Annotated in this window: 49 protein-coding genes and 1 pseudogene (2 of these 50 cut by a window edge); 10 read left to right on the top strand and 40 right to left on the bottom strand. The window is 44.9% G+C overall.

The annotated features are described in order from the left end of the window. The 7 genes in view from L9Q39_RS15965 to L9Q39_RS15935 are tightly spaced (at most 56 nt apart) and all read right to left on the bottom strand, a layout consistent with a single transcriptional unit that may run on beyond the window. On the bottom strand, positions 1 to 835 hold the 5' portion of the coding sequence (locus tag L9Q39_RS15965) for a TadA family conjugal transfer-associated ATPase (protein WP_237486089.1). It extends 446 nt beyond the left edge of the window; only the first 835 of its 1,281 coding nucleotides appear in the window; its start codon is at positions 833 to 835; its stop codon lies off the left edge, out of view. Next, positions 832 to 2,067 carry a CpaE/TadZ family protein gene (locus tag L9Q39_RS15960; RefSeq protein ID WP_237486088.1) on the bottom strand — a complete coding sequence of 412 codons (1,236 nt, stop codon included), beginning with the start codon at positions 2,065 to 2,067 and terminating at the stop codon, positions 832 to 834. Before L9Q39_RS15960 ends, L9Q39_RS15965 begins: the two co-directional genes overlap by 4 nt. Continuing rightward, on the bottom strand, positions 2,067 to 2,546 hold the full coding sequence (locus L9Q39_RS15955) for a hypothetical protein (RefSeq protein WP_237486087.1): 480 nt from the start codon (positions 2,544 to 2,546) through the stop codon (positions 2,067 to 2,069). Before L9Q39_RS15955 ends, L9Q39_RS15960 begins: the two co-directional genes overlap by 1 nt. Continuing rightward, positions 2,543 to 3,901, bottom strand: coding sequence for a type II and III secretion system protein family protein (locus L9Q39_RS15950; protein ID WP_237487047.1), 1,359 nt, complete (start codon positions 3,899 to 3,901; stop codon positions 2,543 to 2,545). The genes L9Q39_RS15955 and L9Q39_RS15950 overlap by 4 nt, the downstream gene beginning before the upstream one ends. A 2-nt stretch (positions 3,902 to 3,903) precedes the next feature. Beyond that, positions 3,904 to 4,743: a Flp pilus assembly protein CpaB gene (gene cpaB / locus L9Q39_RS15945; protein WP_237486086.1), complete on the bottom strand. Its 840-nt coding sequence runs from the start codon at positions 4,741 to 4,743 to the stop codon at positions 3,904 to 3,906. An 11-nt stretch (positions 4,744 to 4,754) separates the two neighbouring features. Then, positions 4,755 to 5,204 carry an A24 family peptidase gene (locus L9Q39_RS15940; protein WP_237486085.1) on the bottom strand — a complete coding sequence of 150 codons (450 nt, stop codon included), beginning with the start codon at positions 5,202 to 5,204 and terminating at the stop codon, positions 4,755 to 4,757. A 56-nt stretch (positions 5,205 to 5,260) separates the two neighbouring features. After that, positions 5,261 to 5,512 carry a Flp family type IVb pilin gene (locus L9Q39_RS15935; RefSeq protein WP_237486084.1) on the bottom strand — a complete coding sequence of 84 codons (252 nt, stop codon included), beginning with the start codon at positions 5,510 to 5,512 and terminating at the stop codon, positions 5,261 to 5,263. 457 nt (positions 5,513 to 5,969) lie between these two features. Between L9Q39_RS15935 and L9Q39_RS15930 the strand changes: the two genes are divergently transcribed. Further along, positions 5,970 to 6,818 carry a LysR family transcriptional regulator gene (locus L9Q39_RS15930; RefSeq protein ID WP_237486083.1) on the top strand — a complete coding sequence of 283 codons (849 nt, stop codon included), beginning with the start codon at positions 5,970 to 5,972 and terminating at the stop codon, positions 6,816 to 6,818. A 173-nt stretch (positions 6,819 to 6,991) separates the two neighbouring features. Continuing rightward, positions 6,992 to 7,759 carry a transglycosylase SLT domain-containing protein gene (locus L9Q39_RS15925; protein ID WP_237486082.1) on the top strand — a complete coding sequence of 256 codons (768 nt, stop codon included), beginning with the start codon at positions 6,992 to 6,994 and terminating at the stop codon, positions 7,757 to 7,759. A gap of 66 nt (positions 7,760 to 7,825) precedes the next feature. Here the strand turns inward: L9Q39_RS15925 and L9Q39_RS15920 are convergent, their stop codons facing one another. The 7 genes from L9Q39_RS15920 to L9Q39_RS15890 form a co-directional block, all read right to left on the bottom strand. Then, complete coding sequence (locus L9Q39_RS15920) at positions 7,826 to 8,194, bottom strand: helix-turn-helix domain-containing protein (RefSeq protein ID WP_237486081.1); 369 nt, start codon at positions 8,192 to 8,194, stop codon at positions 7,826 to 7,828. Between the two features lie 16 nt (positions 8,195 to 8,210). Then, positions 8,211 to 8,510, bottom strand: coding sequence for a type II toxin-antitoxin system HigB family toxin (locus L9Q39_RS15915; RefSeq protein ID WP_237486080.1), 300 nt, complete (start codon positions 8,508 to 8,510; stop codon positions 8,211 to 8,213). Positions 8,511 to 8,634: 124 nt separating this feature from the next. Beyond that, on the bottom strand, positions 8,635 to 10,371 hold the full coding sequence (locus L9Q39_RS15910) for an ABC transporter permease subunit (RefSeq protein WP_237486079.1): 1,737 nt from the start codon (positions 10,369 to 10,371) through the stop codon (positions 8,635 to 8,637). A gap of 4 nt (positions 10,372 to 10,375) precedes the next feature. Further along, positions 10,376 to 11,893 carry an ABC transporter substrate-binding protein gene (locus L9Q39_RS15905; protein ID WP_237486078.1) on the bottom strand — a complete coding sequence of 506 codons (1,518 nt, stop codon included), beginning with the start codon at positions 11,891 to 11,893 and terminating at the stop codon, positions 10,376 to 10,378. Continuing rightward, positions 11,883 to 12,743 (bottom strand): ABC transporter ATP-binding protein, encoded by an 861-nt coding sequence (locus tag L9Q39_RS15900; RefSeq protein ID WP_237487045.1) that lies wholly within the window; start codon positions 12,741 to 12,743, stop codon positions 11,883 to 11,885. Before L9Q39_RS15900 ends, L9Q39_RS15905 begins: the two co-directional genes overlap by 11 nt. Positions 12,744 to 12,772: 29 nt before the next feature. Beyond that, positions 12,773 to 13,573 carry an ATP-binding cassette domain-containing protein gene (locus L9Q39_RS15895; RefSeq protein WP_435532861.1) on the bottom strand — a complete coding sequence of 267 codons (801 nt, stop codon included), beginning with the start codon at positions 13,571 to 13,573 and terminating at the stop codon, positions 12,773 to 12,775. A 260-nt stretch (positions 13,574 to 13,833) separates the two neighbouring features. Continuing rightward, positions 13,834 to 14,877 carry an oxidoreductase gene (locus L9Q39_RS15890; protein ID WP_237486077.1) on the bottom strand — a complete coding sequence of 348 codons (1,044 nt, stop codon included), beginning with the start codon at positions 14,875 to 14,877 and terminating at the stop codon, positions 13,834 to 13,836. A 176-nt stretch (positions 14,878 to 15,053) separates the two neighbouring features. Between L9Q39_RS15890 and L9Q39_RS15885 the strand changes: the two genes are divergently transcribed. Continuing rightward, the gene (locus L9Q39_RS15885; RefSeq protein ID WP_237486076.1) at positions 15,054 to 16,850 is read left to right on the top strand and encodes a cation:proton antiporter; all 1,797 of its coding nucleotides are present in this window, start codon (positions 15,054 to 15,056) and stop codon (positions 16,848 to 16,850) included. Positions 16,851 to 16,990: 140 nt separating this feature from the next. On the opposite strand, the gene L9Q39_RS15880 is transcribed toward L9Q39_RS15885, so the two are convergent. Then, positions 16,991 to 17,851 (bottom strand): polysaccharide lyase family 7 protein, encoded by an 861-nt coding sequence (locus L9Q39_RS15880; RefSeq protein ID WP_237486075.1) that lies wholly within the window; start codon positions 17,849 to 17,851, stop codon positions 16,991 to 16,993. Between the two features lie 338 nt (positions 17,852 to 18,189). Between L9Q39_RS15880 and L9Q39_RS15875 the strand changes: the two are divergent. Beyond that, positions 18,190 to 18,423: pseudogene (locus L9Q39_RS15875) on the top strand (hypothetical protein); the annotation flags it as partial. A 298-nt stretch (positions 18,424 to 18,721) separates the two neighbouring features. After that, on the top strand, positions 18,722 to 20,440 hold the full coding sequence (locus tag L9Q39_RS15870; RefSeq protein WP_237486074.1) for a sensor domain-containing diguanylate cyclase: 1,719 nt from the start codon (positions 18,722 to 18,724) through the stop codon (positions 20,438 to 20,440). A 132-nt stretch (positions 20,441 to 20,572) separates the two neighbouring features. Here the strand turns inward: L9Q39_RS15870 and L9Q39_RS15865 are convergent, their stop codons facing one another. The 4 genes from L9Q39_RS15865 to L9Q39_RS15850 form a co-directional block, all read right to left on the bottom strand. Next, positions 20,573 to 21,721 (bottom strand): mannitol-1-phosphate 5-dehydrogenase, encoded by a 1,149-nt coding sequence (locus L9Q39_RS15865; protein WP_237486073.1) that lies wholly within the window; start codon positions 21,719 to 21,721, stop codon positions 20,573 to 20,575. 148 nt (positions 21,722 to 21,869) lie between these two features. After that, the gene (locus L9Q39_RS15860) at positions 21,870 to 23,765 is read right to left on the bottom strand and encodes a PTS mannitol transporter subunit IICBA (protein WP_237486072.1); all 1,896 of its coding nucleotides are present in this window, start codon (positions 23,763 to 23,765) and stop codon (positions 21,870 to 21,872) included. A 551-nt stretch (positions 23,766 to 24,316) separates the two neighbouring features. Then, positions 24,317 to 24,871: an MltR family transcriptional regulator gene (locus L9Q39_RS15855; protein ID WP_237486071.1), complete on the bottom strand. Its 555-nt coding sequence runs from the start codon at positions 24,869 to 24,871 to the stop codon at positions 24,317 to 24,319. Between the two features lie 21 nt (positions 24,872 to 24,892). Then, complete coding sequence (locus L9Q39_RS15850; protein ID WP_237486070.1) at positions 24,893 to 26,461, bottom strand: PTS sugar transporter subunit IIA; 1,569 nt, start codon at positions 26,459 to 26,461, stop codon at positions 24,893 to 24,895. Positions 26,462 to 26,920: 459 nt separating this feature from the next. Between L9Q39_RS15850 and L9Q39_RS15845 the strand changes: the two genes are divergently transcribed. Next, positions 26,921 to 28,534, top strand: coding sequence for a BCCT family transporter (locus L9Q39_RS15845; protein ID WP_237486069.1), 1,614 nt, complete (start codon positions 26,921 to 26,923; stop codon positions 28,532 to 28,534). A 247-nt stretch (positions 28,535 to 28,781) separates the two neighbouring features. Further along, entirely contained in the window at positions 28,782 to 29,570 is a 789-nt protein-coding gene (locus L9Q39_RS15840) for a protein-tyrosine phosphatase family protein (protein WP_237486068.1), read from the top strand. Between the two features lie 242 nt (positions 29,571 to 29,812). On the opposite strand, the gene L9Q39_RS15835 is transcribed toward L9Q39_RS15840, so the two are convergent. Together L9Q39_RS15835 and rhlP are read right to left on the bottom strand one after the other, a co-directional pair. Beyond that, the gene (locus L9Q39_RS15835) at positions 29,813 to 30,250 is read right to left on the bottom strand and encodes a tetratricopeptide repeat protein (protein ID WP_237486067.1); all 438 of its coding nucleotides are present in this window, start codon (positions 30,248 to 30,250) and stop codon (positions 29,813 to 29,815) included. Between the two features lie 168 nt (positions 30,251 to 30,418). After that, positions 30,419 to 31,231 carry a rhombotarget lipoprotein gene (gene rhlP, locus L9Q39_RS15830; protein WP_237486066.1) on the bottom strand — a complete coding sequence of 271 codons (813 nt, stop codon included), beginning with the start codon at positions 31,229 to 31,231 and terminating at the stop codon, positions 30,419 to 30,421. A 451-nt stretch (positions 31,232 to 31,682) separates the two neighbouring features. Here rhlP and L9Q39_RS15825 point away from each other — a divergent pair, with 451 nt between their 5' ends. After that, positions 31,683 to 32,021, top strand: a complete 339-nt coding sequence (locus tag L9Q39_RS15825; RefSeq protein WP_237486065.1) for a HopJ type III effector protein — start codon at positions 31,683 to 31,685, stop codon at positions 32,019 to 32,021. Positions 32,022 to 32,204: 183 nt separating this feature from the next. Here L9Q39_RS15825 and L9Q39_RS15820 read toward each other — a convergent pair whose 3' ends face one another. The 3 genes from L9Q39_RS15820 to L9Q39_RS15810 all read right to left on the bottom strand — a co-directional run bounded on the left by L9Q39_RS15820 (position 32,205) and on the right by L9Q39_RS15810 (position 33,724). Next, the gene (locus L9Q39_RS15820; RefSeq protein ID WP_237486064.1) at positions 32,205 to 32,789 is read right to left on the bottom strand and encodes a tyrosine-type recombinase/integrase; all 585 of its coding nucleotides are present in this window, start codon (positions 32,787 to 32,789) and stop codon (positions 32,205 to 32,207) included. Positions 32,790 to 32,890: 101 nt separating this feature from the next. Further along, the gene (locus L9Q39_RS15815; RefSeq protein WP_237486063.1) at positions 32,891 to 33,442 is read right to left on the bottom strand and encodes a carboxymuconolactone decarboxylase family protein; all 552 of its coding nucleotides are present in this window, start codon (positions 33,440 to 33,442) and stop codon (positions 32,891 to 32,893) included. A 39-nt stretch (positions 33,443 to 33,481) separates the two neighbouring features. Further along, positions 33,482 to 33,724: a DUF2798 domain-containing protein gene (locus tag L9Q39_RS15810; protein ID WP_102778453.1), complete on the bottom strand. Its 243-nt coding sequence runs from the start codon at positions 33,722 to 33,724 to the stop codon at positions 33,482 to 33,484. 148 nt (positions 33,725 to 33,872) lie between these two features. Between L9Q39_RS15810 and L9Q39_RS15805 the strand changes: the two genes are divergently transcribed. Then, positions 33,873 to 34,796 (top strand): LysR family transcriptional regulator, encoded by a 924-nt coding sequence (locus L9Q39_RS15805; RefSeq protein ID WP_237486062.1) that lies wholly within the window; start codon positions 33,873 to 33,875, stop codon positions 34,794 to 34,796. Between the two features lie 72 nt (positions 34,797 to 34,868). On the opposite strand, the gene L9Q39_RS15800 is transcribed toward L9Q39_RS15805, so the two are convergent. The 14 genes from L9Q39_RS15800 to L9Q39_RS15735 all read right to left on the bottom strand — a co-directional run bounded on the left by L9Q39_RS15800 (position 34,869) and on the right by L9Q39_RS15735 (position 51,337). Then, positions 34,869 to 35,384 carry a hypothetical protein gene (locus tag L9Q39_RS15800; RefSeq protein ID WP_237486061.1) on the bottom strand — a complete coding sequence of 172 codons (516 nt, stop codon included), beginning with the start codon at positions 35,382 to 35,384 and terminating at the stop codon, positions 34,869 to 34,871. Between the two features lie 265 nt (positions 35,385 to 35,649). After that, on the bottom strand, positions 35,650 to 36,138 hold the full coding sequence (locus L9Q39_RS15795) for a GNAT family N-acetyltransferase (RefSeq protein ID WP_237486060.1): 489 nt from the start codon (positions 36,136 to 36,138) through the stop codon (positions 35,650 to 35,652). Positions 36,139 to 36,278: 140 nt separating this feature from the next. Then, the gene (locus L9Q39_RS15790; protein WP_237486059.1) at positions 36,279 to 36,683 is read right to left on the bottom strand and encodes a putative signal transducing protein; all 405 of its coding nucleotides are present in this window, start codon (positions 36,681 to 36,683) and stop codon (positions 36,279 to 36,281) included. A 261-nt stretch (positions 36,684 to 36,944) separates the two neighbouring features. Continuing rightward, entirely contained in the window at positions 36,945 to 37,799 is an 855-nt protein-coding gene (locus L9Q39_RS15785; protein ID WP_237486058.1) for a class I SAM-dependent methyltransferase, read from the bottom strand. 655 nt (positions 37,800 to 38,454) lie between these two features. After that, entirely contained in the window at positions 38,455 to 39,177 is a 723-nt protein-coding gene (locus L9Q39_RS15780) for a hypothetical protein (protein WP_237486057.1), read from the bottom strand. Between the two features lie 315 nt (positions 39,178 to 39,492). Continuing rightward, entirely contained in the window at positions 39,493 to 40,005 is a 513-nt protein-coding gene (locus L9Q39_RS15775; protein ID WP_237486056.1) for a GNAT family N-acetyltransferase, read from the bottom strand. Between the two features lie 92 nt (positions 40,006 to 40,097). Continuing rightward, positions 40,098 to 40,859, bottom strand: coding sequence for a pyrroline-5-carboxylate reductase family protein (locus tag L9Q39_RS15770; RefSeq protein WP_237486055.1), 762 nt, complete (start codon positions 40,857 to 40,859; stop codon positions 40,098 to 40,100). 165 nt (positions 40,860 to 41,024) lie between these two features. Next, positions 41,025 to 42,041 carry a LacI family DNA-binding transcriptional regulator gene (locus tag L9Q39_RS15765; RefSeq protein ID WP_237486054.1) on the bottom strand — a complete coding sequence of 339 codons (1,017 nt, stop codon included), beginning with the start codon at positions 42,039 to 42,041 and terminating at the stop codon, positions 41,025 to 41,027. A gap of 199 nt (positions 42,042 to 42,240) precedes the next feature. Next, positions 42,241 to 45,708: a 1,3-beta-D-glucan phosphorylase, GH149 family gene (locus L9Q39_RS15760; RefSeq protein ID WP_237486053.1), complete on the bottom strand. Its 3,468-nt coding sequence runs from the start codon at positions 45,706 to 45,708 to the stop codon at positions 42,241 to 42,243. 63 nt (positions 45,709 to 45,771) lie between these two features. Continuing rightward, positions 45,772 to 46,743, bottom strand: a complete 972-nt coding sequence (locus L9Q39_RS15755) for an ABC transporter ATP-binding protein (RefSeq protein ID WP_237486052.1) — start codon at positions 46,741 to 46,743, stop codon at positions 45,772 to 45,774. A 9-nt stretch (positions 46,744 to 46,752) separates the two neighbouring features. Further along, on the bottom strand, positions 46,753 to 47,706 hold the full coding sequence (locus tag L9Q39_RS15750) for an ABC transporter ATP-binding protein (protein WP_237486051.1): 954 nt from the start codon (positions 47,704 to 47,706) through the stop codon (positions 46,753 to 46,755). Next, the gene (locus tag L9Q39_RS15745; RefSeq protein ID WP_237487041.1) at positions 47,703 to 48,629 is read right to left on the bottom strand and encodes an ABC transporter permease; all 927 of its coding nucleotides are present in this window, start codon (positions 48,627 to 48,629) and stop codon (positions 47,703 to 47,705) included. Before L9Q39_RS15745 ends, L9Q39_RS15750 begins: the two co-directional genes overlap by 4 nt. Positions 48,630 to 48,703: 74 nt before the next feature. Beyond that, positions 48,704 to 49,678, bottom strand: coding sequence for an ABC transporter permease (locus tag L9Q39_RS15740; RefSeq protein WP_237486050.1), 975 nt, complete (start codon positions 49,676 to 49,678; stop codon positions 48,704 to 48,706). 51 nt (positions 49,679 to 49,729) lie between these two features. Further along, positions 49,730 to 51,337, bottom strand: a complete 1,608-nt coding sequence (locus L9Q39_RS15735; protein WP_435532860.1) for an ABC transporter substrate-binding protein — start codon at positions 51,335 to 51,337, stop codon at positions 49,730 to 49,732. Between the two features lie 597 nt (positions 51,338 to 51,934). Here L9Q39_RS15735 and L9Q39_RS15730 point away from each other — a divergent pair. Next, positions 51,935 to 52,945 carry a LacI family DNA-binding transcriptional regulator gene (locus tag L9Q39_RS15730; RefSeq protein ID WP_237486048.1) on the top strand — a complete coding sequence of 337 codons (1,011 nt, stop codon included), beginning with the start codon at positions 51,935 to 51,937 and terminating at the stop codon, positions 52,943 to 52,945. Between the two features lie 102 nt (positions 52,946 to 53,047). On the opposite strand, the gene L9Q39_RS15725 is transcribed toward L9Q39_RS15730, so the two are convergent. Next, the gene (locus tag L9Q39_RS15725; RefSeq protein ID WP_237486047.1) at positions 53,048 to 54,559 is read right to left on the bottom strand and encodes an MFS transporter; all 1,512 of its coding nucleotides are present in this window, start codon (positions 54,557 to 54,559) and stop codon (positions 53,048 to 53,050) included. 159 nt (positions 54,560 to 54,718) lie between these two features. Then, positions 54,719 to 57,671: the 3' portion of a hypothetical protein gene (locus L9Q39_RS15720; protein ID WP_237486046.1), read on the bottom strand. 218 nt of this gene lie beyond the right edge of the window; the window shows 2,953 of its 3,171 coding nt (coding positions 219-3,171); its start codon lies off the right edge, out of view; the stop codon is at positions 54,719 to 54,721.

Below are 57,671 nucleotides of genomic sequence, written 5' to 3'. Positions count from 1 at the left end.
CACCCAATATGATGCGGTCTGGTCGCATACGCAGCGCATTAATCACCAAATCGCGCTGAGTTATGCGACCAGTCTGTTCAATACTGGCGGCACGGGTCTCTAGTCGGACTAGGTTGGGTTGCTCAAGTCGCAGTTCTGCCGCATCTTCGATGGTGACGATACGTTCATCTTCCGTGATATATTGCGACAACGCATTAAGCAAAGTGGTTTTACCCGAACCCGTACCACCGGAGATTAAGATGTTCATTCGGCAGCGCGACGCTATCGACAGAATACGCGCCATATCGAGTGTCATAGATCCATATTCCACCAAGCTTTCCATCCCGATAGATTTCTCGCGAAATTTACGGATTGAGATGGAAGTGCCATCAAGCGCAATCGGCGGTATGACAATATTAACCCGGCTGCCGTCTTCCAATCTGGCATCCACGGTCGGCGCGAGTTCATCGACACGACGCCCTACCCTTGATGCAATCAGTTTGGCAATGGCTAAAACCTGTTCTTCATTAACAAAATGGATATCCGATTTATGCAGTTTACCGTCCCGCTCATAAAACACGTTACTCGGACCATTAACCATAATATCGGTAATGCCTTGGTCATCAACCAAAGGCTGAATCGGTCCTAAGCCAAACAGTTCATCCATCATGCCCTTAACCAAACTGCCTTTCATGATGGCGGTAATCGGACGGTCAAAACTGCCTGCCAACACCTCGACCGCGTTGCGGATCTGAGTCTCAACTTCTTGCTGGCTTAAGGTTTGAATCGCCTCAGGGTCAAGCGCCTCAAAGATCTGAGAACGAAAAGCAACGTAGATTTCTTTATTGGTACTCATCGCCATCCCAACCTTTGTAGCCAAGATTTATTGTCGATAGATTGACCATTCACCAAACGGCTCAGTTGATCAACGGCATGCCCAATATGGCGGTCGTGTTTGTAGACTCGCTTACCATCCACTTGGAGATGCGACATTGCCTTGCTGTAATCAATATCAAGGTCGACGCTTGAGCCAAGGAACTTGGCTATATCCGCTTTCGGGATCACAAAGCTGCTTTCAGGTCGGTGGTGATTGGCGATGGTGATAATGCGCGTTCGGCAACGCTTGGCGCTGCGCACCGCATCAAGTTGAGCAATTAATGATTTCGCTTTACGAATCGCTGAAATAGATGGCTCGGAGACAATCACCACCACATCGTAATTGTCGATTAATAGATTGCAATCAATTGGGAAATCAATACTGCCCGAGAAGTCTTCGACAATAAAATTGGTGTTGCGACTGAGTAGGTCACAGACCGTTTGGTTGTAGTTAAGAATATCTTCTTGGCTCGAACCGCCTTGCAGCGACAGCAGACGCAGGTCGTCATCAACTTTGGTCAAGTAACTGAGCGCGCCCTCTAAGTCCAATTCGTGTAGGGGAACGGAAAGCTCATCAATCGAGCGTGACATATGGTCAGTTAACCCCAGCAACACATCAATATTGCTGTCGTTATACTGATGATCCACCAGTATCGTATCCACGCCTTGGCTAGCCATTTTTGCACTCAACTCGGTCGCGATAAACGAGGTGCCAATGCCCCCTTTACTGCCGACCACAGCAACCCGTTTCGCACGACGCTCTTTACTGACTCCCTCGTGACGACGGAGATCTTTATCGACGTGCATGACAAATTCCGCAAACTCATGTTTATTGATAGGCCAGAACACATAATAGAAACCCATCTCTTTTAAAGCACGCAAGGTGGATATGGCGTCTTCCTGACCGATGATGATCACCCCTTTATGCGTGGGCAGTTTTGACGCAATCCCTCTGGCATCGGCGACGACATCGGTGGAATGGTTGAGTTCAAAGATGATCAGGTTGCTTTCTTGACCGGCATAGAAATGGCTATCGGCTTTGTTGTGATTAACACTATTTGGGGTTTGCCAGCCCTCAAAGGTAAACAGCTCTTCCACCAAGACTTGGCACTCATGGCTTTGGTACACCAAGGCGCATCCCTCTGGACCGCTGCTTTGTGGGATCGGCGCTTCTGGCTTTGTTTCAGGTAGATTTTTGGTGATATCAAACATCAGATTCCCTCCAGCAAGCTTTCCTTGTTAGCGATATGGCGATTACGTGCAGACTCAGAGAAGCAGTTGATACTCGACAAATCTTTCTCGATTTGCGCCGGCGCACACGGCTTGGACACGATGGTGTGATAAGTGATAGTGACCTTGAGATCCGTAGTTAATGAGGAATTACGTTTCAGCTCAAAGGACTCCGCTCGATACGCCAACGTTGGGTCATATTGGATGCTATTTTGCGCATAGCCCTTGGCTCGGTTATTGCGGTATTCCACCGTGATGCTGGGATTGGAGTCTATCTCATCGACGCGACGGAAAATCTGCTCCAGTTGCGCCTCTGTCTGTTGCTTTGACTTGGCGGTGATCTGGTAGACATGGGTTTCTGGGTAGACCAATGTCTCGTGACCTTTGCCGTTGTAGTATCGTTCGCTGCAACCAAGGGTCATCACCAGCAACAGAGCGGTTAGGAGTTTGACGCTATTCATTGTAAAAACCCTCCTTTTGACAGCAGATCAATGGTGGGATCGGAACCTTGATTGGTCGCCGCAGGCTCTGAGATTTTCAACCAACGACGTAAGGTATTGGTTTTGGTAATATAGGGCAGTTGAATTTGCTTGTTTTTTACCGGTTTCACCAGATTCACGGTAGCAACAATAATCAGCTCGGTGCGTCGTCTATCGGTAGACGATTTTCTAAATGCGGCTCCAAGCACCGGAATATCGCCGAGCAATGGCGTCTTTTGCAGCTCTTCGAAATCAACACTGCTCATCAAGCCACCCAAGACAAAGCTGTCACCATTGCCCAATTCAATCGTGGTCATCGCGCGACGCGTTGCCAATTGCGGCACTTCCAAACCAGCGGCACGAATATAACGTTCCACTTCACTCACTTCGGGAAATAGCTGCATACGGATCTTATCTTCGCTCAGCACTTTGGCGGTGAGGTCGAGCTTGATACCGAACTCTTTAAAGGTGATGTTGACGTTACTGTTGTTGGAAACCACCACAGGCACCTCGCCACCCACTAAGAAACTGGCAGATTCACCGGATATGACGGTGAGATTGGGTTCCGCTAATACCTGTGCCACGTTTTCATTGCCTAAAGCGGTGATTAAGGTGGTGAGATCACTCGCTTCAAATTGTTGAAACAGAAACTCCCCCACGTTGGCACCCACCGATGACCAATCAACCCCGACTGTTTGCGCAAATCGTTCCGTTACCTGCGCTACGGAGATCTTAACGTTGACCTGCTGCACCGTGGCGACTTTGAGACGCTCGATAATGCCTTGCCAAGTCATATTGCGGGCGAAGATTAGACTTTCCTTCTCATCCACCGAGATACCATTGCTATCGAAATTCAGGCTTTGCGCCCCATTCCATCGTTCCACTTTTTCTCGGCCAAGAAGATTGGCGACCATGCGATAAATGTCATCACGCTCTTGCTCTGTTGCGACCACACCGCTGACCGCCACTTGCGTTCCCACCGATTCAATCTTTACATCCGCTTCGGGAAAATGGAGCCCAATCTGTCTGCGTATTAAGGTCAAGTCGATGTCGACAATCAAACGGTCGGAGCGCAGCAGTTTTTCTGACGCACCGTACACCATCAGGCGTGCTTGCCCCGTTTGCTTGCCAAACACCACAATGGTGTTTTCATTAATGACGTTATAATCGACTACGTTTGGGTCGCTAATAAACACCTTGGTAATGCGTTCTTGAAACTCAAGGTTTTTAGCGTCGTTAACGGTCACATAAACGTCCGCCGAGTGAGTTTGGGTACTGAACAAAACACAACTCAAGCCGATGACTAAGAGGCTAAAAAGTGGACGAATAATTGGCATTATCACAGCTCACCTCCTTGACCACGACTGGTTGAACCGCGCAGCTCTTCAACACCCACATAGTTGTCGATAACGTTTCGCACATCGGCGTAAACGGGTTCTTGATATTCTCGGCTGCGATACACCTCAAGGTGCATAGTTCTTTGAGCGAGGGCGAGACGCGCCACCTCACTTGGCGGGATTTCGATAATAATCGTGGTAAAACCATCGTCTTGTTTGCCCGCAGCAGGACGAACTTTATCTTCTTCGTTATCGCCACTGCCCATATTCAAGACTTTGATGTTTTGTAAAAACAGAGTTGCGGTCACGCCGCGAAAACGGTTCGGTTTTCCCTGCGCTCCTGACAAATTTGAACGGGGAGAACTGACGGTGAGAATGTCGATATGCTCACCGGGACGAATATAGTCACTAATGAGGTTTTTATTGCTCACCACCAGCGGATAAAGGGTCATGCCCTCAGTGACGAGTAAGTCGATATAACCCGAATCGGATTCTAAGGTCAGATGCTCTGGCTGTACCAAATCCCCTGCCTTTAATTCGCTGTTGAATAGGGTTGTTGGACTAAAATCCAACTCCACATCTGCACGCATCCCCAAATCCAATGCTTGCGTTAGCTCCATTTGTTGACGCTGCACTGCGGCACCGCTAATCGCCTCGCCTCTTGATACGTCCTGCTTTAAGCGCCACACCGTAATGTATTCCGGCTGATTCTGTTTAGGTTCTGGAGCCTGCGTTACCGTTTGTGGCGTGACAGATTTAGATGTTGTCAGGCTGTCGTAGATTCCGTATCCACCCACTAGAATGGCGAGAAGTGCTACGAACACAATGATTCGTGACCTCATAACTTCACCTGTTATATGTAAAGATTAAAAATGGTCAGTCCAAAGCCGGCAGCGATAGCGACGCCATAGGGAACACTTTCTCCCATTTCGACTGAAACCAACTTAAAAACGCGATATTTGACTAAATAAAACAGTGACAAAGCCCCACCGACCAAGGTCGTCAACAACAGGGTACCCGCTAAGGCGTCAACGGGAATGGCAAGCGAGAGTGCAACGATCAGTTTGACATCCCCGCCTCCCATCACACGTAAAACGTAAAGGGCAAGCGATAAAGCGACGGCACACAACACACTGTAGATATGCGCTGTCAGCAAAAAGGGTGAAATAAGAGACAGAAGTAGAGAAATAAAAAGTGTAATCAGGACCAAACGGTTACTAATAATGCGAGCGCGAATATCACTTAAGCTAACCCACGATAAAATCACCAATCCCGAGACTAAAAGTGTTTGCTCTGCTACCAAGCCCAACTCCCATTTTACCCAGTGTTACTTTTCGCTCGTTATATCGTTTCAGTCTATTACTCCTCTGGAACCACTTCGCCACCACCACCGCCACCGGTTGCTGACGTGTTGACGTTTGAAATCTCTGTACTCACGGTACTAAACGCGGTAGAGAGTTGACCTAAGAACCCATCGCTTCCCAACGCAACACCGAGTACGACGGCCATTGCGACGGCAATCAAGCCATACTCAATCGCGGTCACCCCTCGCTCATCACCTCGCAGATTTCTGACAGTTTTGGCTGAAACTACTAATAGTCGTGTAATCATGACAATTCCCTCTTTGGACTGTTTGCTCTTGGCATGGGTAATAGTAGGACTAGGATCAAAGTCTCATAAGTGAACACTATCGGTTACACCGATAGTGTTATTGATCGCTTTGCGTAAGGTAATCATAAAGAGGTAGGGTAAGATTTATTTTTTATTTCGATATAACAGCAAGTTGACTGTGACCGTCTTAATTTGCGACGCTAATTAAAAATCAAAACCACCAAACCACAACGTGATCAACTTCACATATTTTGTTGCATTTTGCTTGCTAGGCAACAACGGACTCATACTCACAATGCCCAGTCTCTAATGTGCAACAAGCGTTCTATCAACTAAGGTACTAACCTATTAAGGTAAATGTCATACACCTTATTTGTTCTAATACTTGCTGTTTGCTCGCCTTGTCCATTAGCCAAGGCGCGAAGGTGACGTTAATCCGGTATAGAGAACCACGAGTATGAAACTACCTTTTGAAAGCTTGATTGCATTTCATAGTGTTGTCATTAACGGCTCTTTTAGTGCCGCGGCGCGTAAGTTAGGAAAATCCCAATCGACCATCAGTGGTGGGGTGAAATTTCTGGAAAATGAGTTGGGATACGGTCTTATCGAACGAAATACTTCCCCTCTCTGTCTGACCGACCGAGGTAAAAAAATCTTTCAGTTAAGCAGCCCTATCGTCGCCAAATATCAGGAATTGCAAACGGTGGCGGCATCGCTATCCAATAACGAGCAAGTCAAGATCCGCATTGGTATCGACCCGTTTGTATTTAACGATCACGTCAAGCAGGTGTTGATTGAATTTTCTGAAATCTTTCCCGATACCGAACTGACCGTTATTACTAAGCCAAGCCATGTTCTAGCTCGCTTTATCAACGATCAACGAATTGATATGGCGATCGCTAATCCCTATCACAAAACAGAACTCAACTTTAATATCGACGAGCTGTTTATGGTCAATTGTCAATGGATTGGGCATGTGGATTTTAATAGAGAACAAGCGGCAAACCATGTGCGTCTACTGCTGATTGATGGCTATGAAGATATCGTCGATCTCAATGGCATCGCGCAACACAATATTTGGAAACTGGATGACGCCAGTACCGTTATTGATCTCTGCCTCGCGCGCAAGGGCATCGCGTTTTTGCCTCACCACCTAATCGAAAACCATCATCAAAAGCAACTCCTAGCACCGATCAACAACTTCACAGAGCTGTTTGGTAAGCAAGTTTACGCTTCACTCATTTGGCCTGCCCACTGTCAATATGGTCAGTATCATCAATGGATTCATCAAAGATTACGTCATTGACAAAGCGAATTAATCTCTCGCTTACAAGACTTAAAAAAGTACTAATTTTCTCAATCAGTGCTGTATGTCTCCCTTTTGCTGCATCGCGAGCGTCTAACAAGCTTGGCGACGCTATTTCTAATGACAAAATCAACGTCACTCACAAAAGTATCGTCTGGATACTGGCACTTTTTATGCTGTGCTTGAATAGCACCGTTGAGGCTAACACCTTGACTTCATTGAAAGATAAGCAGTTGCAACTTAAGCGCCCCTTAGCCACGATTTCCCAAAAAACACACCAAACTACGGAGACCAAGCCACAATCCCAAGATAAAACACACCACAAAATAAGCCCGACCTTGTCACTTAAAGCCCCTTTGCGGCTTTACAGTGTCGAGCCTAAACCCGTCAAAGCATCCGCTTCAAATATGGCGATTCAATATATTGATTTGGTGCAGAACATTGCCGACGATTGGCAACAAGATCCCGCTCTGGTGATGGCGGTGATTCACGCCGAGAGCTATTTTCAGCCTCAAGCGCAATCGGCAGCGCCCGCTTACGGATTGATGCAGGTGATGTTTGATGGTGCGGTGGCGGAAGTGTCGAGATTCTATTTTAACGGCAAGACATTTTCCTTGTCCCAGATCTTACAGCCTGACACCAATATCACCATTGGCACCGCTTACCTTTACATCTTGAATCAGGTCTATTTAAAGACGATACAATCCGATAGCGCACGACGCGCCATCACCATTGCTGCCTATAACTGCGGGTTAACCCGCTTGATGGGGTTAATGGCTGAGACGAACTCCCTATCCAGCTTTGTGTTAACCGTCAACAGTATGAGCGACGATCAAGTATTGCACTATCTCACCCAGCAACTGCCTATTGCCGAGACTCGTCACTATGTGACTCGCGTTCTAACACTGCAGCAAAGCTACCAAAGTCTGCCGTTTCGGTGATAAAGCTGTTGGTTGGGGAAACTATTTTTTGGGGAACCTGTTTGAGTTCTCGCATAGCTCTCAAGCCTACTTAACCAGTTGATACTCTTTCACCAGGCTATCTAATGGGATTCTAAGTCCATCGTGTAGCTTGCGGATCATTGTGATAGATAATCGTCTTTGACGGTTCAGAACTTCTGTGACACGACTACGCTGACCGAGGAATGGCACAAGGTCTTTATCTTCTAGACCTTGCTGCTCCATACGGAACTTGATTGCTTCGATTGGATCAGGCGGTGCAATTGGATAATTAGCCTCTTCAAATGCTTCAATTAGAGTGGCAAGCACTTCTAACTCATCACCTTCTTGTGTGTTTGGCTCAGCATCCCAAAGTTGTTCGACACGTGCCAAGGCAGCGCGATTATCTTCTGCTGTTTTGATTGGCTTAATTTGCATATCTGCTCTACCTCTTTTAAACGGTTGTTGCATCTACTTTGTCATACTCTGCATGAGTTCCCACAAAGCGAACGTAGACCATCGAAAATTTGTAATTAATCGCAGTGATCAGTCGATACTTGTTACCGTGAATATTGAACACAACACGATTGTTACCAACAAAAGACGCATTTCGGTACAGTGCTTTTATATCCTGTGGCGTCTGCCAATTTGCGTGCTTGGTTTCGTCATACCATGCTGTGAGTGGTTGTTGAGAATCCGCGTACTTTGGCTGCTCCCAAAATTCGCGCAAAGTTGCTCTTGATAAAATTCGCATACATCCCCTTTTCTATATTTCCCATTATGGGAAACAGAGCACTCAATAGTCAATAACTATTTTCCCCAAAAGGGAAAGTGGTTGATAAAACCGCTCGTTAATAAAACAGTTAATCATCAAACGGTTAATCATCAAATAATAGATTAATGGCCACAGCCAGCAATACTAAGCCGCTAATCGGCAGCAACACCGCTTGAGGGGCACGTTCGATATAAGGTAAGTTTTCCGCAATTAGTAGTCCCCACTCTGGTGACGGCGCTTTTGCCCCTAAGCCAATAAAGCTTAACGAGGTCAAGCTTAAGGTAATCACCGGCAAACGGAGTAGCGCGTGACGCACCAAAGGCGGCAGTACATAAGGCAATAAATAATAACGTAGAATGCGCCAGCGGCTGGTTCCCCATGTCGGGGCTAAATGGGTATAAGGTTGCGCTTTTGCTTCCACAAGCAGACTGGCACAATGGGACGCCAACGGTGCCCATGAAACCAAGACAATCGCAATCAAGGCGCTATTGGGATGCATGCCCATCAAGCCAGCAACCAGCAGACCCGCGACGATATAAGGTATGCCTTTGGTAATCTCAATCAAGCCTTGGCTGTAGCGCGTGAGAAAACCAAACGCCAGACCAAGCGTTAAGCTAACCAGCATTGCCAGCACGCCCATTTTCATGGTCGAGATCATACCGCCACCAACACGCGCCAACAGATCGCGTCCAATAGCATCGGAACCAAACGGAGCGGCTAAGCTGGCGGGTTCCAGACGCATAAATTGAATCGCAAAGGGATCGCGCAGGGACGCTATTAAGGCACAACTCGCCAGCAATACGAATATCACACCAGCAGCAACGCGTTTGACGTTACTCTGGGTAAACTTAAACGCACTGTGACTCGAAATCAGTTTGCCGTTGGTGGCACTGTGACCTAATAGCTTACGCTGTAGCAAAAGACTCAAGCTGCTGATCGCCATAGAGATCACCAGCAACACCAATAATCCCCCTTGTAACAGGGGCAAATCTTGTGACTTTGCTGCACCGAGAATAAGACGCCCAATGCCCGGAATCGAGAAAATAAGCTCAACCGCAACCGCCCCGCCCATTAAGCCAATCACTATCATCGCGATCTGCGGGATCAGGTTACTCATGGCACGCCACAACGCAAAGCGCACAATCTGCCACTGACTAATATTGGCACTGAGCCACGTAATCACCCACGGCTCTTTGAAGACACGCTTGAGGCTGTCATAGAGCAATCGAGTGAACAAACCGGTGGCGGGTAGCGCCAAGGCAATACTGGGCAACCACAAATTCTGTAACCCTTGCCAACCATAGGGCGGGAACCACCCTAAACCGATAGAAAACACCAAAATCAGCAGCGCGGCGATCACGTATTCCGGCAGCGACACCAACACCGAACTCAAGGTGCTATGTTGCTGCTCAAAACGTCCACGTCGCCACTGAATAACCGCATAGCCAATACTGTTCAAGCAACCTACGATAACAAAAGCCAAGGTACTGCTCACCAGCAGCAACGAGGTTTTGGCGGTGGCTTTAACGCTATCGAACACCGGAGAACCATCAACCCAAGAGACGCCTAAGTCGCCTCGAAGCGCGTGACTTAGCCAGTCGATTAAACGCTCGGTCGCACTGCGGTCAAGGCGAAGATCTTCACGTATTGACGCTAACGCTTCTGGAGTCAGCAACTGCTGCTGCCCAGAGCGCGCCCGTAAGATTGATTGACTGGGATCGATACCGGCGATATCCGGCATCAAGCCCACCAGTACCACAACAGCAGCGAGTGAAATCAACCGAGAGATCCAAGGAAAACATGCGCTCAGCATTGAGCGCATGGGTACAGCTGAGGACATGAAGTTAGTTAACCTCGGTTTGTGCGTCAATCAGACGACGCTCACGAGGGTCACGCTGAGCGTTTTTCACCTTTAGGCTCTCACCTTGAATCACGCGCTCATGTAACAGAGGAATTGCAGCGTAGGCAGATAGGATTTGGTTTTCTGCTTCAATAATCGCTTGTTGACGCTGTTCGCCAAGGGGTTGACGATCAGCATGAGCTAACGCGGCATCGACTTCTGGGGAACAGAATTGACCAAGGTTAAATGAGCCTTCACAGCCAAAATCACTCTGTATATACGCCACTGGGTCACCGGAATCGAGCACCGTTGCTCGCGAAAGAATAAAGGCATCAAATTTCCCCGCCAAGGCATCATTTTCAATCTGTGCATATTCGCGAATATCCAACGCCACTTCAAAGCCAGCCGCTTCAAGTTGCTGCTTCACTAATGCGGCGACTTCTGGAAGCTCAGCACGGTCAGTGAAAGTACCGATAACAATCTTCTCACCAGATGCGCGGTTATATTCCATGGTGCTCATGATTGGGTTTTTATCACGAATCGGTGCCGCCCATGCTAATGCTGGACCTAGCAGACCTTTAGCCATATCGGCGTGGTTTTCATACACGGTGCGAATAATCTGATCGCGGTCGATAGCCGTCGCCGCCGCTTTACGCATTGCCAGTCGACTAAACACTTCTGACTGGTTGTTGAGGTAAAGCGTGTTGGTTCTTGGCATGGCAACTTCATGCAGTAAAGAAGAATCAATCATGGCGATTTGCGATACCGGCACCGCTTCCACGACGTCTGCCTCACCGGTTCTTAATGCCGCTGCGCGAGCGAAACCATCCGGCACATATTCCGCTAATACCGTGGCAACTTTGGCTTTTTCACCCCAGTAACTATCAAAGCGCTCAAGCTTAGCGCTGGTCGTGCCGTTAATTTCGGTCAACACAAACGGTCCTGTGCCTGTCTTTATCGGAACCACACGACCATTGTCTTGATAAGCAGCACCGGAAAGGATAGACAGCTGTGGACTTGATAATCGACTTGGTAGCAATGGATCGTTGAATTCAGTTTTAATCTCGACAGTTTTGGCGTCAATCGCCGCAACTTGCCATTCAATACCGTCCAAAATACGCGGTTTTGGTGCGGCATTGAGAGCTTTTTGCAGTGAGTTCACCACGGCATTCGCATCTAAGCTCGAACCATCGTGGAACTTCACCCCGTCACGCAAAGTAAACTGCCAAGTTGTCTCATCGAGCTGTTTCCACTCAGTGGCAAGCATTGGCTGAGCCACCGATTGAGCATCGAGGTTGATCAGGGTTTCTGCGGTGCTCCATCGCGATAATTTAAACGCATCATCAGACAGTGGTGAAAGTCCGGTACGCGGTGGTTGCATCATCGCAACTCGAAGATGCGATGCCGTGTTGTCTGCCCCTGCTGTTGAGGTTGCTTGCTCACTGTTGCCTGAGTCAAAACAACCCGCTAATAAAGAACTCAACGCCAGCGTTAACGCGAGCTTAGGAGTATTAAATTGCATTGGTAACCTCTCCGTGGGTTAAAGTGTATTGATGACGAGTGTATTGGTGACTGTCTTTGGCGCGCAGTAGCGCTAAAGTGGTGTGATGATGACAGTCGGTCAAGAATTTGTCTGAATCGAGATGTTCTACTTTTTGTCCGTTATCGAGCACTAAAATTTCATCGCAAAGCTGCTGCGCCGCATCCAGATCATGGGTCACGAGCATCAACTTCATATTGCGTTTCCGTTGTAGCTCGCCAAGCAACTGCAAAATCATTTTTCGATTGACCGGGTCTAAGCTACTTGTGGGCTCGTCGGCTACGAGAATACAGGGGTCAACCACGAGGGCGCGCGCAATCGCGACTCGCTGAGCCTGTCCAACAGACAGTTGTTTGCTGTTGCGTTCCAATAACTGAATATCGAGTCCCACATCTTCCAGCGCTTGCTGCAAGCGCGAATCCGCGACTTCGGACTTACCCAAACTGATCAGCGGCTCAGATAGCACCTGACGCACGGTATAGTATGGGTTTAAGCTTGCGTGAGGCTCTTGCGGGATTAATTGAATATGCTGACAAAGCGCGACGCGCTGTGTATTGGTTAATTCGGCGACGTTGTAACCACAGATGGTAATCTGTCCCGACGTGGGTTGCCTCAAACCAAATAGCAACTCAATCAAGGTTGATTTTCCCGCCCCTGATGGTCCGACAATCGCTAAGCTTTGCGTATTCAAGGTCAGACTGAGTTGCTGCAACGCCTTAAAGGGCTGACCACCCATCCAGCGAGGCTTGGTGTAGTAATGAACGCTGACGTCATTAAACGCAATTTGCGCCGAGCTGTGCGTTTGCGAAGTCTGTCTATGAACTTGAGTCACTGTGTTGGTCACGTCTGTTAAGCCTTTATTTACACCGAAGCCAAAAGCTCGGCTAACTGCTGACAATAAGGGTGCTGCCCTTGGGTAATCGCGTGTTCGGGTGTGCCGTACGCCACCACGCTGCCATCAGCAATCACCACCAATTTGTCACACGCCATCGCCGCATGCAGATCATGGGTAATCAGCAAACCACTTTTATGCTGCGATTTAACGTTGTGATTGAATAAGGATAGGATCTCGGTTTCGGTCACCGGATCTAACGCACTGGTGGGTTCATCCGCAATCAACAAGTTAGCCTGTCCTAACAGCGCCATCGCGATACAGATGCGCTGCCTTTGTCCCCCTGACAGTTGACTAGGGTAAAGAGGCAAGATGGCTGATGGGTCAGAAAAGCCAAGTTGCGACAGCAACTGAGTCACATGGCTTTTATTGGCTTGGTTTAGTCGAGATTGACCCGATGTGACCGCTAAGGCTAATTGTTGTTCAATACGGGCTAACGGATTCAATGCCTGCAACGCATCTTGAAAAATGACCGCAGGACGTTGTGATGCTGAACGCTGTAAAATCGGCTTATCGGCAACGGAATCGTTGTTAAAGATAATCGAGCCTGTTACCGCAATATCTTGAGGTAAAAATCCAGCAATAGCCTTGGACAGCATTGATTTACCAATACCGGAAGGTCCCATAATGGCAACAATCTCCCCTTGATACAGTTCGAAGGAGATATCTTGAAACAGAACACGTTGGCTATCGGCAACAGTAAGATGATCAACAGATAATATAGGCTGGACGTTCACGGCAGTACGCAATGTAATGATATAACATAACAATAGTACCACGCTGGTTTGTATTCTAAAACATTTTGAAAAAAATTAACGCCCTAAGCCCAGAAATATCCAGTAAAAGTAAACATAACTGTCGTCAATTTAACAGCGGGTTATTAAAATTCAACACCACAGTTCAATCGATGTTAATGATTGTCGTTAGCTATCTGGCTTTAACCATGGATCGTTATGCAGTTGTCGCTAATCAATATCATTAACCGATATCGTTAACCAATATCGTTAACCAATATCGTTAACCAATATCGTTAACCGATATCGTTAACCAATATCGTCTGTTGCCGCTGGCTGCTTTCTAGCGCTAATTCAATCAAACGGATATTCCATAATGCCTGCTCTGCGGTGACGCTCGCGGGCACTTGGCGACGTATCGCCTCGGCAACGGAACGAAAATAGGCTTGATAGCCTCCTCGCTCAGTGGCAATGGTTTGTTGCTGCTCGCCGGTATATAAGGTCCCGTAGTTGGCTGGCACTTCATCCGCCCAATCTTCGGCAATTGGAGCGACACCTTGAATCAGACGAGACTCTTGCGGATCGAGCCCCAGTTTTTCGTAGCTGCCTTGGTCACCTTTAATGGTAAAACGTCTATTTGGTCCGGCTGAAAATAGATCGGCGTGCAGCAGAACCTGCTTGTCGGGGTAATGCAGCACAAGATGAAAATAGTCGTGATTATTGGAACCCTCGCGCATGATTTTACATTGTGCGGTCAGAGCCTCTGGAAGCCCGAAAAGCTGCAAACTTTGATCAAGCAAATGTGGTGCTAAGTCGAAAAGAATCCCGCCCCCGACTTCGGCTTGTTCACGCCAGCGCTGACGCACTTGTGGACGAAAGCGATCAAAGTGGGATTCATACTGTTTGATATTGCCTAAACGCCCTTGTTCGATCAGCTTTTTCACGGTAAGAAAATCGCCATCCCAACGGCGATTATGATACACACTCAGTACCAAACCTTGCTGCTGTGCCAATTCAATCAGCTCCTCGCCTTGGCGACTATCGGTAACAAACGGTTTTTCAACAATCACATGCTTATTGTTTAGCAGCGCGGCTTTCACCAAGGAATAATGCACATCATTGGGGGCGGTAATGATCACCAATTCACAATCCGACTGTTCAAATAACCGTTCTGCATTGGCGTAGCAAGTGACCGCTGGCCAATCTTGGCTGACCTGTTGCGCTTGGCTGCTACTAATCGCCGTCAATGCAAACTCTGGCAAATGATGAATAAAGGGAATATGAAAGGTTTTAGCCGAAAAGCCATAGCCAACAATGGCGGTTTTTATGGGTTGCAGCATATTGAGTCGCTCTTTTGTCACGAAAAGATAGAGGCAGTGTAACGCTAAACCGTGGCTCAAAGACAATAAAATTCATTCCATTAGCGAGCAATGTTAGTTGCAAAAGTCAGCTCTGTTATCTAAAGCTCTAATAACGGCAATTTTTTACGCAACCCAAAAAATCACAAGGATAGAGAATGAGTTCTGAAATGGTGGCATTGTCACTCGCGGCAGTTGGACTGCTCGGTTTAACCTGCCAATGGATTGCATGGCATTTGAAACTCCCCGCTATTCTGTTTCTTTTGTTGTGCGGGTTACTTGTTGGACCGGTATTGGGACTCTTCTCCCCATCGCAAACATTGGGTGAGCTGTTTTTCCCTTTTGTCTCATTAGCCGTTGCCGTGATCTTGTTTGAGGGCAGTTTGACCCTCAACTTTAAACAGATACGCGGCATCAGCAGCAGTGTGTGGAGCATTATCAGCATCGGTGCGATTGTCTCTTGGGTGATCACCTCTTGTGCTGCGCATTATTTGATGGGACTGCAATGGACCATGGCATTTTTATTTGGCAGCCTAACCGTAGTGACGGGACCGACGGTGATTGTCCCGCTACTCCGAACCGTTCGCCCCAAAGCAAAACTCGCCAACATTTTGCGCTGGGAAGGCATATTGATCGACCCATTAGGCGCACTCTTTGTGGTGATGGTTTACGAATTTTTGATCTCCCAAAGTGAGCTACATAGCCTGATGGTGCTGTCTATCGTTGTTGTCGTCGGCTTTAGCTTAGGGATAGCAGCCGGTGTTTTAGTCGCCAATATTATCAAACGCCACTGGTTGCCTGAGTATCTGCAACCTTTCGCGGTACTCACTATCTTGCTGGCGGTGTTTTCCCTCTCTAACTACATTGAACACGAATCGGGGCTACTCACCGTCACCGTGATGGGGGTTTGGCTAGCCAATGCTAAAGGCGTCAATATTGACCCCATTTTGCACTTTAAAGAGCACCTCACCATCCTGTTTATTTCGGGATTGTTTATTCTATTGGCGGCTCGCGTTGAGCTATCCGACTTTGAACAACTGGGTTGGGGAGCACTGGTGCTATTTGCGGTTATTCAGTTGGTGTCACGCCCTGTGTCGATCTTTATTGCGACACTGAAAAGTAATCTCGATATCAAAGAAAAGGTGTTTCTCTCATGGGTCGCGCCACGAGGTATTGTCGCTGCGGCTGTATCATCACTATTTGCGATTAAGCTGTCGATTCTGGAGGTCGAACAAGCCAATCTTTTGGTTCCACTTATCTTTATGGTCATCATCGGGACGGTGATTCTACAAAGCGCGACCGCTCGACCGATTGCGGCTAAATTGGGTGTGGCAGAACCTGCGCCAAGAGGATTTCTGATCGTCGGTTCTAATGAGGTGGCAAGAGTGATTGGCAAAGCAATACAAGGCTACGATTGCCGGGTGTTGATGTCCGACTCTAACTGGGATTACGTTAAAAAAGCCCGCATGATGGGTTTTGATGCCTACTACGGCAATCCCACCTCAAGCCATGCCGATGAATATTTGGATATGATTGGCATCGGTCAAGTCTTGGCTCTCACGCCTGATCAGCATTTTAACTCGGTCGCCAGCCTCCAGTTTGCCAATGACTTTGGCGAGCGCAAAGTCTATAGCCTGCAAGAGAAAACCGATTCCAATCAGTTAGACAAACACCGCTACAACGCGGAACATGACTACCGTTTATTTCTCGATGGCAGTGTCAGTTATAAAAAGCTCGCCAGCCTTATCAGTCAAAATGCCGAAATAAAGCACACCAAAATCAGCGAGGCGTTTACCTTTGAGGACTATCAAGCCCAATACAAGCACGCCAACTGGACGCCCCTGTTTGTTGTCGATGCCAAAAACTGTATCCATCTAGTGACAGACGTCGCGACGCTACAACCCAAAGCAGGAGAAATCATGGTGTCGTTAATCAAAGGCAATACGCCTCAATAAATAGGCATAAAATAAACAGACATAAAAAATACGCAGGCATAAAAAAACAGATAAGCGTCATGCTTATCTGCTTTCTGTTTATGTGGACTCTGTTTATGTGGACTCTGTTTACGTGGACTTGTCGTTACCGAGCGTAAAGATTACTTGCTCTCAGTCGCCGTGTAATCCAGCTTATAGAAGTGAGCTTCACTCATACCATCTTTAAATTGGTTATAAACACCCGCTTTAAAGTAGCTTAACAGGTGACGCCAGTAATCAATGTCGTGGTTAACCATCGTTTTACCATTCACATCGATTTGCATCATCTTGTTACCCACGGTGATGTCAAAGGCTGTCGTTTTATCTAATGGCGCTTTACCCAAGTCATATTGCGTGTAGGCATTATCTTTGTGGCAGAATGGCTTGTCTTTGTTCTTCTCACCAAACTTACCTTTACAAATGATGGCGTTGTTCTTAACGATTGCCCAGTAATGACCTTTCACGCCATTCGCATCTTGTTTCCAAACCACACGCAGTAGCGGATGAGGAACGTTGTGTGTCCCCTCGTTATCCAGACCTTTGTTGTGAACTTGTAGGAAAGTGATTTCGTTTGCCGCGCCTGTAGAGTTCTTCATCGACGCTTCTGGGTCCACCAGTTGCACTTCTGAGCTTAATTTGTAGAACTTATTCGGCAAGTCGGTACGGAAGTTTTTGTGCACTCGTAGCTCATTACGAAGGTGGTCATTCTTCATTTTGAACACCAAGGCTTCAGAACTTTTATCGACGAAAAAATAGGGATTAACAATACCAGTAAAATCACCATCAAGAGCAAAGTATTCTTTATTGCCCTTTTTGCCTTCAGCATCGGAGATTTGAAGCTCTGACGCTTTTAATACTGACTGATATTGCGAGTAGTTAACCGGCGCTCCTAGCGTGCCATTTTCGTCTGAAAATTGCACTTTTGCCGAAGCAAATGATGAGATAGCAAGCAGAGTAGAAACCGCCAATAGTTGTTTTTTCACCTAATATACCTTTTGTTATATTGTCGTACATTATGATAAATATCATGAAGATTATTTTTGTCAGAATAATTTCGTCGGAATTTGTGTGGTAACGCTAAATTTCCGATCCTACCGCTGAGTGAACACGCGCTAGATCTCTTTTTCCGCTTTGTACCTATTGCTTTTTTTATTTCCGCTCGCCTTGCTAACCCTTTAGTCACGGGCTGTTGCAAATTTTTTATTCTATGAAATTAGACTGTCATATTGACCGTTTAACTTGTGCGCTGTTTCAACACTATTCGTTGACTCACTCCTGTTCACTCGATACCTATTTATTCGATACCTATTCACAGAGCACTATGATCAAACAACGTCATCCATTAGATAGCACCATCATTAAGCTCCTTCAGCAGCAAGGCTTAGTCAAAAGTGAAGCTAAACAGCACTTGAAACAGCACGTCTATCGCCTACAACCTGATGAAATCAGCAAGGTGAAAAACTACGCGCAACACTTTGGAATTCAAGCCAAACAGCAGCTTATTGATGAGATTTTAGAGCTACGACGAGAAGCACTGATCGCCTCCCTTAAGCAGAACCCGTCTATCGAAGCTCAATGGCAGACAGCGGTCAATGACGGCGCAGTATGCCAAAACGTTAATGGAGAGCTATCGCGAAAGAGAAACACCATCACACCGCCTCAGCCTCATAAATAAGCGCTTAATATAGAACTTAAGTTTACTTTACCTAAGCCACACTCACTTCTACAGTTTATTGATTGATGACTTATTACTGTGCTTCGGTTTACACGCCGTTATCACGTTATAAACAAGCTAAGTAAGTATGTTGGAGAGAAGTTAGAATCATTCACTGATCTTAGAGCATGAGTAGACTATGAGTATTCGCAATAAAATTATAACCATTCTTCTCTCTATTGCGCTCACTTCTCACTTGGTGATTACCACGTTTTACTATTTGTATGCACAGAACAGCATTACGCAACAATCCGTCTCTCATTTAGAATCTGTCGCCAGCATCCAATATCAACGATTACATGCCTTTATTGATGGCAATATTGAAAGCCTTAGTCTGATACAAAGTCGCACTCAGATGCGCTACTCACTGGACAATTATCAACGCACTGGCAGTGCTGATGCCTATGAAATGATTGACACCATATTGTCCGATGTCTTGCAACAGACAAGCACAATCAACGAGATTTTTATTGCTGACACCCAAGGTCAGGTTCTCTTTTCAACATCGGCTCTCTATAACAACCGTGACTTTTCTCAGCATCCGTTGTTTCAAGACGGACTTGTCGGCAAAACCGGTTCTCTGCTTATAAAAGGTGACTCGGAGCAAGTACCCGCGATTGTCTTTTCAGCGCCGCTGGTGTTGAAAGGAAAAAAGCTCGGCGTCATTGCCATTCAAGTCCAGTTAGACGACTTTAATGCCTTTTTTACTGACTATACCGGTTTGGGTCAAACCGGAGAGGTTCTGTTGGCAACCCTAACTAACAAAGGCAATTTGATGCTGTTTACGCCTTTGCGCTTTGCCCCCTCGCCATTGCTTATCCCAGAAAACAGTGACAGTGCGATTCCGATGCAGCAAGCACTCAACAAAACCGCAAAGGTGTTTGAAAGTGCGCTCGATTATCGCAATGTGCCTGTTGTCGCCGTCAGTCGTTACTTTACCGATCTCGGATTAGGTATTGTGGTTAAAATGGATCGTGATGAAGTGCTCTCGACCAACAATGAACTGACTAACATCTTCCTCTACCTGATTATCTTTCTGGTCTTGGTCGCGATTCTTGTCTCCGTGGTGTTGGCGAACAAAATAGCCGGTCCCATTGAACGCATTACCGTGGCGGCAAAAAAAATCTCAGCGGGTAACCTAAACCAACGCGTGGTGGTTCAATCAAAAGACGAACTCGGTCAACTCGCCGTTGCTTTAAATGAGATGGCCGATGGTCTAGTTGGGGCAAAATTGAGATTACAGGAGAAGGTGAATCAGAAAACCGTTGAACTGCAACGTGCCAACCAGCAGCTTGAACATTTATCACAAACCGATGCGCTGACAGGTCTGTATAACCGACGTTATCTTGACGACCAACTTGATTTAGAATGGAGCCGTTGCACCCGCCATCACTCGACCATTTCACTACTGATGATCGATATAGATTTCTTTAAACCGGTCAACGATAAGAAAGGTCACTTGGTCGGCGATGACTATTTGAAAACCATTGCCAAAGCGCTGCGCGATGTGTTTCAGCGTAATGAAGACATTGTTGCCCGCTATGGTGGCGAAGAGTTTGCGGCCATCCTCACCCACTCATCACAACAACAAGCGATGGAATTGGGTGAAGTTATACGACAACGTATCGAAGCATTGGGATTAGAGAGCGGCTGCGCGACACTTTCACCTTTTGTCACCGTCAGCGTTGGCGTCGCAACCTGTAACCCGAAATGCGGTGAGAAACCTTCAAAACTGATCTGGGAAGCAGATAGAGCCCTCTATGATTCCAAAGCCTTAGGAAGAAACCGTGTCACGGGTTTTAGTCGTCAACTCGTCAGTGTGACACCTAATATCGGCAAACAAAGTCGGAGTCATTGATGGAGTTGAGGGTCAGATTATAAAGTCAGCGGCATTAAAAAAGAGGCTATTATTTAGCCTCTTTTTATTGGTTTTAATTATTGGTTTTAATGACCTGTTCCAATGACTGGTTTTAAGTCCGGTTTACTTCAATTACTTAAGCGCTTGGTACGCAGCTTCCGCTTGCTTAACCACGTCTGAATTCACGTCTAGCTCAGAATAGTGCGCCAGCGTTTCAGCAAACCCTTTCTCAGCAAACATCGCTTGTAGTTCAACCGCTTGCGGATCATCATCATTCTTGTAATGGAATGCCGCTGCAATACCTTGCACTAGGTATTGGTTTGGTAGACCGTATTCTAGTGTGCCGTTCAGTGGCTTGATTAGGCGATCTTGTGGGCTTAGTTTACGAATTGGTTGACGACCCACGCGGTCTACTTCGTCGCGTAGATATGGGTTAGCAAAGCGACCAAGGATCTTTTCAATGTAGGCTTGGTGAGCTTTCGGATCAAAGCTATAGCGTTTAATCAGTACCGCACCGCTCTCTTCCATCGTTGCTTTTACTTGCTCGCGGATTTTTTCATCTTCAATAGAATCTTTGATAGTCTCGTGACCAGCAAGTACACCTAAATACGCAGTGACCAAGTGACCCGTGTTGAGTGTGAATAGTTTTCGCTCAACAAACGCCATCAGGTTGTCAGTACATTCCATTCCTGGGATGTTAGGAATATCACCTTTAAACTGAGTTTCATCAACGATCCACTCGCTAAAGGTTTCTACAGTCACTGCCAGTGGATCGGTTTCACCCGCTTCCGCTGGTGGAACAATACGGTCTACCGCAGAATCAACAAAGCCAACAAACTCTTCCGTGTATGCCTTCATTTCATCAGACAAGTGCTCAAGAACGGCCTCTTTTAGCTGGCTCGTGCCACGTACCATGTTTTCCGCCGCAATGATGTTCATTGGAGCTTGATTGCCCGCCGCTGCGCGCTTTTCGATACCAAGCGCAATCGACTTAGAGATAATTTTCAGAACCGTTGGGCCGACAGCCGTCGTAATAAGATCGGATTCCGCAATGCAGTCAATAACCGCATCGGTTGCAGAGTTAACAGCAGTCACGTTTTTAACCGTTTCCACGACACACTCTGCACCGACAATCTTAACTGGGTACTCGTTACGCTCGATAAGAGCATTCACTACCGTCTCATTGACATCAGCAAAGGTCACTTCCAGACCTGCATCTGCTAGTAGCTTACCAATGAAACCACGACCGATATTACCTGCACCAAAATGTAACGCTTTCATAATTATTAGACCTTTAAGTGTTTAATCTATATAGGTAACGATTCGCTCATCTTGCATCTTACATGACACAAATCGTAAGCTTTATAGACTGAATAATGAGACCAGAGGAGTCTGGCCTCATTCAAATAGTTTAGCTAACTCACCGCAATTAAGCGTTGAGGATTTTTAACACATCTTCTGGGTTGGTTGTGTTTTGCAAACGCTCTACCGCTTCTTCATCATCAAGAGAGTTAGTAATCGCCATCAACACCATGTTGTGTTCATCACCTTGCGCCGCGATACCAATCACCATCTTAGCGATGTCGTCTTCATCTTCACCCCACTGAATACCTTCTGGGTACTGACAGAATACGATGCCGGTTTTTTGTACGTGTTGCTTCGCTTCGATTGTGCCATGTGGAACTGCGATCGATTCACCTAGATAAGTAGAGACTAGCTCTTCACGCTCAAACATGCCCTGTACATATTCAGGCGCTACGTTGCCAAGCTTCACAAGTTGCTCACCAGCAAACTGAATCGCTTCGTTTTTATCTTGGGCTTTTAGACCAAGGAACACAGCATCAGCCGTCAGTGCTAGACCTTCTTCTTTCTCTTCTTCCACCGCAGGAGTCGTGTCAGCAACCGCTGCCGCAGCCGGTTTTGCGTCACCTTGTTGTGCTGCCACTAGGTCAGCAACAAGCTTGTCGTAAATCGCACCATCTAAGAAGTTACTCAGAGAAATGTGCATTGCACTTGGTACGGTTTTACGTGCACGGTCAGTAAGATCTTTGTGAGTAATCACAATCTTAGAATCTTCTGGTAGGTTATTGATGGCGTAGTTAGTGACAAAAATGTCCAGACCTGCCGCTTCTACTTTCTTACGCAGTAGACCCGCACCCATCGCACTTGAACCCATACCCGCATCACACGCAACGTAGACGGCTTTTACTTCTGCAAGGTTGATCTCAGCGCCAGACACTTCACCTTTAGAAGAGGCTTTCATGTCTTTCATTTGCTCAGACGCTTTTTCTAGTGAATCATCTTCTTGGTTCGACGTTTTTAGTAACACTGAAGCCACAAAGAATGAAACCGCAGTGGCTGCAATCACTGAAAGAACCACGCCAATTAGAGAGGCTTGAGGTGTTAGCAACAAAATAGCAATGATTGAACCTGGAGATGCAGGAGACACAAGGCCAGAAGCAAACATCACGTTAACGAATACACCCGTCATACCGCCAGCAATAACCGCTAGGATAAGGCGTGGGTTCATCAGCACATACGGGAAGTAAATCTCATGGATACCACCGAAGAAGTGGATGATAGACGCACCCGCTGCTGACTGCTTCGCGCTGCCTTTACCAAATACCATGTAAGCTAATAGTAGGCCTAGACCTGGACCTGGGTTCGCTTCAATCAAGAAGAAGATAGAACGACCAATCTCTTCAGACTGTTGAATACCTAATGGCGAGAAGATACCGTGGTTAATCGCATTGTTCAGGAAGAGGATTTTGGCTGGTTCTACAAAAATTGATGCAAGAGGCAGAAGACCGGCATCAACCATAGCATTTACACCAGCAGCCAGACCCGCAGACATAACTTTTACCGCAGGACCAATAAGGTAGAACGCAACAATAGCGGCGATCATACCAATGATGCCGGCAGAGAAGTTGTTCACCAGCATTTCGAATCCGCTCTTCACTTTACCGTGAATCGCTTGGTCGAATTTCTTAATGGCAAGACCACCAAGCGGACCAACAATCATTGCGCCCATAAACATTGGAATATCAGTACCAACAATCACGCCCATGGTGGTGATAGCACCAACGACTGCGCCGCGGTCGCCGCCCACCATTTTACCACCGGTATAACCAATCAATAGCGGTAGCAGGTAAGTGATCATAGGACCAACCATAGACGCTAGCTTTTCATTCGGTAGCCAGCCAGTTGGAATAAATAGTGCAGTAATGAAACCCCACGCAATAAATGCGCCGATGTTTGGCATTACCATGTTGGAAAGGAATCGCCCAAAGTTTTGAACTTTGATCTTCGCTTCTGGTGATAACATAAGGGTGCCTCAGGAATTAAGAAATCGGTCAATCGACCAACAGTATTTGCTCATAAGTTGGAAAAAATGTACCACAAGAATTTTAAAATGCACCATCACCTCAAATTGCGTGAGCAATATCACAATGCATTATCCTGATAAAAATAAACTTAGAGATCCAGATCACACTTTAGACTCGTAGATAAATTACATAGTCATTTTATTGATATTAATTCTCATTAATTAGTGATATGGATCACGTTTAGCCTACCCTCTACCACTAAATAGTCTGTGACCAATATCACATTGAGAGTTATTCGTTCCAATGGTGGCGAATATATCGTTGATAGCTGACGTCTCTACTAAAAATTCTCGTTTTCAAAGTCCGCTACTTCATTGAAATGTAATTTAATTACAAGTTATACCGTCCAGAGTGGCGATTGATAAATAAGAGCCGTGAACATTGGCAAATGCCAACAAGCGAAAAATTCAAGCCGCTCACAACGAGCGGCTTGTTTGATAAAGGAATGGGGAAAAGGAAAGCTGGTGGGGCGATTCAAAGTCAACAAGCGCTATACGCTTAACTGTCCAACTAGGTCCGTGATCGCCAGTACTATGGTCGATTGGACTTTCTGATTGTGTCTGCGAACAAACATCTGCAACATGCTTTCTGATAAGCCTTGCATCATACTCGGATCGTACTCAATCGGCATGCTGCGCTTAATCGCTTTAATACCACGTAATGCAGTCAGCACCTTTGGGTGAGTAAAATCATAGTCTTCGTTGATAGACTCATTCCATTCTTTGAGTTCGACAAATACCTCTATGTCTTCATATGCCTCTTTATTGATAACGCCTAAACCAAGCAATAGTTTGCTGCGGATCTTCATATCACCCAGTGGACCACTACTGTGCATTAGGGGATCGACCACAAATTGTACTGAGCAATCTTTCTGTTTGAACTGCCGCTGCATCAGAGAACCTACTGCGTCATTCAACGCATGGTAAGCCGCACGGAACACTGCGGCAGCACTAGCTGCTTGTGAAATCACTTCTAGCAGTTCAGCCTCATTCGGCAAATGTATCGCTTGATTAATCCGCGCTACACTGTCTATTTTATTATTCATTGGTTCGCCAACAGCTGATTTTTAGTTTTTATTCAATATGCGAATCACATCGTCGACATCGCTGGTGGTAGTCAGTTGCTGTAATACCTCATCATCATCTAAGGCACTACTCACAGCAGAAATAACATGAATATGTTTATCCCCTCTGGCAGCAATGGCGATGACTAATCTGGCACGATCTTCCGGTTCACTCCCCCATTCAACACCGTCTGGGTATTGGCAGACAACGATTCCGGTTGCTAACACATTTTGCTTTTCACCAATCACGCCGTGAGGGAGTGCAATACCTTCGCCAAGATAGGTAGACAGTAACGCTTCGCGTTTATGCATCCCGGCGATGTACTCTTCATTGACATACCCCAATTGCAGCAACTTTTCGCCAGCGAATTGAATCGCTTGCTGCTTAGTATCCGCACTTAAGCCTAGAGAGATATTGTCAGCGGTGATGGATAGCTTTTGTTCCTCTTTTTGCGGCGCCAATTCAAATAGTTCAATCGTATCTGTAACAGGCGTATAGTTGCCGCTGCGATTTGCTTGCTTTTGTTCTGCTTGTTTTTGTCGCTGTTCTTTTGTCTGCTCAAACTTAATGATCACCAATCCCATCGCAAAAGAAACCAGTGTGGAGACGATGACTGAAGCCCCGACACCGATCAGCGAATCTTTTGGCGTCATCAAAATGACCGAAACAATCGATCCCGGCGAAGCGGCAGACACTAATCCGGCATTAAACAGCATCAATACCGCGATACCTGACATACTACCGATAATTAATGCCAAAATAAGACGCGGTTTCATCATCACATAGGGAAAATAGACTTCCTGAATACCGCCAAAGAAATGAATCAGCGTTGCACCCGCAGCAGTTTGTTTCATCTGACCTTTTGTACTGGCAACATACGCGAGCAAGATACCCAGACCTGGGCCAGGATTGGATTCAATCAAGAAGAAGATAGAGTGACCAACCGCCTCAACTTGCTGAATGCCGAGCGGTGAGAACACGCCATGATTAATCGCATTGTTTAGAAACAAAACCTTAGCGGGCTCAACCAAGATCGCGACCAATACTAAAGTTCCACTGTCAACCAACGCCTCGACGCCTGCGGTTAGCATCGCGCTTAATACCACAATCGCCGGACCGACAACATAGTACGCAATGATCGCGCCCAGCATGCCGATAATTCCCGCTGAAAAGTTGTTAATCAACATTTCAAAGCCATGTTTAACTCGATGGGCGGTAAAGTTATCAAAGGCTTTAATTGCCAAGCCACCCAATGGACCGACAAGCATTGCGCCAATTAACATGGGCACCGAGGCACCAACAATCAGTCCGGTGGTCATAATGGCACCGACTACGGCTCCTCGCTCACCGGCAATCAAGCGCCCACCGGTATAGCCAATTAAGAGTGGGATCAAGTTGCTTATCATTGGCTCGACAAATTGCGCCAAATCTTGATTAGGGATCCACCCTGTCGGGATGAAAAGTGCAGCAAACAATCCCCAAGCAATAAATGCGGCGATGTTTGGCATAACGAGATTAGATAAAAAGCGTCCTATGCTCTGTGCCTTACTCCTAGTATCTGGTGACAACATACTTAAGCTCTGACCTTATTTTTGTGTACGCATGACTGTTAAAACGGGCGAAATCTAGCATAGTAAACACGACGCCTTACCGTAAACGAACTCAACATATGAGCCAGATCACACGCTAGGACAAAAATAACACTTAAGGATGGTGACATTCGTCACCTTTTTATCGGTACAGTTCTGTAACAACTCGCTTAGTTGAACGCATCTTAGATGACACTAAAGCGCACAAAATATCACCACAATGGGGAATAATCCGACGCACTATTGGAGCTATATTTGGGAAATCCCGCAAAGATGCACTATTTTGTGCTACACTGCGGCCTCGCGATGGGACGTAGAGCCGACGAATACCAAAGGGAAAGGTTGCCCTTTCTGGACTTCCTCCGCTCTGTTCTCATCAAACAATAACTAACATGGAGTTGGTCTTACTATTGCTCAGGCAATAGGTAAACCTCATGATTTATGGGCTTTAAATCGAAAAAATACAGTATAGATTCTACAGATTATCAAGTTGGGCAAGACAACGTAACTAAGTGGGGTATGGACGTCCACAACACCGTTTTCATCGGCTCACTAGGCTTATCCATTCTTTTCATTGTCACACTTTTATTACTCTCTCCAGCGGATGCCAAAGCGGCTATCGACTCTGTAAAAGGCGCAGTCCTTTCACATTTTGACTTCCTATTTATGTGGGGCGCGAACATATTTCTAATCTTCGCCGTCGCCGTTGCGCTGTCTCCACTTGGGAAAATCCGATTAGGTGGCGAAAATGCCACAACTGATTATTCCACCATATCCTGGATCACCATGCTGTTTGCAGCTGGTATGGGTATTGGACTTATTTTCTGGGGCGTGGCAGAACCAACTGCTTTTTATACCGGTTGGTATGGCACTCCACTTAACGTCGAAGCGCACACACTTGAAGCTCGTGAATTGGCATTGGGCACCGCCACTTTCCACTGGGGCTTCCATGCTTGGGCTATTTATGGCGTTACCGCACTTTGCTTGGCTTACTTTGTCTATAACAAAGGTCTACCATTAGCAATGCGTTCGGTATTTTACCCACTTCTTGGCGACAGAGTATGGGGTAAAATCGGCGACTTTATCGATATTATGACGGTACTGGTTACCCTGTTCGGTTTGGCGACCTCTCTTGGTCTGGGTGGCACACAAGCCGCAAGTGGTATTAGCCACGTATTCGGTCTAGAAAACAGCCTACTACTTCAGCAAGCGATTATCGCGCTCATTATGGGTCTAGCCATTATCTCTGTACTTCGCGGTATGGATGGTGGTGTTAAGCTGCTTAGTAACCTAAACATGGCGATCGCCTTTTTGTTCCTTGGTCTGATGGCAATATTAAACTTCACTACCGTATTAGACTCGATGGCAACGGCTGTCGTGGGTTATGTGAAACATGCCTTACCACTGAGCCAAAACTCGGGTCGTGAAGACACCACGTTCTTACACGGTTGGACGGTGTTCTACTGGGCTTGGTGGGTAGCTTATGCACCTTTCTTCGGTATGTTCGTGGCTCGTATCTCTCGCGGTCGTACGGTACGTCAATTCCTGACTTATGTATTGATTATCCCAACGCTAGTCACAACCGCATGGATGTCTTCATTTGGTGGTATTGCTATCCAACAGATGATCGATCATGTCGGTCTGCTAGGCGCACAACAAGCCCTCAGCGATGTGTCACTCAGCCTATTCTATATGCTTGAAGCCTACGCTATTGGCGACATCCTGTCTGTGGTTGCAGTTGTTCTGATCATTGTGTTCTTCGTGACCACATTAGATTCAGGCTCCATTGTTATCGATAGCATGACAGCTGGTGGTAAACTGAATGTACCGATGAAACAAAAAATCATCTGGGCACTAATTTCAGGCTTTATCGCTATGGTGATGTTGTGGATTGGTGGTACTCAATCGATTCAAGCACTGCAATCGATCACCATAATCGCCGCAATGCCGTTTACTATTATTCTCCTTATCGGCTGTTTCAGTTTACTGAAAGGTCTGTTGACCGAAATGGATAAACCAGAGACAACAAAGCCAGTCTCTGATGCTAGTGAATAATAAGCTAAGCGATTAGAGTCGCTAAAAAAGCCTCGATTATCTTAGTGGGTATCGAGGCTTTTTATTTGTCTGTAATCCCTTCTCTACGAAGAGTAAAGCAGGTTCGACTACCTGAGGATTTTGGGCGATTCTAATTGTCACTAAAAAATCTCTTGTATCATCATTAAATAATAAATTATCTAAAAGGAAGGACAAGGGACACACCATTTAAGGTCGCAAAAGATTTAACTACAGGGAGAAGAAGAGTATGAGAGTTCGTGTTTCTGGAAGTCGTTCTGATACCGCAGAGCTACTGATGGGGATTAAAGGGGCTGCTAGACGTATTCAGTTTGACTCAAGGAGGGACCGATTTAATATCCCCCACAGTCTAGAAACTAGGATTCGTAGAGACTTAAATGCCAACTATATTAAGGTCAATGGTGAGAATATCGCTATTGCAACGCAGTATCCTTACCATCATCAGTTGGAAGCACATTTACAACTATTGGTAGATAATAGAACGCCAGTACTAGTGGTACTAGCAAGTAATAAAGATATTGTAGATGATCAAATGCCTGACTACTTTTCTGTTTCGGGTATCTATGGGGCTATATCGGTGACTTCAGTTTTAACAGGTAAAGTGGATCTTACCGATTCGATTGAAGCTAAAACTTACAATCTCGATATAGAAGGTTATCAAGCGAACTTAACAATCCCAGTTATACACGTTCATAATTGGCCAGACCACCACACAATAACTCCAACTAATACAGAAAATCTGATTAGCATGATTGAGTCGGTATTACTGGAAAGGAGAAACTTTTACACCAAACGCAAGAGTCGTGCGGTCGATGACCCAGATAAGCTACTACCGATAGTACACTGCCGAGCTGGTGTTGGACGCACAGGGCAAACAATTGCTGCAATGGCAATGCGTAAACACCCTAAGCTAAGTTTGGCTTCGATCACTAAAGATTTGAGAGTGTCACGCAACGACTACATGATTCAAACTATTGCTCAGATGGAGACACTTGTGCAATTTAGTCTTGAGACTTAAAAACAAAGACTTTAGTGTTGAGTAGCCTGCACTAAATACCGAGTGATCTGTGAAATTTCGCAAATTTAAAGGGACATACACTTTAAGGTCGTCATAAATTGATCGACGCCGTTGTATTTTGCACAGTGTCAGGTTCTGTTGAAGGCTACGCTCAAGATACAGAATTCAGAGTTTGCTTGCATTGCCCACAAACCAAGCAAATCTCGTTGAGCCTCGTATCTTGAAGTAATTTGGGTATAAGATTACTGGATTTGATCGCTTCCAGACGAGAATGAAATGCTATCTATTTTATCAATATAACCTGCAGCAGACGATTCCCAGTTTGGATTTAGCCGTATTGTTTTCTCAAAATACAACCTTGCTCGTTGAAGATCACCTTTAAAATAATAATAAATGCCAAGATGCCAATTAACAGTGACATCATTTGGTGATTTTTTCTCATGTTTAAGGCAGTAACTTAATAATTCATCTAACTGGTCACTTACAAAAAGTTCATCAGCAAAATCAGAGTCGAAAGTAATACTTTGAATACCCGTGTTTTTCGTCAACTGCCTATTCATAAACCAAGCCAACCCTAGCATGACAATGATTAACATTATCAAGAACACTTGAATTCGTGACATTGTCCCATCCAAATTCTGAATCGAACTCGTGAGCTCTAATATTACCTCTGTTTCCATTGTTTTTCCTTTATACTTTGTGACGCAACAAGTTAACTTATATTGTAAATCAATACCATAAAGTGCCTATCCTTGTAGTCGTTCTTCGGTTACAGGAAAGCCTAGTAAAGCTGAATGTCGAGAAGTATGGTCTGGGTCAATAATAAATAGATATCAAAAAAATAATAATTAAACGCAGGCTCTTTTCCTACAAATAAGAATCAAACCTAAAATAATCCACCACCCAGAACTGCCTCCACCGCTATAGTTGCTGTCATAACTTACATTCGCTACTTTTTCTTCTTTAATGCGTACTTTGAAGGATTCAAGTTCTGAACTTAGGTTAACCACCATATCTGCGACGGCTAAGCCAAAACCTTCATCCGAGTTTTCATAGAAAGTATCATCAATACCCACGGCGGTTGACATCGAATCAATGCGGCTCAAGCCAGGGGCTCTAAATAACAACTTGCTACTGTCTATGTCAAACACCGCTGTGTCCACAAAGGTTTGCGTGGTATTGTCATTGCCGGGAATCAAATACATACCTGCAATGGTCCAGTACAATAACGCTGCATTGTTTTCGCTGTTTCGAGCAACTTGGTCATATGATACCAGAGCCATCACTTCTACATTATACAGCCTAGACAGTTGTTTTAAATTATCAAACCCACCTCCTTTCTGGAGATAGCTATCAGAAATTATTTCTATTCTATTAACATAATCAAGCTTTAAAAATTCGCTTTTAACTTGCGATAGGAGTTCATGTTTTCGCTTAGTTGAAAGCGCTAGAACGCTATATCCAGAGCTCGGAACAAAAGCAATCCCCACATTAACAGGCAAGGTCAAGTGAGGGATTGTGGGTTGGTATTCTTTATAGTCTTCGGGGTTTGGGTAAAGGAAATCGACTAAACTGCTAGAAACATTCCCCTCTCTTCTATCTAGCCCGCTACATCCTGATAAAAATATGAGAGTTGCAACTATGAATGCCAATTTATTCATATAAATCCCTTTTACTGCATGAGTGTCTTTAGATCGCTAACGACGAGATCGCTAACCTATGCCGTAGGATATTTTAATGCATAACAATAATCAAAGCGAAAGAGCATTAAATAGTTATAAACATCCAACATTTAATTTATATTTATTATTTTTCTCAATAACTCACTTAACGTATCAGAATTATACGTAATAAACCTGCCCTTCGCGCGTGTTATACTGCCGGACGTCTCCATATATCCTGTAGGAACTGATATATCGGAGTTCAAGTCATTCCGTCGTCATAAAGCCAGTCGTCAGATAAAAAGTAAACCGAACCCGTGCCAAACATTTAGTTGTAAGCGGTAGCATCGTCACTCCCCTCAAACGCTGACTTTTCAGCTGTTGCGTCATCACTTTCTATTTGTTCGATGATATAGTACCAACCCTGAACAATCGCAAGGAAAGATATAATATGGAGAAATTTCTAGAGTTGCTGGCTACAAAGCCAAATGAAGTGATGTTTGAGCAGACGATGCAAGTTATTGACGAACATTTTGAGTTTAGCCCAGTCAGTTTTGTAAACGGAGATACTGAGAATCAAGCCGGACAAAATAATGGGTCTTGTAAGATTTTTGCTTTTGCTCAGATACAGGGATTAGATGAGTCATCAACGCTAGCCTGTTTCGGTCAATTCTATCGTGACGACGTTTTAAAAAATCCAAATGGTAGTGATCATGCCAACATTCGCAATTTTATCCAACATGGTTGGGCAGGCATTCGCTTCGATGGCGCGGCGTTAGTTGCTAAGTAAGTCTTTAACATACCGAATGTTAAACATACCAGTTAATATAAACACCGCTTTACCATTGTCTAAATCGCATCATACCGCACTTGCTGCGGTATTTTTTACCGTGATTTGTAACTGATTTGTGGACATAAATGAGACAGAGTAAAAACTCTAAGTCACCAACATTTGATAATCATTCCTTATGAATCAGCTCTCAATTTCTTCGGATAAACGAAGTGCATCTTCCAACTCAACACCCAAATATTTGATGGTGTTTTCGATCTTGGTATGCCCGAGTAAAAGTTGAATCGCTCGAATATTTTTAGTCTTCTGGTAAATCAATGTCGCTTTAGTTCGGCGCATTGAATGAGTTCCGTAGAGATCAGGGTTGTGACCTAAAGTAAGTGCCCAACTCCGAATGATTCGACGGTAATATGAGTAGCTTAGAGATTGATGGGGCTTTCGTGGGCTTGGAAAAAGGTAGTCTTTAGGTTGAAGCTTTTGGTCTTTAATCCAATGACTCAGCGTTTGCTGTGTTCTCTGAGTGATTTCAAACTGAACGTCATTGCCAGTCTTTTTCTGAACATACTGGACACGGTTGAATACTAAGAAGTTAGATGAAACATCTGACACCCTTAATGATAAGAGGTCATTTGAACGTAGCTTGCTATCGATTGCAAGGTTAAGAAGAGATAGTTCCATCAGATTATTACTGAGTTCTAAGCGAGTTCTAATCCGCCAGATTTCTTCTAATCTAAATGGCTTTTTTACACCCGTTTTCTTGCACTCCATATGCTCCCTCGTTGTACTGTTGTTAACAGACATCTAAACATGAAGTTTTGTGAAAAAAGAGCGAACGTATTCGTTCGCTCTATTACGTCTAGATCGTGGGACTATTGTTTAGACCAAGCAAACTTCTCAAATACTTTGTCTACTGGCGTGTGAGCAACGTGGTTGACGTAGTTACTGATCACTTTTTGCGATAGACCAAGGATCACTTCCAGTACCTGTTGCTTACCGTAACCTGCCGCAAAGAATGCCGCTAGGTCTGCTTCTGATACATTGCCACGTTCACGAACTACTGCAAGAGTGAAGTCTTTCAGAGCTTGAAGCTTTTCAGTTGGCATTGCCTCATCGTTACGCAGTGCTTCACTCAATGCAGGATCAACCTTCATTGAGTGCGCGATCCCAGTGTGTGCAGGGACGCAGTAGTGACACTCGTGTTCAACGTTGATGGTCTGCCATACAACTGTTAGTTCTTCGGCATCAAATGATGTGTTGGTGAATTGCTGATGCAGTTGCGTGTACGCTGTTAGGATTTGAGGAGACTCAGCCATTACTGCGTAGAGACCAGGAATCATACCCATTTGCTTTTGTGCGCCTTCAAGAATTGCTTTGCTTTTCTCAGGTGCAGACTCAACAGTGTGTAGTTTAAATTCACTCATTTTCACTTTCCTATTCTTTAACTTGTTAACTTTACTAACTTATTTTGCTTCTGGCTCTAGCAGCACTTTGGTTACGAAGAGACGAACAGTTGGTGCTACAAGGGCTAAAACTAACAGTGCAGATGGCACCATTTGTGAAACTGCGTTTAACCATGCATCGAAGAATGCGCCGTTCTCTGGCAGTGTTTTAGCTACCATGATGGCTGGCATGCTAAGAAGCATAGTAGGTAAAACCATAGAAACCATTAATGGGTATTGGAACTTACGTGAAAACTTTTTCATGATTGACTCTCTTATGCCTGACTTCGATTGGCTAACTGATGGGGTCATATTAGCCCTGCCCATCACAATCAAAAATAGACAACATTGAACTTGAATCTTTCATATTTGAATGATTAACTCAGAGTGCAATCCTCAAGAGCAATCAATTATGAAAGCAAAAGACATCTCCAATCTCTATCTGTTTTGCCAATCTGTCGAATGCGGTGGCTTTGCAGCAGCGAGCCTTAAAACACACGTTTCAGCCCCAACGTTGTCAAGGGCAGTGGCAAGTCTTGAGGATAAACTGGGTGAAAAGCTGGTACACCGTAATGCAAAACAGTTCCAGCTCACGACAGCTGGCGACGAATATTACCAGCGCTTCGCTGCCCTATTTATGCAGCTGAATGAACAATGGACGCAGCTCTCGAATAGTCAGCCAGTATTAACGGGTGAAATCCGAGTCTCTTGCCCTGAGCCATTTGCTGATAATTTCCTGCAAAAGATGGCGATTGAGTTTATGCAGCTTCACCCAGAGGTCTCCGTCACCATTCAATTTAGCGCAGGCACAGAGCGTTTCTTTGATGAGCAGATTGACCTTGCGATTGTGACGACCCCACCTCACGCCAATCATTTAATACAGCGTCAGTTGTTTGAATCACCATTAATGTTAGCCGCATCACCCAGCTATATTGAAAAACATGGTCAGCCAAAACGAGCAGAAGAGTTGATGAACCATCTGCTACTCTCAGGTAATAACTTGCCATATTGGGAGCTAAAACAAGATGGTAAGGCGATCCGCATTCCCTATCAGCCTCGTTACTCAATCAGCAGTCTGCGTTTAAATATTGATGCGACAATAGCAGGAGCTGGAATCTGTATGATGCCTAGAGCAGCCTTTGAGAAGCATGCAGATAGAAAAGAGTTAGTAGAGATATTGCCAGAAATTGAATACCCAACGGGTAAAGCATTCTTGGTGTGGGCAGACAGAAAGCTGATAGCGACCAGAGTGGTTGCCTTTAGGGACATGATTTTTGAACGGTTTGGGCAATCTGCTGAGTTTCTGGCTTCGATTCACTCAGAGCGAGACTCGTAGTTGTTATATTTATGAAATGAAAAACGCCAGGCTAGACGAGCTAACCTGGCGTTTGTTTTGTGACTTTAACGATTACTTTTTGCGAAAATATAGGAATGCATTTAACCAAGCCAACCCAAGAATAATCAGTGTCATTACAGGTGGTTTAGACTGAAGCGGTAGCACTTCTGCCGGCACACTTGACAATAGGTGAACATACACCGCGACAATCATAATTGCGGTCGTTAATAGCGTTGATAATTGCATCGCTTTATCTTTAATCGGTGCTGCGAGCACCTTATTACCAATCATCACCATCAGTAGCAGTAAACCTGCAAAAATCTCACCTAATTGACCCGCCCAACGAGACAGAGTCGGAAAAGGCAGTTCACTCAGTGCGATTTGTTTTGCGAACATAGTCGTAAACGGGTCAAAGAATTTTACTGTTCCTGCCATCACCATAAAGGCACCAAGTAGACCTGTTAGGATCTTTTGAACTTTTGTTCCTACGCTGTCGGTTTTGTCATAGCTACGAACCAAAAAAATACCCGTAACGAGTAGCATCGTGCCAATAAGAGATAGCTCAAGAATTAATTGTGATGTGCTCATAGCAAACCTTCATTATGTGTTATCAAGTTGATGGCACTATTCTACGAAGCACTCTAAGGTTCAAAAATAGACAACTTTGTTCTATATCCATGCAAAAATGAAAGATTGAATTGTTTATAGATTTACTTCCTAGACCGTTTTGGGGCATATATGAGCTAGATATTTTTCCTAACACTGTTCAAATGGATAACGTTTGATATCGCAAAGTCGCTTAGTGAAGTGTCTGGTTTCAAACACCAAAAAGGACACACACTTTAAGACCAACTTAACCGCTTTTTATTAAAGAAAGTTCCATCTGTACTAACGGCCATCTTTCACCACCAAACTCTTTGAATTTTGGCTCTTTATCTACTGCTGAAAAACCAATAGAGCAATAGCATTTGTGAGCAGTTACATTCTTGGTGAACACTGCCAGAGTGACTACTTGGTACTGATTTCTTCGCTTAATTTCGGCAAGTGACAAACTGATCAAAGTTTTACCCAGTCCGTTACCCCGATGACTTGGAGATACTGCAACACGACACAAGCGTATTTCTGTTCGACTCATGTGCTGTAGTTCAATGAAACCTAGTACCTCATTGCCATCCGTTAAAGTGAAGAACTCTATTTCTTGTTGCTTGCTACGCTTGATGATTTCAGCATGCTCTATTGGCCAACTAAAAACTCGACCTCCCCAAAGCAGAAACTCGTTATATGTTGAAAACCAACAACTAATGACACCAGCTTCATGAGCTAAAAACTTTCTCAAATACATCGAATATCCTTATACCTAGTGGCATTTGTCGCTTATGTTTTATAACGCTAAATGCGCAGCGACTGACATCTTATCCCATCCTTGCCAGTTGATGATTGTATCGTTCGGCTTTCTCATCCACTACAGTTTCAGCTAACAACTCAAAGTTTTTCGCTAAACTCACCACATTGATTACATTGATAGCCTTGTTTGTAGAAAAACAGTGGAAAGCCAAGCAATATGAACACAAGAAACGCAGGACGTTTACCCTGGGTATGGGCGGATAAGTCGCTACTTCCACAATGAGGGCAAATATCTTGTTTCTCACCTATGGCTTCAGAGTGATTTTCAAGACATTCGGAAAAATCACTCGTCAAGATTTCAGTCGCGTCCTCTAGATCGTCTTCTGAGACCATTAAGCGAACACCTCCAATAGCATTTGAGTATAGCCATTGCGTATTCACTGTATACTCATCTGCAACAAAGCTTTTGATCCCAGCACTTTCTAGATTTGCTTTGGCTATATGTGCTTCGTGAGGAAAAGAAAACCTTGCGACTACGATCATAAATTTCTCCCTATGGCATAGCATTTCATATACAGTTCTTTCTACTTTTCGCCCTGACCATAGTGAAGCCATTCATTATAAAACTCAATGAGTACCAAGCTATCGTATAAATCATGGGTTAGGTATGAGTAATGCTAGGAAAATTTTCCGTATAACACCCACAATTGAACCAAAGCAACGTGACTTTTATGTAAAATAGCGACGCCACACATAAAAGGGACGCTGCTTGGATAGTCAACTGGAGCAATTTGTTAGCACCTGTTATTTTGTTACATTTGTTAATTTCTCTACAATAACTGCAAATTCAGTTTTATTCTTTGAATAATCAGAACCTGCTACATCATCATAAATAGCCTGAATATTAAAACCAGCATCTTTCAGTTCTTTCAATAGCATGTCTTCACTGAAATATTGCAGCCAGTTATATACAACCTTAGAGCTTTCCCTTTCGATAATTGTATATTTATCCAGCACCACTTTTTCATCTTCATATTTGAAAGTATTCAGAAATCCGTAATAATCATGGCTTGACCAGAACCCCTGCAACTGCTTATGTTCATACAATGATGTTTCTGTTATTTCTTCAAAACCTTTTAATGAATATACATCTAATAATATGCGCCCATCATCTTTAAGTAAATGATAGAACTTTTTTAGCATTAATTTCCTTTGAGCGGGGCTTAAAGCACAAAAATCACACATAATCATTGTGATGATGTCGTATTTTTCTGTAGTTTCATACTCAAGATAGTTTTGAATAACATAATTAATATCTAGGTTCTGTTTTTTAGCATAAGTTTTCGCATACTCAATAGAGTTTTTTGAAAAGTCCACGCCAGTTACATTCGCACCCGTCCGTGCCAAACCGGAAGTATAAAGACCGGGACCACATCCGAAATCACATATTTTAGTTTGCTCGACAACGGAGAAACGTGAAACTATCCAATCAATTGATTTTTCGATGAACGCCTTGTTTCTTGAAGCCAAATCAACATTTTCATTGAGATGATAAGACAACATTTGTTGTGATGTATGTGGATCTGTCCACAACGAATCAGCCGTATAAAACTCAAAGGCTTTTGGTTTATAGTTTATCTCTTTTAATTGCGTATACATTATTTATCACCAAATTATATTGAGCAGGCATCAGAAATAATCAATTAGTCAGGTCATAATATCCCTAAACTTAATTTCCACTGTGTCATTAATGAGTACATATAATTAGATTTCACACGTCACCCGCCGATTTTTGCAAATGCAATCAAGTAAATGTAAAGAGTGAGTTTTGGTTACACAAGAGCCACTCTTTATAGTGCTAACACTGCATATACGGTTCATTTCCGACTTTCACCCTATCCATAATGAAGCCATTCATTATGATACTCAATAACTATCCAAGCTATCGCATAAATCATAGGTTAGGTATGAGAGATGCTACGAAAATTTTGTATAAGCTTCATAATTAAATTTAAAGGGACATACACTTTAAGGTCAATATGGTTGGGCAGGCATTCACTTTGATGGAAAACGGCGTTAACCGATAAATAAGCCTTTGACATGTCGAATGCTAAGCATACAGGCGAATACAAACACCACTAAGCTATTGTCTAAATCACGCCATACCGCACTTGTTGCGGTATTTTTCCTCACCCTGATTCCAGGTGGCGTAACTCATCTCTGAACAGGAACGATTTACAGAATTACCGTAAACAATTGCTATCAGATTAGTAAAAATATCTTGACACCGTAATTTCTTGTTGTAGTTACTACTTTACAGAAGCCTATTTGAGCAGAGAATTTTTGCCAAATAATGCGAATAGTCAATTGCTGTTTTAATGATTAAGGTTGTAACTCCGAACTTATGCTGTTGATGGTCGAAACTAGATATCAAATTTTTCAATTGAGTATCGTTATAATCGTTTGTACTATGCATAAGTTTCAACCCATCAATAGTCAAATTTGAAATATATTCCACTTCGACATCTAGTTCAGTCTGATTTGGGAACAGGGACCTAACTCTTATAGGTTTAATGCTGAGCAGACTATTGGAAATATGAATATTATAATTTCTTAATATCTTAATCATATGCCAAGTTGGGTTTGTAGACTTGTATATCACATATTCACTTTTAGGAAGTGCTGGGTAAAGTTGCTTCAAAAGATCTTCTACACCAACAAACTCACACAATGCAGATCTGATATGAGTTGCATTTTTTGCACTCATAGAAATACACCTTTTTGTAGCCTCGCCAGATACCATTACACAGTGGTAAATAACACTACTGATGCGTTCATAAACTTCAGGGAATTGTGCCAACTCTGCCGCTGGTTCAGGTATTAAAAGATAACCATGTTCAACGTTTGTTTCGAGATCAAAATCTAACTTCATAACTAAAATTTCACCGTACTTATAACGCTTTTCAGACGGAAAGTTTCCTACTTTCAAGCTGGAAAATATCAATCTATCAAATTCTTTAAAGTCAAACGCTACCACAACCTCCATGTTGATATTAGTTTCGAATCAAGAAATATTAACTGATAGATATTAAACGTCGACTTTTTCTATCTATCACACTTTTATGTGCCTATGTTGTAAAAAGTAGTTTTTACAACGGTATTTAATGAAGCGATTCTATCTATGGGATTTGAGTGCTCCATAAAAGTCCGATAACTATATGTATTGCAACACGGACGAAGCAAACACAAAATTTTCGAATGTTAAGAAGCAATGGCGCATTTCCAAGTTACATCACAACCCGCCAGCACGCCTCTGAACATCACTGATCTACAAGTATGGACTCCTAACTCATTAGGTAAACGAAACTTTTGTGATTGAGTACGTTTCCAGACCTTTAGTATCGCCATACAAATTTGCCTCAGAATCTAACTGCATACCTAACTTTTTGATCACTATTAACGAAGCGATGTTATCTTTGATAGCTACTCCATAAATTTTTGAGTGTTTTCCAGCTTCAAATGTCTTGGCTAATACTGCCTTTGCAGCCTCAAAAGCGTAGCCAAAGCCTTGATATTTGGGTAATAATGCATAGCGTATGTCACTGTACGTTGGGTCACCACACTGTTCAACACCCACATAACCAATTTTTATTGTTGGCTTAGATTTCAAGTAAATAACATACGAACCAAAACCATGTTGCCAGTGCTTAATTCGGCTATCAACATGACATTTAATTTCTTCATCAGTGTATGCCTCACCTTTCGGAAGGTACTGAGTTAATTCATTGGAACTCAAAATCTGTGAATAGATATCCACGTCATCTTCACCGACTGGTTTGAGGTTCAAATTTTCCGTCGTGATCATAGATCCCTCCAATTCGTATCAAGCAGCCATAATAGAAATCGAATAGTCCTATTACAAACTAATCCATTTTCACAATCGTGCCTGATGTTTGGTTATGATTTTAACCGCTCCAGAATGTCAGCGGCTGCTTGGGTCCAAGGTTGGCTAAACTCTTGAGCTTGCAGTTTTTCCAACCCTTGAGCCGTGTAAGTCCCCGGTGTGGCGATGGACTCACCGAGTGCTTCTAGGGATTGCTCTGGGAACGCTAAGCCTCGTGCGGCACTGTCTGCCATTGCGCCTAGCACCAGTTGTTTCGCTTGGTTGGGCTTCATGCCTTGATCAACAAACCACTGCTGCATTGAGGCAGAGAAAAAGTACATCCAACCATTCATGCACATGCCAACCGTCGCCAGTTCAAACTCATGCTCACTCTCGACCACTAACATCTCGCCTAATGGTTGGAACAACTGCTCTACAGGTGACGAAGTCGGGGTTAGCACTACGGTAGCACGATTGAGTTCCGCTGAGTAGGTGGTCATCATTCTATGGATACTGTTGACCCTAAACCACTGCTGAAGTGTCGCGACATCAATACCCGCCGCCAATGAAACCACCGTCTTGTGTTGTTCAATCACTATCTCACTGGCGAGTTGCGACAAATGCTGGGGTCGCACGCCGAGCAAAATAATATCTGCGGCATCGGCAACGGCTTGGTTGCTGTCCATCACGGTGCAAGACGGCTGTTGTGCCAGTTGTTCGGATCGCGCTTGATTACGTGGAGAAAGATAAACCTCACACGGCACATTCGCATTGATCAAACCGAGCACTATTTTTTCCGTCAGTTCACCGACACCGATAATTCCTAGTTTTAACACCATCACTCCTTGATTACTTTGCTACTTTATCGCTGCTCTACGCTAAACGACGTTTTTGGTTGATCGCTTTTTCGCTTGTTCGACAAATTCACCAATATAAAAAAGGTCTGCCATTTTGCCATGTGCAGACCTTTCTCTACGGTTCATTATCGTCTTCTACAATACTTACTTGGGTTCTAGCTTACAAACCGAGTCTCGTACCTCAAGGACGGGGGTCAGTTTGCCGCTGTTCATGCGGTCGCTGGAGTTGAGTTGCGACACAATCATATTCGCCGCAATCTTGCCCATATCATTGAGTGGATAACCCACGGTCGTCAACTGCGGACGCAGGTGCTTAGACATATTGTCGTTGTCGAAACTGACCAACGAAATATCTTTAGCGACTTTAAGGTTCATCTGAGCGCAGGCATCATAGACCGCCAGCGCGATATTGTCGTTTTGACAAAAGACAGCCGTGACCTCTTTCTTGTTACTCAGCAGATTGAACGCCTTGTCAAAATTGCCCTCATGATCAAAACGCCCTTCTACGGTAAGACTGGGATCATAATCCACGCCGTGTACCGCTAAAGCACGGATGTAACCGAGTAGTCGATCGCGTGCATCTTGTTTTGACAAAGGTCCTGTCATACAGGCAATGTTTCTGTGCCCCATATCCAACAGGTGTTTAGTGGCGAGATAACCGCCCAATTCGTTATCGACGTAGAGGCAGTTTTGCTCTAATCCCGGCACCAATCGGTTGAGGATCACCATGGTTTTAAATTTGCTGACCAACTCAGTTAAGGTGTCATCAGACGTTTGGTCTGCGTGGACAATCACACCATCCACTTGCTTAGAGTGAAGAAACGCTAAAGCATCTTGCTCTCGTTCCTCACTTTCGCGACCACTGGTGACAATACACAGCAAGCCATTTTTATAAAGAATGTCTTCCGTGGCATGCATCAAAGGACCATAAAATGGACCGTCAAGACTTCCCACCAGCATACCGACGGTATAAGAACGATTACTGGCGAGCGCCTTAGCGGCAGCATTGGGGGTATAGCCCAACTCTTTGATCGCTCGCTGAACAATTTCTAGGTTTTTTGATTTTACCGACGCATTGCCATTAATAACTCTTGAAACAGTCGCTTGAGACACATTTGCATGCTCCGCCACTTCTTTGATAGTGATCGTCTTCTTTTCCATAACCGGCTGATTGAGTTGGGATAATGGCAATTATCATATGCAAAGCCTGTGGATGTGTAAAGCAAGCATGATCGACTCTAAGGGCGAGTTCAAAAGTCTGGGGCAGTATAACTGAGTGAAACTGAGTGCATTTAGAGTTTGTTCAATCGCTGACCAGCTCTGGTCTAGCCGACGAATGAACAAACTCCATCATCACTGTTTAGCTGACCAAGATCGCCTCTGGAACGAGAACATCGACACTCACCACATCACCATTGCGAGCTATGATGGCACGTGTCACCTCTGCGCCAATCTTACCGCCATTTGATGTGTATACCGTGCCATCGCTGAGTTCAATGCTGACCACTAATTCCGTCACCTGAGAATCTAATCGGTACACGAACGGGACTTGGCAATAGGTAAACGCTAAGCTGTTGGATGCCAAATCAATAAACCGGAACGTGCCTTCAAGGTCGATATAGCTAAAGCTATTCGCTTGAGACAGAAAGTCCTGTGTTCTTAGCTGACTTGGATTAATCGTTAACTCGCCGTTTCTCACCTGTACACCCAGCTCATTAAAACGCGTAATGATCTCTTCTTTCACTTGCCCAGTCATTCCCGGTTGTTGAGCGCCGGCTTGTTTGGAAGTGTGCGAATAAGGGTCGGTTGGGAACGCCCCATATTCTTGCGGTGTTTTATTGAAACCTATGCCGTCACGTACTCGATAGTAGAGGTTGTTGAGCTCAAGCGTTTCCGCACTTTGACCATTTTCCGTCAGTGACTGTTGATAGTTCTCTTGTACCGCCAATAAAAGCTTAGAGACCATATGCCAATAAATACAGCCTAAACCCTCGTAACCGAACATGGTGCCCGAACGCCCCGTAAACGCTTTATGATTAAAGGTGGCTTCATAGATATCCAACAAAGCGAACCAATCCGCATCATTAAAATCAGCATAGTCAGCACGCATCGGTTCAATCGCCGCTAATAGAGTTTCGGCATTGTCGAACTCGGCATTAAAGTGCAATGCGCCGTTAATATCAGCCGCCACAATTCGCTTATCACCTTTCGCCAACATACTTTGAATCAGCGCGCTATTTTCAACCCAGTGAGCTTCAATAGTGTTCTTATCCATAAAGCCAATCAGATCGCGATCCGGATAGAGCATAAAGCTGTTTTGATCGTGTCGGTACATATCGCTGGCAAACAGACCTTTGATAAGTGCAACAGATTCAGCCGCACTCAACACACCCGCACTTAGCACCGCCACTTGACCTTCAAGCATAGGGTAAAGTTCATCAACGCTGGCTGAATCACCCTGAATATTCAATATGTTGTAGGCGTTGTACAGTCCATCTTGGCGTTGGTTATTGCGAATACTACGATCCAACAAGGTTTGAGTTGCCGTCAATAATTGCTGAATATCGCCAACATCAACCGACGCCTTGCCACTAAAACCATTAGCATAAACTTCAACACGATACTTCTCTGCCGCTTTGGCTAAATCCACCAGCAGCGACTTTCTGTATTCCCCTGTCATCGGCTCATTGGCTAATACAGACACCGCTTGCTGCAAAATACGACAAGTTTCAAGCAACCACTCTGCTACCTCACTCGAAAGCGGATAAGACGTGTTATTACTCTGCTCAATTAACTGGGTCAAAAACGCCACATAACGACGCATATAATAGAGCGTGACCATAGACAGACCGTGACCAACAATCGCGTTATTGGCGTCGTTCCATTCTGGTCTTTGGGTATTAAGCCAGATACCGCCATCAACCACAAAGTTGCTCAATTTCGACAGCAATGGAACCAGCAGTTTTTCCATCAAATTCACTTGATAGACCGAGCCATCCGCAGCAAGCAGCAAGCGTCCGTCACTGCCAACACTCTGACTTAATGACTCGGTCAGCTTGTGTTTGTCGGTGTTAAAACGCACGGTATCCTTTGGATTGCTGAACAGTTGCTCTACCCCATCAATTTCGTAAGGCACATTGGCGTAGCCGTAATAGTCATCCGACAGCCACTGATCCAATTGTTCACCATGAAAGTCTTGCGCCAGCTCAAGGAACTTGAGCAGATAAATGATTTGATGGTCGCCCCAGTAGCCGATATTGCTCCACGGATCCTCAGGTTCAAGCAACTCCCAATCGACACCTTGCTTAGTAATGCGATAAGGGTTGTAGCCATCAATCGTCGAGGCATTAACAAACTTAGCGATAAACGAAGGAATATAGTGCGGGTAGCTCAGCGCCAATGACTCCCAGTTCTGGAAAATATCTCGCCAGTTACCTTGATAGGTCAGTAATCGGTCACCGTCTTCGTTACGCAATTTGATTTCGAAATGATTCCAAGGTCGACTTGGGTCACCATGGCGACGACCAAAACTCAGAGGCAGATACTCATAGGCAAGGCGAACAAGCTGACGATCATCGGTCTGTTTCGCCAAAGAGACTAATTCCGGATGGGTCAGTGATGCCGGCAATTGCTCTAGCCACTGTTGATGCTTTTCTGCCACTTGACGGTTGGTAGCTAGGAAGGTGCGACGCACATCGTCAATATCCAACTGATAACCATCGGCAAAGACGCCACCACGCATACTATTGAAAAGCACATTGGCGTAGTGATGCACGTCGGTCTCTTCAGACGAAGTAAGCTGCCACGCGTCGCCACCGGACATTAACTTAATCAACGACTGTTGGTTAGCCTTTACATCTTGCTCAACCGCAGCAACCAAATCAGTCTCTTGTTTCACGGTTTGCGCTAACTTCACTACATCGCTGTGACTCTGATCGATATCCGCAAACATTAACCAATCGGCACTTTGTTGTGGTGTCAGTGACAGTGTTTGCTGGCTAAAGTATGCCCCTCTTTCGCCGCGTGTTAATCGGTTTTCAACCATGGCTTGTTGCGTTCGGAATGCTTTCAAGCACTTTGAGCCCAGATAGATAGTTTGTGCATGTTGAGACAGAGACACTAAGGTCGTTGCTCGCAGTGCTTCGGCAGGTGCTGCTCTATCACTCAATTTGGCATACAAGCTAAATGTTGCCATTGGCAAATCATCAACCCGTTGATTCCATTTATACGCATCCACTAAAGCGCTTTTGGTTTGTAATGCCGCTAACGGTGCGCCTGATGGCAACAGGTTTTGGATACCATCAAGAACCTCTAATTGAACGTTTTGCTGTGATAGGTTCACTATCTCACTATGACGAACAAAACCGAACTGTTCCGAGGTACTCCAACTGTATTCAAACTTTAGCGCCAGCGTGTGGTTGATCTCTTCAAAGATAAGCTTGTCGCCAGTGCTGTTTTTATACAGATTGCGCTCGGTCTGATAATAACCATCATGATGCGGATTAAAGGGTTCCCACAACGCGCTGCCCCCTTCAGAAGTGGCGACTCGAACTAGGGTTTTAGCGCCGGTGTTATCGGCGTTTTCATGAATAACATCGACAGAGCGATAAGGGAACAGAGCGTTCTCTGGACGAATACGACCCGCAGAGAGCGAGCCCGTTGATGAGATATAGAACCAGTGATCACTCGAAGAAACAAGGCTAATAAAAAACGGTTCCATCTGATCAACATGGCTAATTTTATAATAACGCTCACCTTTCAGGTCGACGAACTGACCATTGGTTGGCTGTAAATCAATAGGAGACTTGGATTGCAAAATAGTATTCATAATCTTCACACTACAAAAAGAAAGCGCTTACTTTTGCGCACAAAAAAATATAAAGCCACCCCTTTATAGGTGGTGGCAACGTACAAAGTGGTGGTCTGAAACTTGAGTGACGCTAGGCATACTTTCAGTACACACATTCGAAGCTTGTGGGCAACGACTGGCAAACGGACAACCGACACTACTCGGCTTCCACAAAGGTATTTCGCCTTTTTTCATCTCTAGATCGCGCCTACCTGACTGCCCGACCTCAGGAACGGCTGATAACAAAAGCTTGGAATAGGGATGCTTGGGCGTTTGAGTCACACTGTCGCTGTCCCCCCACTCCACCATATGACCAACATACATCACCGCCGTCTTTTCTGCAAAATAACGTGCGGTGGCAATATCATGGGTGATGTACATAAATGAGATGCCATACTTATCTTTAAGATCGGACATTAAATTTAGGATACCCAAACGGACCGATACGTCCAACATAGAAATCGGCTCATCGGCAAGAATAACTTCTGGATCGACCGCAATGGCACGCGCTATCGCAACCCGCTGCCTTTGACCGCCACTTAACTCGTGGGGGTACTTTTCTGCGGTTTCCTTGACGGGTGTTAAACCGACCATCTCTAGCAACTCATAAACCAAGTTGGCGATGACTTTTTTGCCAGCACGCTTATGGATTTGCAAAGGTCTAGCAATATGATGATAGATGGTATGCACCGGATTTAGAGAGCCAAACGGGTCCTGAAAAATCATCTGCACCTGACGAGCATACTCAAGTTGACCATGCTGATTAACGTATTGATCCAGCGGAGTGCCTTTGAATTCTATCTCACCCGCGCTTTTATCATAAATTCGACTTAGGATACGTGCGCCGGTACTTTTTCCTGAACCCGACTCGCCAACGATGGCTAAGGCTTCGCCCTTATGAAGCTCGAATGAGACATCATTTACCGCACGCATCACATCGTTGTTGAGTCCCTGTCGCAGAGGAAAATCCTTCACTAATCCACGAACGGACAAAATGGCTGAGTTTGTGGTCATACTCTTCTCCTAAAACAGATGACAAGCGATCTGACGACCGTCTGATAAATGGTTTAACGACGGCTTACTCTGCTGACAAGATGCAACGCAGTCGTTACATCTTGGTTGAAAATTACATCCCTGCGGCGTGTCCAATAAATTAACCGGACTGCCGGGGATACCAAACAGTCGTGTCTTAGGTCCGTGAATGGTTGGGAATGAAGCAACGAGCCCTCGGGTATAAGGATGCTGAGGTTGATTAAACACTTGATTCGCTTGCCCTAATTCCTGCATTTCACCAGCATACATCACGCCGATTCGGTCGGCGATTTCGCCCATTAAACTCAAATCGTGGCTAATAAACAGAATAGAAAACCCATACTCAGCTTTTAGATCGTAAAGCTCGTTCAAAATCTCTCGCTCGACCACCACATCCAGCGCTGTGGTCGGCTCATCCATAATGATCAACTTGGGTTTCAATGCTAAAGCAATCGCAATGGCAACCCTTTGTCTCATACCACCACTCAATTCATGAGGAAAACTGGATAGCCGTTGGGCATGAATACCGACGACACCCAGCAGTTCACCCGCTCTTTTGTACGCCTGCTTATGACTGACCTTTTCATGAGCGAGTATCACATCGGTTAACTGCTCACCGATGGTGATAACCGGGTTCAACGAGTTCATGGCACTTTGAAACACCATCGAGACTTCGCTCCAACGAAAGTCATTCAGTTGGCGGTTGTTCATCTTCAGGACGTCTTGACCTCGATAGAGTATTTCGCCTTCCGATATCAATGCAGGGGCTTTATGCAGACGTGAAATAGCGAACGCTAGCGTGCTCTTGCCACAGCCAGACTCACCCGCAATTCCCAGCGTTTCACCTTCATTAATCGTCACACTGACGTTGTTAACGGCTCTCGCAATGCCGTTTGGCGAGATATAATCCACACAGAGATTGTTGACCTCTAATAACGCACTCATCGCAATCCCCTTTTCTTGTCTGCTTCACGCTTAAGTTGACGCCACATTTTCATATGTGGGCCGGTTCGTAACTTCGGATTACTGACTTGGTCAATGGACATATTAATCAACGCCAATGAGCCCCCGGTAATCGCCAACGCTAACGCGGGAACCAACATCTCCCACCATGCGCCAGTGTACAGAGACGAAGACGTCTGCGCCCAATAGAGCATCGAACCCCAACTGACTTCGGTTGCATCCCCTAAGCCAAGAATACCGAGTCCCGCTTCCGCGCCCATGGCATAAATCACCGTGCCAAGGAAGCCACCAAATACGATAGAGACAAGGTTGGGTAAGATCTCGACTAACAGAATACGCAGCTTGGATTCACCCATTACTTCCGCCGAGATAATAAACTCTTTATTCCGAATCGCCATGGTCTGAGAACGTATCACCCTCGCCCCCCAAGGCCAGGATGTAATGCCTAATAACAAGGTGATCACCAAGGATCCGACTTGCCCCAAAAAGGCGGCTAACACTATCAATAAGGGCAATTGCGGGAACACCAAAAATACATTGGTGATAAAGTTCAAACGCTCGTCGATTTTTCCACCGAAGTAACCGGCCGACACGCCGACTAACACGGCAATCGACATCGCAATCACCCCTGCGGTTAGAGCGACGGCTAAAGATTGACGCGCCCCATACAACACTTGGCTATACACATCTCGTCCACTTCGAGTCGAACCCATAATGTATTCGCTGCTGGGTGCCATATGCGGTCTAGCAACACGCTTTTCTGGGTTGTGTGTCGCCAATACCGGCGCAAACAACGCCCCGGTTAAAACAATAAACAGCAATAAGCCACCAATAATGGCGGGTGGATTACCGTAAAAGAAAGCGTATACCGTAGAGAAACGGCGCTTAATCTGGTTCCATGACATGGATGATTCCCTTACTACATCAAACTGAGGTGCATCTTGACTTGGCTTTTCAATCATTGAATTCATACCACTTCCTAATGAGAAATCCTTGGGTCGAGCCAAACGTAAAGCAGGTCAGCAACAAAGTTAGCGGTCAATACCGCGCTCACCAGTATCAGTAGAATGGCTTGGATAAGAGGATAGTCGCGGGCAATGATGCCTTTTAGCAGAATATTGCCCAGCCCCTGATAGTTGAACACCACTTCGGTCATAATGGAGCCGGCGAATGAAAAGCCGATGGCCATCGCTATCGCAGTCGCAACCGGTAAGATGGCGTTACGTCCGGCATAACGAACCATAACGCGTGTCGACGACAGCCCTTTCGCTTCGGCCATGGTGACATAGTCTTCACCCAATACGTTGATCATGGCGTTACGCATGTTGAATACCCAGGTCGCAATTCCGACCACAACCATTGACCCAACCGGTAAGATGGCATGTTTAATCACGCTGCTAATAAAGATCCAACTGAACTCAGGTGTTAACGCCGGATCATAGGTATAAGCTAATGGCAGCAGATCTAACTTAAGACCAAATAGATAAAACAGTAATAGCGCGGTCACGATGTAAGGAAAGTTACTGATAAACGCTAGAATAGGCGGCACCCAACGACCAAATAGACCTTCACGACGATAAGAGGCATAAGTGCCGATACTCACGCCGATGATTAACGCCACGATAAGAGAACCCAAAGCAAGGAACAGAGTCCATGGCAATGCCATTCCAATCACCGTCGACACATCAACGGGAAACATCAATACCGACGGACCAAGATCCAAGGTAAACACACTTTTCATATAATGCAGATACTGCACCATGATATTGCCATCAACAAAGCCGTACATCTCCCGCACCGCATCCATTTGTGACATATCCATTTTACCCTGAGCCGCGGCAAATAGTGCTTCTACGGGATCCCCCGGCATCAGTCTCGGGAGCAAGAAGTTAAATGAAATTGCGATCAAAAATGCCGCAAAATAAAACCCAAACCGACGCATTAAAAAAGACATAATGTTCCCTTAGCTCTGCTATCCAATTCCGTCATCTCACTAACATCCCAATTATTTGCCAGACTTGAGGTACAAGTTGTTCAAGATAATCACGCGATTGCCACCGTCATAGAACACCGGTTGGATATATGGGTTCTCAGCACTTGGCCAGCCACCTAGTTTGCTAGAGTTGTATTGATACCAAGTTGGATTGGAATACAGTGGAACAAAAGGTAGATTTTGCGCGGTAAATTGTTGCAGTTTGGATAGGATCTCGCGCTGTTTACTCTTGTCTGAGGTTTTGCCAAAACTGTCAATTAGGGTGTCAATTTCTGCACTCTGTACGCCATGACCGGCATGCCAGCTTTTGCCCAAACGAGAAGAGAGGAAGTACTCTTGGTAGGTGAGTATTGGGTTGCTCGCCACCTTTGACCAGTTAATCGCCACATCATAATTAGCCTGTCTCAGGTTGGCGTCATACACCGCCCAATCGACCGTTTTGACCTCAGCCTTAATGCCAATCTCTTGATAGTATTCTGTGACCATCTGCACCACTTGAATCCAATCGGTCCAACCGTTCACGACTTCAATAGCAAACTCAAACGGTTCGCCGTTACTCAGATCGCGCCATCCATCCCCATCACGGTCAACAACGCCGGCTTGATCAAGCAACTCCGTCGCGCGTTCTTGGTTGTATTGCGTCAAATCTTGGTAACGCGCTTTGATATCTTGGTCGATATAGGAATGATAAAACTCGCCAATACCGCTTGGGTTAAAGTTAACCGTTGGATAGCCATAAGCAGCAATATCCACGATTAACTCGCGGTCAAGTGCCACAGACAGGGCTTGGCGCACTTTCAAGTCATTGAATGGTTCACGTTTGGTGTTCAAGTACAGATGAATCGCGTCATTGGCGGGATACCAAAAGTGGTGATTTTTGGGGTCTTTTTTCACAAAGGTGTTTTCGATATCCGCAACAAAATTGGAACCCCAATCAACCTCACCTTTGATCAATGCTGGCTGAATCTGCGAATTATCGTTATATGAACGCATCAAGATACAATCGAGATGCGGCTGACCCTCAAGGTAATAATGAGGATTGCGGCAAAGCTCCATCTGCTGTGGTTTAAGATAACTCACTTGTGTCATAGGACCGCTGCCAATCGGATTCGGATTGGTAAATGTAGTCAGCTGTTCTACTTGACCCCACACTTTTTTTGGCACGATGTGGTAAGACGTGAGATTCCACAAGAATGTCGAATCAGGTTCCGCTAGCGTAAAAGTCACCGTTGTTGGATTCGTTGCCACCACCGATTGTAGGTTACCGCCCGACCATATTCCTCTCAGATCGAAAGCGGGTGCCTTTTTAATCAGTTCAAAGCTATAGGCCACATCTTCCGCGTTAAGTACTGAACCGTCTGACCAAGTGAGACCATCACGCAATGTCAGCGTAATGACCTTTAAATCGTCTGAGTATTGCGCCGATTTGGCAAGACGCCAATGCGTCTCATCAGTCATGGTATTGAATACCATCAAAGGCTCAAACATCACACCATGTAAGGTGTCTTTGGTGGTATATGGATTGAAGTTATCAACAAACCCTGTATTGATGATTGGTACCACGAGTGTTCCACCTGAGTTAATGTCTTCAGCCTGCACACTACTAACACTACCCACCATTGCACTTATCACCAGTGCCAAAGCTGCGGTACCATGACGCATATCACTTCCTCCAAACAACAATCCATTGAATTCACTATGAAGTCGCCATCTTTATTTGTAAGCGCTTTCACAACATAGCTAAATGCTATGTCAACTTGCTGATTCAAACAAACCTATCACTGTTTTTCGCCAAAGCGGTCACAAAACAATACAAATCTTTAAATAACAATAACTTAAACAATGACCCGAAAAGACGTTAGTTATAAAACACTTTAAAATCAATTACTTAATAAACACTTACCCTCACCTGTATATGCTGATTTTTGTGACTAAAGACATATATTTATGAAAGCGCTTTATTTATGGTTCATTTTCTAATTGGTTTCCATCATCAGTCAGGAGAAAGCCAATTTTGTTCTAATTATAGATTTAATTGATTGTTTTAAAGGCAATTTTTAAGCATAATTGTTTAATAAATCAACTTATCATTAAGCCCAGCCTGTTCGGTAGTGATTAAAAATAATACAAATTAACTTTTGAAAGCGCATTGCTTAGTGGATTTCAATTCGATTAAAATAGAATGACATTCCAGGCTATGCCAATCTAGGCGAAAAAATGGACAAAAAAAACATAACGATCAAAGAAGTCGCTGAGTACGCTAACGTGTCTCAAGCAACGGTTTCACGTGTAATTAATGGCCAATCGTCAGTAAAAGAAGCGAATTTAGTTAAAGTTCATGAAGCCATTGCTAAACTCGGCTATACCCCTAACCCAGCGGCTAAAGCCTTGGCTACCAGTCGCTCCAACAGCATTGGTATGCTGGTTGGTAGTTTGGATGGTCCATTTTACGGTCCATTGATGCATGCGGCGGAAGATGAAATCTATAAACTGGGGTTACACCTGATCGTCACCAGTGGTCAAGACTCCGAACAGAAAGAGTTAGAATCTCTCCATTTCCTTCGAGCTAAGCAGGTCGAGGGCGTGATTGTGCATGCCGACCGCATCACCGACGAAGCCCTTAGAAATTTATCTAATGATTTTAAGCACTTTGTTTTGCTCAATCGACATATCCCGGAGTTAGAAAATCACTGCTTGTATTTGGATAATGAACTGGGTGGCTACTTAGCGACAAAACATCTGCTCGACTTTGGGCATAAAGCGATTGGCTGTATTACTGGTCCAATGAACAAACATGATGCAAGGGACCGTCTGCTTGGCTATATCCGAGCACTCGCGGAGCATGGTGTCTCATACGATCCCAACCTAACGATTGAAGGTCGTTTTGATCATTTCGACAACTTTGATAAAGCCAAAACACTGCTTGAACGAGCCCCCGACATTACCGCGGTGTTTTGTCAAAATGACAACATCGCGCTTGCGGTCTACGATGCTTGTTATGAATTGGGTCGAACGGTAGGTAAAGACATCTCCATCGTTGGTTTCGACAACGACTTTATGTCACGTCATATGCGCCCTCGCCTAACCACGGTTGGCTTCCCTATTTCTGAGATGGGTAAGATAGCCGGTAAGATGATTATTGATCAGGTAAAAGGGCAAGACAGAGTCACCAATCAAAAGCTTATGCCAACGTTAGAAGTGCATGACTCTGTGGCTAGGATTGGGTAGAGGTTAAGGCAGGAATCGACTCACGTTCCGCACTCGACATAAAAAAAATCCCTTCTTTCGAAGGGATTTTTTTTGGTTTAGAGCGTCTGCTCAGACCCTAGTTTAGGACAACTTACCACGACGTTGCTCTAACTCTTTACGCACTTCATTAGCACGGGATTCCGAGAAGTCATAGCGACACATAACCACAACCGCAAGTATGGCAGTCACGACCGGAATCGTTATGTCTGCAACACGCATCATGTTCATGATTTCCACCGCTTCCGGCATATTGAGTAGCGCTTCACCTGCTTGTAAAGAGTTGCGGATCTCTTCAAGACGCGTGTAACCAATCATACTTAACACCCAGCCTGAAACCAGAGTCGCAATCGCAGTCCCTAATTTCACAAACCACCAATACACGGCACCGAAAACACCTTCGCGACGCTCACCGGTATGCAGTTCATCAAGGTCACAAACATCCGCCGTCATTGACATCATCAGGGTGAACAAGCCGCCAATACCAAACGCCATAAGCGGTAATGATACAAACATCATCCAATGAGTTTCTGGGTTTAGCGACTGCTCAAATGCCCACCAGCGCATAATATAGCCAATGACAGAGATCAGCGTTGCAACAATAAACGCATGCTTTTTGCCCATTTTCTGTGACATCTTAGTGATGATAGGAATCACCAGTAAACAGGTACAAAGTGAGCTAATGGTGCCAAACCATGCTGGCCAAGTACCAGCCGCGCCCTGATCACCGTTAAACACGTAGAACACGATAATAAAGAAAGCAAATTGGGCCACGGTCTGAAAACCGTTAAACACTAAGAATGTCGCGCCACACAGTTGAACAAATGGTTTGCATTTAAAGGTCTGAAAAATACCTTTGAAGAAGTTAACGATAATCGCCCCAAGGCCAACAATCGACACCTTCTCTGCATCTCTCTCCACCGATACTCTTTCTTTACAAAACAGCGCCGGAGTAATACCAAATAGCAAGCACAATAGACCCACCCAAATCGCCAAATCGCGACTGCCTACGGCGGCGCTTTCGTATAGGTTAGGGTTGTAAATCATTACCCAGAACCAAGGTGCAATGACCCATGCTAGCTGACCGATCCATTGAGAAACCGCCATAATACGTGTGCGCTCATGGAAATCAGGGCTCATTTCATAACCCAGAGCCACCAATGGTGTTGCAAAGATGGTATAGCCCAAATAGAACAGCAGAGAGAGCACTAAGAAGTAAACAAAGTTATAGGTTTGTCCATTCTCTGGGTAAAGTTGCCACATCAGCATGAACACCACACCCGTGATCACGGCACCCACAAAGATAAATGGACGACGGCGACCCCAGCGAGAGCGGAAGTTATCTGAAATATAACCCATCAAAGGGTCTGTGATGGCATCAAATAAACGGGGTAATGCACCCAGTATACCGACTAATAATGGGTCCATACCTAAGCCCATCACTAGCACGACCATGAATACCCCTAATGCCGCTGCAAACAGTTGGTTGGCAAGCGAGCCAACACCAAACGCTACTTTTTGATACAGAGGAACCCTATCATCTGAAGCTGAATGCAAAGATTTTTCGTCGTCAATAAACGGTTTAGCTTCACTCATTTTAATACCTTTTGTTATCTGTTTTATTATTACAGCGTTCGTTAAACAGACATCCTACCTTGACGGCTGCGACAGCCGATTTTATGAGGGCTAACTTTCAGCTAATTATTGGCGAAAGTTAGCCTGCCCTGTTTAAATAAACGTTTCAACTAAACTCATTTAGAAAGTCACTAATAGCTGCGATACTTCACCATTTCGCACTGCGATAGCATCGTCATCGACTACCTCTGTCACTTTCTTTTCACTGCCATCAACAAAGCTCAGTCGATATTCTTTGGGCGCAAATTGCTCAAACGTATCCACTCGTTCTGTGTTGTGATACACCACTTTCACCTTCCCCAAAAAGGTGAATGAAGCTTGATGGTTATCATCAAAGAACGCTTTAGCGAGTTTTGGCTGTAGGTTAAGTTTCAGTTGTTCATCAGCCACTACAAATGGCTGTTCACCAAACATCATCAACGTCCACATATGCAGCATTTCAACGGTTGAGCCAGAAAGACGGGCAACAAACCCTTGACCACGCACATTTGGATCGGGGTTATTGCTTGGCGCAATAAACGACGAGTTCTCTAAGATGCTGCGACCATACACACTCGGATCCATAAAGCAGATCAGATTGCTGTCGATTTCTTGATAGAACTCTTGATACATACCGGACTTCAACAGTCCAAGCAGGTATTTGTAGTTCATGTGTAGGAAGTTGGATTCACGTTCCAACCAACCTTTGGTGAAAGCACGAGCTCGTCCGATTTCCATGCTTTCGCTTTCAAGACATTCGCTGGTCTTAAATTGATGCAGTTGGCTATCATAGATCTCGCTCGACTTTATCTTTTCGTGAGCCGCAAGATTTGTCGGGTAATCCTTGCTTACTTTTAGCATGCGTGCCGGAGCCTCTAAGAAACGAGGCAAAGCGCGCAGTTTGAACTCTTTGACTTGCACCAAAGGCAAACCGTAGTGACCAATTTTCTGTTCCGCTTGCTCCAAGATCGGCTCATAGCGCACGGCGTCAAAGTAAAGGAAGGTCGGTAAAACACCATCGGCAAGCTGTCGAGCTTTTTGCAAGCCTTGCTCAAGTTTGAGCGCCATAGAATCGAGAAGCGCACTCACCGATGCACTCGAGATCGACTCCTGCTCTGGTTGGATATCAAAACGAACCGATTCACGATACTGCTCGCGTAAGCTAGACATCTGATCCCAGTAGTCAAACTCGGACAGGTCTTGAGTGAGCAACTCACGAACGTTATCCACGAACAGCGTGACTTCTTGCGGCAAGCGCATGTCACCATGTTCGCAACTCGCTTGTTTTAGAAATGCCACTAAGCGGCTCAACTCAACGGTTTCTGAGACACCTGAACCAAATAGACCTGGCAGTCCATTCATCGCGTCATTCCAACCGGGTTTATCCGCTTCCATCTCGATGCCGATACCCGCAGGATCTAAAGTGGCAAATTTATTGAGAGCAAGGGTAAATAGCTTGGTGTACAGGTTGGTTTTGACGACATCACCATGAGTATCAACCGCCCAGTTAGAACCTTTAAGATCCATATTCAAGCGTTTCACTTTATCGTCGTCATTGTGCAGCAGCGAGCCATAGCGACGCACATCACCCTGTTTAGTGATGACCGTTTTCTCGCTGCGAGGTAATACCGTGACTGGCGATGAATAGTATTTGTACTGCTGATTATCAAACAGCAAGTGATGTTTCGTATCTGGATGAATCGCTAAATAAGACTCGACCAAATCAAGAATGTAAGTCCAGTGATCAACCCAAAAACCTTCACTAAAACTTGCCTCGATATTTTGCTGTGCATATTGAAGAATATCTGCCAGCAGAGTGGTGTCATCCTTAACCGATACAATGCCTTCATTCGCCATGGTGTTAATGATGGTGCCCGGAGTAAACTTACCTGCCAGCACGTTTCGCATCACGTCACGACCATTGATAAAGTTTTCCGCAACTAACGTCTCAACGTCAACGCCACTATCCAATTCAAAGGTCGAACCGTTGACACCGAGTGGGTTGTAACCGTCAAGTTGAATTAACGAAGCAAACAACAGCACATTGAAATCGCCAACTTTAGGATTGATCAGAGAATCAATACGGCGGTTTTGGCAGACATCGCGGAAGTTACCATTACCCTGGGAGAAGTATTCAGGCGCAACGTTAAAGAAGTTGTAATCACGCTCGAGATCACCGTGTTTGCGCGAGAATACATGGTAAACATGCTGTTTCTTTTCGCTCTCAAACACCAGTGGATAACCGCCGCGCAAGATGTTATCGAGGTAGTTTTGCTTGACGTATTCATCAAATAACGGCAACGCAGTTTGACTTTGTACGTCGCTCACTAAATCGTCAATCACCTGCTCAGACTCAGCCAGTTTTTGGTCAAAGTATGCGCTGTTGGCGATGGTTTCAATCTTGTTGTTTAAGCTCTCAACACTATGAACATGACCTATCATGGTTCGTAAAGTAAAGGTACGATTGGCGGCAAGAGAGACATCTACTGGAGAAAAGCCAACCGGTATTTTATTGGCTGTTACTTGGTCTTTATCACGTAAGGTTTGCAGCGAATTTTCTACAAACGCGACCGGAGAGGTCATGGAATTGTCATTACCGAATACCAATTCGCCATCGACGATCGGCTTAATCAATTGACCGTCAACAAATGAAAGGTAGAAGTTACCCTTATCCAATGCGCCCACCTCGGCACTATCGGCAATCGTCGAACGCATTTTGAAAAACGGCACATTATTGTCAAGGTTATAGACATCCATCCAGCTTCTTAGCAGGTTGGACATCTCTTTAAATAGTGAGTTGGAAGTGCCGTAAGGCAGGATTTGCGATAAACCATCGAGTAACTCAAACTCTCTCGCCGTTCCAGAATTATCGGTGATTTCCACTTTACGCATAATGGCAGCAAAACTGTCATTAGGCAGACCACAATAAGTGATCTTAACCGTTAGCGCTAACTCTGGGTTGATCTCTTCAATAGTAAACTGACCGCGCTTGATGCGCATATTTCGTGTCGTGCCCTGCGCTCGAGTCGCGCCAAAGAATTCGTAAACCTCACCATCGATCTTAACAAATGTGCGAAAACCAACCCGGCTAACG

This window comes from Vibrio hippocampi, assembly GCF_921292975.1.
Taxonomy (GTDB): Bacteria; Pseudomonadota; Gammaproteobacteria; order Enterobacterales; family Vibrionaceae; genus Vibrio; species Vibrio hippocampi.
Note: the sequence above shows the minus strand (reverse complement) of the source record. Positions and strands in the feature narration are given on the sequence as shown.

What these genes read in the sequence shown, in the direction of transcription:
- L9Q39_RS15960 (WP_237486088.1), bottom strand. Translation starts at nt 2,067, where the DNA reads ATGTTTGATATCACCAAAAATCTACCTGAAACAAAGCCAGAAGCGCCG.
- L9Q39_RS15955 (WP_237486087.1), bottom strand. Translation starts at nt 2,546, where the DNA reads ATGAATAGCGTCAAACTCCTAACCGCTCTGTTGCTGGTGATGACCCTT.
- L9Q39_RS15950 (WP_237487047.1), bottom strand. Translation starts at nt 3,901, where the DNA reads ATGCCAATTATTCGTCCACTTTTTAGCCTCTTAGTCATCGGCTTGAGT.
- cpaB (WP_237486086.1), bottom strand. Translation starts at nt 4,743, where the DNA reads ATGAGGTCACGAATCATTGTGTTCGTAGCACTTCTCGCCATTCTAGTG.
- L9Q39_RS15935 (WP_237486084.1), bottom strand. Translation starts at nt 5,512, where the DNA reads ATGATTACACGACTATTAGTAGTTTCAGCCAAAACTGTCAGAAATCTG.
- L9Q39_RS15930 (WP_237486083.1), top strand. Translation starts at nt 5,970, where the DNA reads ATGAAACTACCTTTTGAAAGCTTGATTGCATTTCATAGTGTTGTCATT.
- L9Q39_RS15925 (WP_237486082.1), top strand. Translation starts at nt 6,992, where the DNA reads ATGCTGTGCTTGAATAGCACCGTTGAGGCTAACACCTTGACTTCATTG.
- L9Q39_RS15920 (WP_237486081.1), bottom strand. Translation starts at nt 8,194, where the DNA reads ATGCAAATTAAGCCAATCAAAACAGCAGAAGATAATCGCGCTGCCTTG.
- L9Q39_RS15915 (WP_237486080.1), bottom strand. Translation starts at nt 8,510, where the DNA reads ATGCGAATTTTATCAAGAGCAACTTTGCGCGAATTTTGGGAGCAGCCA.
- L9Q39_RS15910 (WP_237486079.1), bottom strand. Translation starts at nt 10,371, where the DNA reads ATGTCCTCAGCTGTACCCATGCGCTCAATGCTGAGCGCATGTTTTCCT.
- L9Q39_RS15905 (WP_237486078.1), bottom strand. Translation starts at nt 11,893, where the DNA reads ATGCAATTTAATACTCCTAAGCTCGCGTTAACGCTGGCGTTGAGTTCT.
- L9Q39_RS15890 (WP_237486077.1), bottom strand. Translation starts at nt 14,877, where the DNA reads ATGCTGCAACCCATAAAAACCGCCATTGTTGGCTATGGCTTTTCGGCT.
- L9Q39_RS15885 (WP_237486076.1), top strand. Translation starts at nt 15,054, where the DNA reads ATGAGTTCTGAAATGGTGGCATTGTCACTCGCGGCAGTTGGACTGCTC.
- L9Q39_RS15870 (WP_237486074.1), top strand. Translation starts at nt 18,722, where the DNA reads ATGAGTATTCGCAATAAAATTATAACCATTCTTCTCTCTATTGCGCTC.
- L9Q39_RS15865 (WP_237486073.1), bottom strand. Translation starts at nt 21,721, where the DNA reads ATGAAAGCGTTACATTTTGGTGCAGGTAATATCGGTCGTGGTTTCATT.
- L9Q39_RS15860 (WP_237486072.1), bottom strand. Translation starts at nt 23,765, where the DNA reads ATGTTATCACCAGAAGCGAAGATCAAAGTTCAAAACTTTGGGCGATTC.
- L9Q39_RS15855 (WP_237486071.1), bottom strand. Translation starts at nt 24,871, where the DNA reads ATGAATAATAAAATAGACAGTGTAGCGCGGATTAATCAAGCGATACAT.
- L9Q39_RS15850 (WP_237486070.1), bottom strand. Translation starts at nt 26,461, where the DNA reads ATGTTGTCACCAGATACTAGGAGTAAGGCACAGAGCATAGGACGCTTT.
- L9Q39_RS15845 (WP_237486069.1), top strand. Translation starts at nt 26,921, where the DNA reads ATGGGCTTTAAATCGAAAAAATACAGTATAGATTCTACAGATTATCAA.
- L9Q39_RS15840 (WP_237486068.1), top strand. Translation starts at nt 28,782, where the DNA reads ATGAGAGTTCGTGTTTCTGGAAGTCGTTCTGATACCGCAGAGCTACTG.
- L9Q39_RS15835 (WP_237486067.1), bottom strand. Translation starts at nt 30,250, where the DNA reads ATGGAAACAGAGGTAATATTAGAGCTCACGAGTTCGATTCAGAATTTG.
- rhlP (WP_237486066.1), bottom strand. Translation starts at nt 31,231, where the DNA reads ATGAATAAATTGGCATTCATAGTTGCAACTCTCATATTTTTATCAGGA.
- L9Q39_RS15825 (WP_237486065.1), top strand. Translation starts at nt 31,683, where the DNA reads ATGGAGAAATTTCTAGAGTTGCTGGCTACAAAGCCAAATGAAGTGATG.
- L9Q39_RS15820 (WP_237486064.1), bottom strand. Translation starts at nt 32,789, where the DNA reads ATGGAGTGCAAGAAAACGGGTGTAAAAAAGCCATTTAGATTAGAAGAA.
- L9Q39_RS15815 (WP_237486063.1), bottom strand. Translation starts at nt 33,442, where the DNA reads ATGAGTGAATTTAAACTACACACTGTTGAGTCTGCACCTGAGAAAAGC.
- L9Q39_RS15810 (WP_102778453.1), bottom strand. Translation starts at nt 33,724, where the DNA reads ATGAAAAAGTTTTCACGTAAGTTCCAATACCCATTAATGGTTTCTATG.
- L9Q39_RS15805 (WP_237486062.1), top strand. Translation starts at nt 33,873, where the DNA reads ATGAAAGCAAAAGACATCTCCAATCTCTATCTGTTTTGCCAATCTGTC.
- L9Q39_RS15800 (WP_237486061.1), bottom strand. Translation starts at nt 35,384, where the DNA reads ATGAGCACATCACAATTAATTCTTGAGCTATCTCTTATTGGCACGATG.
- L9Q39_RS15795 (WP_237486060.1), bottom strand. Translation starts at nt 36,138, where the DNA reads ATGTATTTGAGAAAGTTTTTAGCTCATGAAGCTGGTGTCATTAGTTGT.
- L9Q39_RS15790 (WP_237486059.1), bottom strand. Translation starts at nt 36,683, where the DNA reads ATGATCGTAGTCGCAAGGTTTTCTTTTCCTCACGAAGCACATATAGCC.
- L9Q39_RS15785 (WP_237486058.1), bottom strand. Translation starts at nt 37,799, where the DNA reads ATGTATACGCAATTAAAAGAGATAAACTATAAACCAAAAGCCTTTGAG.
- L9Q39_RS15775 (WP_237486056.1), bottom strand. Translation starts at nt 40,005, where the DNA reads ATGATCACGACGGAAAATTTGAACCTCAAACCAGTCGGTGAAGATGAC.
- L9Q39_RS15765 (WP_237486054.1), bottom strand. Translation starts at nt 42,041, where the DNA reads ATGGAAAAGAAGACGATCACTATCAAAGAAGTGGCGGAGCATGCAAAT.
- L9Q39_RS15760 (WP_237486053.1), bottom strand. Translation starts at nt 45,708, where the DNA reads ATGAATACTATTTTGCAATCCAAGTCTCCTATTGATTTACAGCCAACC.
- L9Q39_RS15755 (WP_237486052.1), bottom strand. Translation starts at nt 46,743, where the DNA reads ATGACCACAAACTCAGCCATTTTGTCCGTTCGTGGATTAGTGAAGGAT.
- L9Q39_RS15750 (WP_237486051.1), bottom strand. Translation starts at nt 47,706, where the DNA reads ATGAGTGCGTTATTAGAGGTCAACAATCTCTGTGTGGATTATATCTCG.
- L9Q39_RS15745 (WP_237487041.1), bottom strand. Translation starts at nt 48,629, where the DNA reads ATGTCATGGAACCAGATTAAGCGCCGTTTCTCTACGGTATACGCTTTC.
- L9Q39_RS15740 (WP_237486050.1), bottom strand. Translation starts at nt 49,678, where the DNA reads ATGTCTTTTTTAATGCGTCGGTTTGGGTTTTATTTTGCGGCATTTTTG.
- L9Q39_RS15735 (WP_435532860.1), bottom strand. Translation starts at nt 51,337, where the DNA reads ATGGTGGGTAGTGTTAGTAGTGTGCAGGCTGAAGACATTAACTCAGGT.
- L9Q39_RS15730 (WP_237486048.1), top strand. Translation starts at nt 51,935, where the DNA reads ATGGACAAAAAAAACATAACGATCAAAGAAGTCGCTGAGTACGCTAAC.
- L9Q39_RS15725 (WP_237486047.1), bottom strand. Translation starts at nt 54,559, where the DNA reads ATGAGTGAAGCTAAACCGTTTATTGACGACGAAAAATCTTTGCATTCA.